This window comes from Parabacteroides goldsteinii DSM 19448 = WAL 12034, from assembly GCF_000969835.1.
Taxonomy (GTDB): domain Bacteria; phylum Bacteroidota; class Bacteroidia; order Bacteroidales; family Tannerellaceae; genus Parabacteroides; species Parabacteroides goldsteinii.
Genome location: NZ_KQ033912.1, coordinates 1,411,632 through 1,469,302, shown reverse-complemented (window position 1 = coordinate 1,469,302; position 57,671 = coordinate 1,411,632). Strand labels below are relative to the sequence as shown.

The 57,671-nt window shown below is 41.1% G+C and carries 41 protein-coding genes (1 of these 41 only partly in view); 10 read left to right on the top strand and 31 right to left on the bottom strand.

The window, feature by feature from the left end:
- Positions 1-741, top strand: coding sequence for an SDR family NAD(P)-dependent oxidoreductase (locus HMPREF1535_RS05585; RefSeq protein ID WP_010801575.1), 741 nt, complete (start codon positions 1-3; stop codon positions 739-741).
- An 8-nt stretch (positions 742-749) separates the two neighbouring features.
- Here HMPREF1535_RS05585 and HMPREF1535_RS05580 read toward each other — a convergent pair whose 3' ends face one another.
- The gene (locus tag HMPREF1535_RS05580) at positions 750-1,574 is read right to left on the bottom strand and encodes a hypothetical protein (RefSeq protein WP_046145536.1); all 825 of its coding nucleotides are present in this window, start codon (positions 1,572-1,574) and stop codon (positions 750-752) included.
- A gap of 177 nt (positions 1,575-1,751) precedes the next feature.
- Here HMPREF1535_RS05580 and HMPREF1535_RS05575 point away from each other — a divergent pair, with 177 nt between their 5' ends.
- The 4 genes from HMPREF1535_RS05575 to HMPREF1535_RS05560 all read left to right on the top strand — a co-directional run bounded on the left by HMPREF1535_RS05575 (position 1,752) and on the right by HMPREF1535_RS05560 (position 6,345).
- Positions 1,752-3,137 carry a S41 family peptidase gene (locus tag HMPREF1535_RS05575; protein WP_046146429.1) on the top strand — a complete coding sequence of 462 codons (1,386 nt, stop codon included), beginning with the start codon at positions 1,752-1,754 and terminating at the stop codon, positions 3,135-3,137.
- Between the two features lie 79 nt (positions 3,138-3,216).
- Positions 3,217-3,765 (top strand): RNA polymerase sigma factor, encoded by a 549-nt coding sequence (locus tag HMPREF1535_RS05570; protein ID WP_046145535.1) that lies wholly within the window; start codon positions 3,217-3,219, stop codon positions 3,763-3,765.
- Position 3,766: 1 nt separating this feature from the next.
- Positions 3,767-5,038: a porin family protein gene (locus tag HMPREF1535_RS05565; protein WP_244275572.1), complete on the top strand. Its 1,272-nt coding sequence runs from the start codon at positions 3,767-3,769 to the stop codon at positions 5,036-5,038.
- A 41-nt stretch (positions 5,039-5,079) separates the two neighbouring features.
- Positions 5,080-6,345: an LVIVD repeat-containing protein gene (locus tag HMPREF1535_RS05560; protein WP_046145534.1), complete on the top strand. Its 1,266-nt coding sequence runs from the start codon at positions 5,080-5,082 to the stop codon at positions 6,343-6,345.
- Between the two features lie 58 nt (positions 6,346-6,403).
- On the opposite strand, the gene HMPREF1535_RS05555 is transcribed toward HMPREF1535_RS05560, so the two are convergent.
- The 4 genes from HMPREF1535_RS05555 to HMPREF1535_RS05540 all read right to left on the bottom strand — a co-directional run bounded on the left by HMPREF1535_RS05555 (position 6,404) and on the right by HMPREF1535_RS05540 (position 13,218).
- Positions 6,404-8,056, bottom strand: coding sequence for a RagB/SusD family nutrient uptake outer membrane protein (locus HMPREF1535_RS05555; protein WP_046145533.1), 1,653 nt, complete (start codon positions 8,054-8,056; stop codon positions 6,404-6,406).
- A 25-nt stretch (positions 8,057-8,081) separates the two neighbouring features.
- Positions 8,082-11,363, bottom strand: coding sequence for a TonB-dependent receptor (locus tag HMPREF1535_RS05550; protein WP_046145532.1), 3,282 nt, complete (start codon positions 11,361-11,363; stop codon positions 8,082-8,084).
- 114 nt (positions 11,364-11,477) lie between these two features.
- Positions 11,478-12,641: a FecR family protein gene (locus tag HMPREF1535_RS05545; RefSeq protein ID WP_046145531.1), complete on the bottom strand. Its 1,164-nt coding sequence runs from the start codon at positions 12,639-12,641 to the stop codon at positions 11,478-11,480.
- A 55-nt stretch (positions 12,642-12,696) separates the two neighbouring features.
- Complete coding sequence (locus tag HMPREF1535_RS05540; RefSeq protein ID WP_052716658.1) at positions 12,697-13,218, bottom strand: RNA polymerase sigma-70 factor; 522 nt, start codon at positions 13,216-13,218, stop codon at positions 12,697-12,699.
- Positions 13,219-13,372: 154 nt separating this feature from the next.
- Here HMPREF1535_RS05540 and fsa point away from each other — a divergent pair, with 154 nt between their 5' ends.
- Together fsa and HMPREF1535_RS05530 are read left to right on the top strand one after the other, a co-directional pair.
- The gene (gene fsa, locus HMPREF1535_RS05535) at positions 13,373-14,029 is read left to right on the top strand and encodes a fructose-6-phosphate aldolase (RefSeq protein WP_046145530.1); all 657 of its coding nucleotides are present in this window, start codon (positions 13,373-13,375) and stop codon (positions 14,027-14,029) included.
- A gap of 313 nt (positions 14,030-14,342) precedes the next feature.
- Positions 14,343-15,263 (top strand): Rpn family recombination-promoting nuclease/putative transposase, encoded by a 921-nt coding sequence (locus HMPREF1535_RS05530; protein WP_046146426.1) that lies wholly within the window; start codon positions 14,343-14,345, stop codon positions 15,261-15,263.
- A gap of 190 nt (positions 15,264-15,453) precedes the next feature.
- Here HMPREF1535_RS05530 and HMPREF1535_RS05525 read toward each other — a convergent pair whose 3' ends face one another.
- On the bottom strand, positions 15,454-17,862 hold the full coding sequence (locus HMPREF1535_RS05525; RefSeq protein WP_046146425.1) for an ABC transporter permease: 2,409 nt from the start codon (positions 17,860-17,862) through the stop codon (positions 15,454-15,456).
- A gap of 18 nt (positions 17,863-17,880) precedes the next feature.
- Positions 17,881-20,286, bottom strand: a complete 2,406-nt coding sequence (locus HMPREF1535_RS05520; RefSeq protein ID WP_046146424.1) for an ABC transporter permease — start codon at positions 20,284-20,286, stop codon at positions 17,881-17,883.
- 176 nt (positions 20,287-20,462) lie between these two features.
- Between HMPREF1535_RS05520 and HMPREF1535_RS05515 the strand changes: the two genes are divergently transcribed.
- On the top strand, positions 20,463-21,275 hold the full coding sequence (locus HMPREF1535_RS05515) for a sigma-54-dependent transcriptional regulator (protein WP_046146423.1): 813 nt from the start codon (positions 20,463-20,465) through the stop codon (positions 21,273-21,275).
- Positions 21,276-21,293: 18 nt separating this feature from the next.
- Here the strand turns inward: HMPREF1535_RS05515 and HMPREF1535_RS05510 are convergent, their stop codons facing one another.
- Positions 21,294-22,610 carry a DUF4933 domain-containing protein gene (locus tag HMPREF1535_RS05510; RefSeq protein WP_046145529.1) on the bottom strand — a complete coding sequence of 439 codons (1,317 nt, stop codon included), beginning with the start codon at positions 22,608-22,610 and terminating at the stop codon, positions 21,294-21,296.
- A gap of 163 nt (positions 22,611-22,773) precedes the next feature.
- Here HMPREF1535_RS05510 and HMPREF1535_RS05505 point away from each other — a divergent pair, with 163 nt between their 5' ends.
- Positions 22,774-24,003, top strand: a complete 1,230-nt coding sequence (locus tag HMPREF1535_RS05505; RefSeq protein WP_046145528.1) for a 6-bladed beta-propeller — start codon at positions 22,774-22,776, stop codon at positions 24,001-24,003.
- 60 nt (positions 24,004-24,063) lie between these two features.
- On the opposite strand, the gene HMPREF1535_RS05500 is transcribed toward HMPREF1535_RS05505, so the two are convergent.
- From HMPREF1535_RS05500 to HMPREF1535_RS25315, 12 genes are all read right to left on the bottom strand, one after another.
- Entirely contained in the window at positions 24,064-25,371 is a 1,308-nt protein-coding gene (locus HMPREF1535_RS05500) for a DUF4933 domain-containing protein (RefSeq protein WP_046145527.1), read from the bottom strand.
- A gap of 125 nt (positions 25,372-25,496) precedes the next feature.
- Complete coding sequence (locus HMPREF1535_RS05495; RefSeq protein WP_046145526.1) at positions 25,497-26,804, bottom strand: DUF4933 domain-containing protein; 1,308 nt, start codon at positions 26,802-26,804, stop codon at positions 25,497-25,499.
- A gap of 12 nt (positions 26,805-26,816) precedes the next feature.
- The gene (locus HMPREF1535_RS05490) at positions 26,817-28,052 is read right to left on the bottom strand and encodes a 6-bladed beta-propeller (protein ID WP_046145525.1); all 1,236 of its coding nucleotides are present in this window, start codon (positions 28,050-28,052) and stop codon (positions 26,817-26,819) included.
- Positions 28,053-28,062: 10 nt separating this feature from the next.
- Entirely contained in the window at positions 28,063-29,268 is a 1,206-nt protein-coding gene (locus HMPREF1535_RS05485) for a 6-bladed beta-propeller (protein ID WP_007655390.1), read from the bottom strand.
- A 170-nt stretch (positions 29,269-29,438) separates the two neighbouring features.
- Positions 29,439-31,061: a tetratricopeptide repeat protein gene (locus HMPREF1535_RS05480; RefSeq protein WP_046145524.1), complete on the bottom strand. Its 1,623-nt coding sequence runs from the start codon at positions 31,059-31,061 to the stop codon at positions 29,439-29,441.
- Positions 31,062-31,096: 35 nt separating this feature from the next.
- Positions 31,097-33,784: a S9 family peptidase gene (locus HMPREF1535_RS05475; protein ID WP_046146422.1), complete on the bottom strand. Its 2,688-nt coding sequence runs from the start codon at positions 33,782-33,784 to the stop codon at positions 31,097-31,099.
- Positions 33,785-33,903: 119 nt separating this feature from the next.
- The gene (locus HMPREF1535_RS05470; protein WP_046145523.1) at positions 33,904-35,850 is read right to left on the bottom strand and encodes a TlpA family protein disulfide reductase; all 1,947 of its coding nucleotides are present in this window, start codon (positions 35,848-35,850) and stop codon (positions 33,904-33,906) included.
- 20 nt (positions 35,851-35,870) lie between these two features.
- Complete coding sequence (locus HMPREF1535_RS05465; protein WP_046145522.1) at positions 35,871-37,100, bottom strand: TlpA family protein disulfide reductase; 1,230 nt, start codon at positions 37,098-37,100, stop codon at positions 35,871-35,873.
- A 139-nt stretch (positions 37,101-37,239) separates the two neighbouring features.
- A complete protein-coding gene (locus HMPREF1535_RS05460; protein ID WP_007655383.1) occupies positions 37,240-37,914 on the bottom strand; it encodes an ABC transporter ATP-binding protein in 675 nt (224 codons plus the stop codon).
- A 155-nt stretch (positions 37,915-38,069) separates the two neighbouring features.
- Positions 38,070-38,648: an RNA polymerase sigma factor gene (locus HMPREF1535_RS05455; RefSeq protein ID WP_046145521.1), complete on the bottom strand. Its 579-nt coding sequence runs from the start codon at positions 38,646-38,648 to the stop codon at positions 38,070-38,072.
- Entirely contained in the window at positions 38,645-39,037 is a 393-nt protein-coding gene (locus tag HMPREF1535_RS05450) for a hypothetical protein (protein WP_046145520.1), read from the bottom strand. The genes HMPREF1535_RS05455 and HMPREF1535_RS05450 overlap by 4 nt, the downstream gene beginning before the upstream one ends.
- Before the next feature lie 23 nt (positions 39,038-39,060).
- A complete protein-coding gene (locus HMPREF1535_RS25315) occupies positions 39,061-39,282 on the bottom strand; it encodes a 4Fe-4S binding protein (protein WP_082207500.1) in 222 nt (73 codons plus the stop codon).
- A gap of 155 nt (positions 39,283-39,437) precedes the next feature.
- On the opposite strand from HMPREF1535_RS25315, the gene nudC reads away from it, so the two are divergent.
- Positions 39,438-40,205 carry an NAD(+) diphosphatase gene (gene nudC, locus HMPREF1535_RS05445; protein ID WP_046145519.1) on the top strand — a complete coding sequence of 256 codons (768 nt, stop codon included), beginning with the start codon at positions 39,438-39,440 and terminating at the stop codon, positions 40,203-40,205.
- A gap of 30 nt (positions 40,206-40,235) precedes the next feature.
- On the opposite strand, the gene HMPREF1535_RS05440 is transcribed toward nudC, so the two are convergent.
- The 11 genes from HMPREF1535_RS05440 to HMPREF1535_RS05390 form a co-directional block, all read right to left on the bottom strand.
- The gene (locus HMPREF1535_RS05440; RefSeq protein ID WP_046145518.1) at positions 40,236-41,063 is read right to left on the bottom strand and encodes a hypothetical protein; all 828 of its coding nucleotides are present in this window, start codon (positions 41,061-41,063) and stop codon (positions 40,236-40,238) included.
- A gap of 18 nt (positions 41,064-41,081) precedes the next feature.
- A complete protein-coding gene (locus HMPREF1535_RS05435; protein ID WP_010801669.1) occupies positions 41,082-41,588 on the bottom strand; it encodes a hypothetical protein in 507 nt (168 codons plus the stop codon).
- 144 nt (positions 41,589-41,732) lie between these two features.
- Positions 41,733-42,467 (bottom strand): lysophospholipid acyltransferase family protein, encoded by a 735-nt coding sequence (locus tag HMPREF1535_RS05430; protein WP_046145517.1) that lies wholly within the window; start codon positions 42,465-42,467, stop codon positions 41,733-41,735.
- Between the two features lie 89 nt (positions 42,468-42,556).
- Complete coding sequence (locus HMPREF1535_RS05425; protein ID WP_010801671.1) at positions 42,557-43,090, bottom strand: DUF4858 domain-containing protein; 534 nt, start codon at positions 43,088-43,090, stop codon at positions 42,557-42,559.
- A 77-nt stretch (positions 43,091-43,167) separates the two neighbouring features.
- Positions 43,168-44,262, bottom strand: a complete 1,095-nt coding sequence (locus HMPREF1535_RS05420; RefSeq protein WP_046146421.1) for a TlpA disulfide reductase family protein — start codon at positions 44,260-44,262, stop codon at positions 43,168-43,170.
- Between the two features lie 395 nt (positions 44,263-44,657).
- Positions 44,658-47,060, bottom strand: a complete 2,403-nt coding sequence (locus HMPREF1535_RS05415; RefSeq protein WP_046145516.1) for an FtsX-like permease family protein — start codon at positions 47,058-47,060, stop codon at positions 44,658-44,660.
- Positions 47,061-47,083: 23 nt separating this feature from the next.
- Positions 47,084-49,480, bottom strand: coding sequence for an ABC transporter permease (locus HMPREF1535_RS05410; protein WP_082207499.1), 2,397 nt, complete (start codon positions 49,478-49,480; stop codon positions 47,084-47,086).
- 145 nt (positions 49,481-49,625) lie between these two features.
- Entirely contained in the window at positions 49,626-51,998 is a 2,373-nt protein-coding gene (locus HMPREF1535_RS05405; protein ID WP_046145514.1) for an ABC transporter permease, read from the bottom strand.
- Positions 51,999-52,065: 67 nt separating this feature from the next.
- Complete coding sequence (locus tag HMPREF1535_RS05400) at positions 52,066-53,118, bottom strand: BF3164 family lipoprotein (RefSeq protein WP_046146420.1); 1,053 nt, start codon at positions 53,116-53,118, stop codon at positions 52,066-52,068.
- Positions 53,119-53,134: 16 nt separating this feature from the next.
- On the bottom strand, positions 53,135-55,522 hold the full coding sequence (locus tag HMPREF1535_RS05395) for an ABC transporter permease (RefSeq protein ID WP_046145513.1): 2,388 nt from the start codon (positions 55,520-55,522) through the stop codon (positions 53,135-53,137).
- Positions 55,523-55,528: 6 nt separating this feature from the next.
- On the bottom strand, positions 55,529-57,671 hold the 3' portion of the coding sequence (locus HMPREF1535_RS05390; RefSeq protein ID WP_046145512.1) for an ABC transporter permease. Its footprint extends 176 nt past the window's final position; 2,143 of the gene's 2,319 nt are visible here — the last part of the coding sequence; the start codon falls outside the window, past its right edge; it ends in the stop codon at positions 55,529-55,531.

Here is a 57,671-nt window from a genome sequence, read left to right as displayed (position 1 = left end):
ATGGACGGTAAGAGAGTATTTGTCACCGGTGGTGCTAAGGGGATCGGTGCAGCTATTGTAACTGCATTTTGTAATGTGGGAGCAAGGGTCGCTTTTTGTGATACAGATGAAAAAGCGGCTTCGCGTCTTTGCGATCTATTACCTACTTTCGTCCAGTTCTTCCAGGCTGATGCAAGTGATCCGGAAGCTCTTCAAAAAGTTATCAACAGGCTTTTCAACATGTGGGGAGATATAGATGTGATTGTTAATAATGTGGGAATCAGTGAATTCTCTCCATTGGTCGAAACGAGTATTGAACAGTTCAATAAAGTGTTGTCAACAAACCTGCGACCGGTGTTTATAACTTCACGGGCATTGGCTATCCATCGGAATAATGAGGAAGGGAAACAGCGTTACGGTCGGATCATCAATATTGCCTCTACCCGTTATCTCCAAAGCGAACCCGGTTCGGAATGTTATGCAGCTTCCAAAGGGGGGATTGTTTCGTTGACACATGCACTTGCATTGTCTTTCAGTGATTATAATATTACTGTAAACAGTATCAGTCCGGGATGGATACAGAATGAAGACTACCGTTTGCTGAAACGGTCAGACCATAACCAACATCCGTCAGGACGTGTGGGGCGTCCTTCAGATATAGCAAGCGCCTGCCTTTTCCTGGCTGCCCCGGAAAATGATTTCATCAACGGCCAGAATATTGTAATAGACGGCGGGATGACTAAGAAGATGATTTATGAATAATCGGTACGTTAATTAATGCCTATCCTGATATTTTTGCCTTTAAACGCCGGATAGAACAGGAACTGCGGATCCATACGTTTGTTCCAGGGATTATATTCATAATTTACTCCGACACCGAAACTGAAATTATCCTTTACTTTAAATTCAAAAGCACCTCCTACGCTTGTATGATTATAATAGGGATTCAGCAGCATATGAGGATTCGTACGTTCTCCTTTCTGATAGAAAGCATATTGCCCCCAACCTTTGACAGTCATCCAGTCGACCACCTCGATGCTGACAGTGGCGTTAACACCTCCCATAAAGTCAGGACTGTAGTTGAACGGCGTGAAGTAACGTCCGGCAAATGCACCTCCTGTAAGTGTCCACCGGTCCTGGTGCCATACTAATGATGAACTAACCCTTGTAAGTCCTCCTACTCCTGGCCAGGTAAATTGTTCTCCGACTGTCAGCAGACCGGTTGTTTCGCTGATCGGGGTAAAACTAGCCTCCTGAAAATCGAGTGCCATTGGAGATACGCGGCGTAGCATTGGAGTAAACGGATTAAAGAATGGGCGATAGGCGGCTGACAGAACCTGCATATCCATCGGACGTTGATCTTGAATTTCAGGGAAGTCCGGAGTGAATTCCCTGAGTTTCTTCTCCAACTCCGTCCTTAGAGAAGGAGTATATGTTTTATAGGAAAATTCAGGAATATTGAAATTGAATTTTTGAAACTTGGGAATAGCAATCATTTTCCCATCACCATTCAGAACATAGTCAAAAACAGACTGTGCGTGCCCACAGCATACACATGTCACTAGTACTATAATTATAAAATATCCCCGCTTCATACACAACATCATTTTATTGACGCTAAGATAGATTATTTACTTAAAATAAGATATTTATTGATCTTGTTTTTACTTAAAATAGTAGAAAAACTACATATTAATTCTTGTAGGGGCTGCTAGCAGGAGAAAATATAGCATATCTTTGCCTTTAATAAGAAAAAGAAAGGAATGTTACGTATGAAAATTAAAAGTTATATACTGGTTATTTTATTTTCGCTGTCATTTGCAGCTTGCGAGAAAGAGGATAACAATGGACCAAAAACAGATAATGATGTGAATCTGTGGATAGAAAGGATTATGAGAGAAAACTATCTTTGGTATTCTGAACTTCCTGAAAAAAATAAGTTGAATTTTGATGCGGAACCGGAGGATTTCTTACTTTCTTTATTATCAGATAAAGACGGTAAAGACCTGCCCGAAGGCCATCATTATTATTCAACTCTGGAAAAGGCGGTAGCAACGAAAAGTATTTTTAATGATAGAGATTCGTATGGATTCGATTTCGCTACTTCCAATTTAAAAAGTGGGAATAACATTTATAAAATAGCTGTTGTCCTTTATGTATTAAAGGACTCACCGGCCGAGGAAGCCGGGTTGAAACGTGGTGACTGGATTCTGGGTGTAAATGGGGCAGAAGGCACGATTCAAAATTATGATATATTGAGAAGCGGAGGCAGTGTGTCTCTTCAACTGGCACGATATGATGAGGATAGGGAGGTTATTATTCCGACCAGAGAAATAGCGTTGGGAGCATCCCGTGTTGTGGAAGATACCCCTTTTCTGAAAGATTCGGTTTATACTATCGGTAATAGCTGTATCGGTTATTTGATGTATAATCATTTTACTATCGGTCCGGATGGGCGTGACGATATGAGTTATAATCTTTACCTGCAACAATTATTTGAAAAGTTCAAAAGCCGGAATGTAAATGAGTTTGTGCTCGATTTACGGTATAATGGCGGTGGTGATGTGAGGTGTGCCCAGTTACTGGCCTCTTTACTTGCTCCTGAAAGTGTGTTGGGAGATACATTTTGTAAACTGGAATATAATGACAAAAACGAAAGTAAGAATAATGTGATACCTCTCCTGAAAACATCAGAGGTCCGATCTGGAAATCTCAACTTGAAACGGTTGTTCGTTTTGACAGGAAGCAATACTGCTTCATCTTCTGAACTTGTTATCAATTCTTTGAAGCCTTATCTGGGTAATAATGTTCGTCTGATCGGTGTACAAACTTTCGGTAAAACGGTAGGGATGAGTGTTTATGACGAATCGGAGAAATATGGTTGGATTTTTTCACCTGTTACATTCCGTAGTTATAATAAGGAAGGTAAGGCTGATTATGCAGATGGTTTTTCTCCTGATATTAGGATCAATGAGTTTAATTGGAACTTGGTAAATTTTGGAGAAACGAATGAACCTTTGTTGGCAGAGGCTATCTACGAAATAACAGGTCGGTCTTCATTGAAATCGGTGCGTTCTGCTTCAAAGCCTGTTCCTTTGGATATTTCTTATTCTCCCCAACAGAGTATTAGAAATAATATGGTATTATATATCGAGTGATAATTATTTATTTTTCTCCACTATAGCTGCAACATTAGGAGAGGCTTTTTCATCATACAGATAGAGAGTAATATTACCTATGGACGAACAGCTGTTAATTGCCGGATGCAAACGTGGGGAGTCATGGGCTCGTAAAGAAGTCTACGAGCTGTATGCTCCTGCCATGATGAGTGTGTGTATGCGGTATGTCAATAACAGGGAAACTGCTCGCGACTTGTTGCAAGACGGATTTATCAAGATATTCACAAAGATCGGAAGTTATACGGGATCTGGTGCGTTTCCCGGTTGGGTACGCAGGGTGTTCGTTACTACTGCTCTTGAATATCTCCGAAAAAATGATGCAATCCGGTTAAGCGTAAACTTTGATGACTGCGGGGATTTGGTTGATGAGGTCGATGTGTCGGCTTTAGACCGTTTGTCGGCAGATGACCTGCATGCTTGTATTGCCCGTTTGCCGAATGGCTACCGGACGGTGTTCAACCTCTATGCGATAGAGGGATATTCTCACAGTGAAATAGCAGAAATGCTACATATAAGCGAAGTAACCTCGCGAACACAGTTCATCAGGGCGCGGAAAGTGTTACAGAAAAGTGTTCAATCATTAATTATGCATGAAGATGCGCAGTGATATGGATCATAGAGAACAGTTGGATGATTTCAGCGAATTCATGAAGCAGAAACTGGAAGATCACCGGTTGCCTGTCGATGATCTTTGCTGGGAGGATATCGAGCTTCGTATGAAGCCCCGCGGACAGAAATGGTTGTGGTGGGCCGGAAGTTCTGTGGCTGCAGCTGTCATTGCATTACTGTTTTTGTTTTCACCCTTTCGGGCAGGAGACGGCTCCTATGACGGCGTGGTGCCGCCAGTGGCTTCCGTTCAGGATGAAGAGAAAATATACCAGGAGACTCAGGAGAACATTCCGGAAGAAACGGTACCTTCTGTTAATGAGTCTGTACCAGCGAAGAAATTGATTGCTGCCGCGAGACCTGACAAGCCGTTACAAATAACTGGAAATGAAGTACCGGAAACGGAAGTCGCTGAGGAAATACAGGAACAGGAAAAAACGATGCAGCAACCGGATGTTGAGAAAAGTACAAAGGATACTAAGGAGCAGCCGGAAAAGAAACAGAAGAAACAGGATTTGTATAGTTATGAATCGAAAAAATATAATTTCTCTTCTGCAGGTAAGAAAAAGACAGCGGAAAGCGGATGGTCTATCAATGCCGGTTTCGGTACTGGTGGCCATGTTTCGCTAGGACTCGGAAATGGAGATCTTACAATGGATATGGATAATCCTTCGAGTAGTATAACTCCGGGTAATCCGGGAGAGGTATCTCCTCCACCGGTCAAGCCACCTTTGTTTGAAAATTCGAATGTATTGCCTCCTGAACAATATACAGAGGTGGATGCTGCGCTGCCTCTTTCTTTCGGTGTGACAGTCCGGAAAGATTTTAATCGTTATATCGGGGTGGAGACAGGGTTGGTATATACTTATTTATCTTCCAATTTGTCAACATGGGATAAAGTTCAGTATAAGTCCCGCCTGGAACTTCACTATCTGGGTATACCTGTCAATCTGGTTGTATCCCTTTGGCAAAATCCACGATGGAAAATATACCTGTCGGGCGGCTTTATGATGGAAAAAGGGTTACGGTCCAAACAGACGGAGAATAGGTTCTGGCAGTTTGAACAGGTGAATAATGTTGAGAAGAAAGGCATAAACGGCCTGCAATGGTCATTGAATGCTTCTGCCGGTGTGTCCTATCGTTTTTACAGGGATTGGAGTTTTTATTTCGAACCACGTATTTCGCATTATTTTGATAATGACCAGCCGCCGAGTATCCGGACAGAGAATTCTGTGATTATCGGACTTGGTGCAGGTATTCGTTTTGATTTTTAATTGAAAGAACTATAAGTATTTATCCACTAAATGTATTGAAGATGAAAAAACTAATGAGTCTGTTTTGTGTGTCGTTGATCTGTTTGTTTTGCGGATGCAACGATGATATGAAAGTGAGGGAGACGATCACTTATACAGTGAACAAACCGGTATATATGTCTGCTGATGTATTCCGTTCTTCCGTGAAAGTAACCACTCAGCCGGAAGAGATAACCCAGAAGGGGAAGATTTGTTTTTATGAAGGTTATTTGTATGTGTCGGAGCCAGGAAAAGGAATTCATATTATTGATAACCGTAATCCGTCATCGCCAGCTTCGGTTGGGTTTATTGAATTGATGGGGAATGCCGACCTGGCAATACGCAACAATCTGTTATATGCGGATTCGTATGTCGATCTGGTGTGGTTCGATATCAGCAATCCTGCTTTACCTGCGTTGAAGAATCGATTGGAAAATGTATTTCTCCAGAGCTTTCCACCGATTGAGGAAGGCATAATCGATTCCGAAGTTTTTTCTGAAGCAGGTAGAGCGAAAGGTGTTGTTGTCGGCTGGACACAGGAGGAGGTAACAGAAACCTATGAGTATTATAAAGATGAAATCTATTATAATGATATGGGGGCCATTTCTGAAAGTAGCAGTGGTGGTGGCTCCATCGGTGTGAATGGCTCTATGTCCCGTTTCGGCCTTTATAAGGATTATCTGTATGTTGTATTGAATAATCAGATGGACATTTTCGATCTTTCCGGTACGGAACCTGTTGTAGCGGCGGAAACGATTCCTGTCGGATGGAATGTGGAAACTATTTTCAGTTATAAGGATTGTATGTTTATGGGAACGCCGACCGGAATGTTGATTTATTCCGTAAAAGATCCGTTAAAACCTGAATATCAGTCGTCATTGACTCATGTATATGGCTGTGACCCGGTTGTGGTGGAGGATGATATTGCCTATGTAACCGTTCATTCTGGTAATAACTGCGGACAAAACTTCAATGAGTTGATCATTATTAATGTCAGTGACGTGAAACGTCCCCAGCCGATAGTTTCCTATACAATGACTAAACCGAAAGGATTGGGAATCGATAACGGTACGCTTTTCCTTTGTGACGATGGTTTGAAGATCTATAATGCCAATGACCCACAGACTCTGATGGCAAACCGCCTGGCCCATTATTCCGGTATGGAAGGTTATGATGTAATCCCTTATAATAATGTATTGATGATGATTGCCGAAGACGGTATTTACCAGTATGATTATTCGGATTTGAAGGAGATCCGGTTGCTGAGTAAGATTGCGGTGAAGAAGTAATGTTGTTATTAATAATGAAAGAGGAAACCCCATGACAGGATTTCCTCTTTTTGATTTATTACCAACCGGTAGGTTGGCTGATGTTTGGATTGGCTGTAACTTCATCCTGAGGAAGAGGCCATGAGTCATTTTTGGGGAAAGTACAATTACGTTCTTCAATTGTTACAAACGAATTTGTTTTTGGATTCCATGCTCCCTGGATGGAACCAGACATTGTTTGTGCCCCAATATTCCAGCGACGAATATCATCGTATCGTTTTCCTTCGAAGCCAAATTCAACACGACGTTCGCGACGATACAGTTCACGTACTTTTTCCTGTGAGTTATAAACTGTTTTATCCATATTAGGCATTCCGGCACGATTACGAATCATATTTATATACTTTTCAACGTCAGGATTTTGCCAATCGCCACTTTCAACCAGACATTCAACGTAAGTTAGCAATACTTCTGCATAACGATATAACATGAAGTCCAAACTTCCGCGTCCACTGGCACGGTCTTGTTCGCTTGCAAATTTCTTTAGCATATAACCGGAAGCCGGAGCTCCTGTTTTTGTATAATAATCGCTACTATTTACATCAAATGGTGTATAAGTATAGTTTTTGAAAGAAGTATTATCGCCCGGCATCATTACTGTTGTATACAATCGGGGATCACGTTCTTTATAGAGAGGGTCCTTTTCATATTCAGTACGTTCATTAGCTGGCAGTGACTGGAGCGTTTTACCGTCGATTGTTTCAAATTCATCAACGAATGATTTTAAAACACCGCAGGTTCCCTGACCACCTAATGACATGCTTATGCAACGGAACCAGAATTGATTCAGACCATTGGAGGTAAAAATGATACGTTCTTTATTTTGTTTCCCTACATAATTAAATAAATCGCGATAATTTTTACCGGGATCTTCGTCTGCCAATTCTGTATAATATAATTCAAATACACCAGAATCTATCAATTGTTTTGCAGCTGCTTTTGCAATGTCATATTTTTGGAATTGTAAATTTAAATCCATTTTTAAGACTAAAGCAGAAGAACGAGACATACGGGCACGACGTCCTTCATCCCAGATAAAGGGACACACATTATCATCTGTTATGTTGATTATAGCATCGAATTCTCTATTCAAAAAATCTAAGCATTCTTCAACCGTATTACGTGACATAAAGTTTTCGGTTGGAGTCAATGATTTCTCAAGAATAGGTATACCATCGTGACGACCATACAGTAAGAATAACTGCATATGATACCAGGCACGCCAAACACGAACATCCGCTTTCATACGATCACGTTCATATTCGAGTGTAAAATATGCATTATCAACATGTTCCAGAAAACGGTTGCATCGGCGGATATATTCGTAATATCTATCCCATAGTTTGCTGATATAACCACCTGAAGTCGGTGTTGCCGAGCCATTGGCCAGATTGACGACTTCTGTCTGAAAGTTAGAACGGAAGTACTGATTATCTGTCATACCTTCCATGTGGATCCATGCAACGTTTGTAACTGTGTTACTTGTAAAATAGGAACCGTTAGGCCAGGCTTTACATTGTCCCAATGCTGTTTCGCATTCATTCATAGTTTTCCAGAAATCATCATCGGTTACTCCGGTCGGATGATCTCTTGTCAAAAAATCAGAACAACTACAAAATAAGAGTAACAACGAAGTAAAAGCCCATGTCGTTATTTTATTATTTAATTTCATAATCTTTTTATTTATAGGTTTATTATTAGAAATTCAGACTAACTCCCATAGAATAGGTTTTAACCAGTGGATATGAACTTTTCTGTCCGCGGCTTTCCGGGTCAACCAATTTTTCTTTTGCGAAAGTGAAAGGATTTTGTGCATTGATATATACACGGATATTGGATATTCCGATTTTTTTTAGTCCCATCTGATCGAATAGGTATCCTAGCTGAATATATTTTACACGGCAATAACTTGCATCGAAATGCCAAAAATCTGAACGGTGATTATTATTGCCATATGTAGAATTAGGAGCAATACGCGGATAACGTGCATTGGTATTAGTAGGAGTCCAATAGTCTGTTTGTACGGAAAGTGGTGTTTGTCCGTCTCCTGAAGTACTTAAGCCAAAAGAATACGGTTCTGAGTAGTAGGCGTCGACACCTGAAACTCCTTGAAATAAAACTTCCAATGACCATTTTTTGTAATCGAGGCTTATGTTGGCAAAATAATTTAATTTAGGTTGCTCGTCACCACGGATAACACGGTCGTCAGTAGTTATTTTACCGTCTTTATTTGTGTCAAGATAGTGTATATCTCCTGGTTGTTGTCCATCATAAATAATTACACCATCTTTAGGTATCCAATTACCGCTTTCGTCTTTGCTAAAATCACTTTCCTGTAATAAGTCGGCTGTCGGATAAACATAAAAGCTTTTTAAAGCATATCCTACTGTGTTTATATTATCTCCGTTATCATACGGACCTCCGTACAGTTCTTCGATTTTATTTTTGTTTTGAGATAAACCTCCATGGATGTTAAAACCAAAATCTTTGGTTAGCTGTTTGTTGTAATTGAGATCAAGTTCCCAACCGTGGTTTCTTAATTCTCCGGCATTCATTGGTACTTTTTCAATACCACCAACATATGAAATAGGAGGAGTTATGATAAGATCGGTAGTCAATTTATCGTAGTAATCGAATGTAATATTGATATCTTTGAGTATTCTGATGTCTGCACCGACATTGAGCATATTTACTTTTTCCCATGTTATGTCTGGATTACCATAAGTTGTTTCATTACCATTTGATGAATTGATCAAAGATTGATATTTGTATAGACCGATGTTTTCATTTCCCAATAAACCGTAAGATGCCCTTAGTTTTAATTCATTTAACCATTTTGCGCTTTTTATGAATTTTTCTTCATGTATATTCCAACCTGCACCGACAGAAGGGAAAACTCCATATTTATTACCTTTCCCAAAGCGGGATGAACCGTCACGACGAACAGTTCCTTCCAATAAGAAACGACGATCGAATGTATAATTAGCTTTGCCGAATACAGAGACCATTGACCATTGATCCCAGTCTCCATTATTTGTTAATTCCTGATTATATCCCCCTATAACAAATAAGCGGTGTTTGTCTTTCTCAAATGTATATTCAGCGGTAGCTCCTACATAGTAGTAACTTGAACGGTCTTTACTTGCACTATTAATCGAGCCCCAGGTTTCGAGCAAAGCCCCGGAAGTATAATCAAAAAAGTTATAGGCGGCTCGTTGGCGATTAGTGGCACTACTACTAACACGATACGAATATTGGCCTCTTAATATTAACTTGGGAATAACTTCCCAGCGAGGTGCAATATTGATACTAACATTGTCTTCCAGAGCTTTAAATTGTCCGCCACGATCAATTAATGCGGCAGGATTGCGTTGTTCCGGACGATTTCCGTAAAATACGATATCGCTTCCTTCTTTCATCGGATAACGTGCAACTGTATTGGGGGGAGTGCCATACATATAAGAAATGATAGAAGAAGTATATGCTCCATCTCTGTACATGGGTTCCTGACGATTGGTACGGTATGAATTAAAGTCCATATTGACTGACAGGTTATCAAGCAAACTTACAGATGTATTGGCACGTATGTTGATACGATCTGAATTGGCTTTTTCGACCAGACCCTCGTTTTTAAGGTAATTAGCAGTTAATGCGAAACGAGCCAGATTGCTACCACCGGATACAGATACGGAGTGACTTTGAACAGAACCTGTTTTGAATAAAAAATCTGCCCAGTCCACATCCGGATATTTAACAGGGTCTACTCCTTTACGTGTATTGTCTATTTCCTCTTGTGAATAGATAGGGTCACCTCCGATATTTGTATTGGCAGCATTCAACATTTCCATATATCCTGCACCATCAATAAATTCGGGCAGATAAGTTGCTTTCTGGATTCCGAAATAACCGTTATATGAAACATTTACTTTACCCGGGGTTCCGCGTTTTGTTTTTACAACAATAACGCCGTTTGCTGCACGGGCTCCATAGATAGCGGCGGCCGCCGCATCTTTTAGTACGGTAACACTTTCGATGGTATTCGGATCAAGGTTATTCATATCCATTGGAATACCGTCCACTAATACAAGAGGATCACTATTCGTTGTTAAGGAAGATATACCGCGGATTTTAATAGTTGCGGCATCTGCACCCGGTAAACCTGAACTTTGAGTTACATTCAAACCAGTTATACCTCCCTGTAATGATTGGGATAAAGATGTAATAGGCTTTGTAGTTAGATTTTTACTTATATCCAGAGAAGATACGGATGAAATAGTATTTAGTTTCTTCTCCTCAGAAAAACCAGTTACGATAATTTCATCCAAAGTCTCACTGTCTTCACTCAAAGAAACGCTTAAGTTACTGATTGCACGTGAAACAACATATTCATATTCTTTGAATCCCAGGAAGTTGAAAACAAGTATGTCTCCACGTTTTGCTTTAATAGAAAAATAACCGTTCTGGTCACTTATTGTACCAAGTTTTGTCCCTTTGATAGAAATGTTTACACCAGCCATCGGGTAAGGAGGTTCTGAGTTTTCCAATACCTGACCTTGGACTGTCCAAGGTCTATCATCAGCCTGGCTGATGATAGTGGATTGTACTTCATCTTTTGCTTTTTTTGCAATAGCGATATAATTGTCTATTTGCTTAAAAGTATATCCGTCTCCCAATACAGCAGATAATGCTTCTTTTATATCGGAAGTTTTAATGTCTACGGACACACTTTTATTTGTGGCTAATTCTTCTGTACTGTAAGCGATTTTAATACCGGATTGCTCTGAAATAGCATCCAGTATTTGTTCCATCTTTGCGTTCTTGAAAGATAGAACTAAGGTATAATTTTGTTCGAAGACAGATTCAAATGCAAAAGCATTGAATGGAACTGCCAATATAAAACAGTTCAGTAAAATGATAAACAATGATCGTTTTAAGACTTTTTGTGCTTTGCTGAAGTCTTCCGATGCTTTTTTTTTCATAAATTTGTAATTTACAGGTTAAACTAAAATGATTTCGTTTTTTTGATCTGTTAGCGGAGGTAGTATCTGATCCATACTGCCTCTGTTGCTTTTCATAATATTGTTATGTCATGATTATTGTTCCTCCTTTATTTTTTTGATGTTAATAATGTTATTTGTTCTCTCGAGTTTGATGTTGGAAGTATAACTGATTACTTCCAAAAGCTGATCTAGATTTGTTTCTCTCTCCGCTATAAGAGAATAATGATTATATTTTAAACTTTCATCTTCGTAGTTAACAGAAAAATCATACCACCGCTGGAGTTTTTTGACAATATCTTCCAGTGTTGCATCTTTAAAGATATATTTTCCATCTATCCAGGATGTAAATAGTTCAGTATTTACTATTCGGATATCAGTTTTTGCATTGTCTCTATTATATGTAAATTGTTCGGAAGGGGTAATAGTCACAGTTTTTTTGTTTTCAGTTTTGACAGAAACAGATCCTTCTATAAGTGTTGTACTGATCGTCTTATCAGCAGTGTAGCAGGAAACGTTGAATGAAGTTCCCAATACTTTTACTTCCATGCCATTTGCGTTGACAATAAAAGGTTTTTCCTTATTTTTTGCAACCTCAAAAAATGCTTCTCCTATAAGAGTTATCTCTCGCTTGTTACCAACGAACCGGGTCGGGTAGGTTATTTCTGTTTCTGAATTTAACCAAATACGGGTTCCGTCGGAAAGTAATAGTTGATATGTTTTTCCCTTAGGTATGACTAAATGATTATTTTGTATTGTTATTTTTTCCTCTTCTTCTTCTTGTGGTTCATAGACTAGTTTATTTTTTGCATCGTTTTTAATTACCACATGTTTTTCCTGCATGGAAAAAGATTCTTCTGTTAATGCTATTTTTTCTCCATTCTCTAAAAGTAATGTAGGCTGGCTAAATTCTTCCATGTTGACTTCATGGATAGTGGATGCCGGTTGTTTTGAAAAATAAATCATACCGGTAAATACAATAATGGCGACCATTGCTGCATAACGTGTCCAAACAGGCAGTCTGAATGTTTTCTTTTTGGAGATGGTCTGTTTATGGACCTGCTGCCATGCGAATTCCGTATTGAATGTTTTATTTTTGCTCCTATGCGTTGTGACTTGATATAATCGTTTGAGTTTTTCATATTCGGCCCGGTTAGCATCAGATGCGTCCAGCCATTCCGTAAAGATACGGCGCTCTTCATCTGTAGCTTCGTCAGCTAATATGGAATGTATAATTTGATATATTGTTTCAGAATTCATTTTTTCTTCCTTTTATATTAATTACAATCGGGAAGAAAGAAATGGGTAGGTCAAATCAGAAAAAAAAATAGAAAAAAATAAAGGTCAGGTGTTTTAACTCCTCTTTCATGATCCGGAAAGCCTCCCCCAGATGATATTTTACGGTATTGACCGATATATTGGATATTTCAGCTATTTCTTTGTATTTCAATCCGGTGATACATTTTAGCAGAAAGACTTTTCTGCATTTCTCCGGAAGTTTCTGCAATGCCAACTGTACCTCTTTTTGATAAATAAAATCGTCTTTATCGTCCAGTTGGAGATTCCATTCTTCCGTCAGCGAGGCAATGAAATCTTCTTTTATAATTTCAGATTTATAATAATTGATGCAACTGTTTCTGATTGCACGATAGGCATAGGGAAGAAATGTTTCCTGAGTAACAGTCAAATGCTTTTTCTCCCAAATTGAAATGAAGAATGTTTGAACAATATCTTCAGCAGTCTGACTGTCAGTGATATATCTGCAGGCATAGTTACATAAAAGGGAGTAGTGGTCCCGGAATAGTTTTTCAAAGATTTGTTCGTTGGCTATCTCCATAAGTTTAAATAATCTGCAATATTCGATAATTTTTTGAAGAAATACAAGTTTTATGCAAATGAATTGAGTGGAGGATAGTCCTTTTCTTTTGAATACATAAGAACTATCAGTGAATGAATTTGTTATTTAAATAGAATCATAAACAAATAAGGCGATGAAATTTTTTATAGACACAGCGAACCTGGATCAGATCCGGGAAGCGAATGATTTGGGCGTGTTGGATGGTGTGACGACCAATCCGTCATTGATGGCCAAAGAAGGAATTAAAGGAGTGGAAAACCAACGAGCACATTATTTAAAGATTTGCGAGATCGTGGATGGCGATGTGAGTGCCGAGGTGATCTCTACCGATTATGAAGGAATGATCAAAGAAGGGGAGGAACTGGCTGCTCTGAATCCGCATATCGTAGTAAAAGTTCCTTGCATTGAAGCTGGAATTAAGGCAATTAAATATTTTACGGACAAAGGTATCCGTACGAACTGTACGCTGGTCTTTTCCCGTGGTCAGGCTCTTTTGGCGGCAAAGGCCGGGGCTACTTATGTCTCTCCGTTTGTCGGACGTCTCGACGATATATCCAGTGATGGAATTGAACTGGTTGCCAAAATAGTGGAAATGTATACTTATTATGGCTATGAGACGGAAGTGCTTGCTGCTTCTATCCGTAGCACACAACATATTATCCAATGTATCGAGGCGGGAGCCGATGTGGCAACTTGCCCGTTGGCTGCTATCAAAGGTTTGTTGAAACACCCGCTTACCGATAGCGGACTGGCAACCTTTCTAGCCGACTATAAAAAGGTGAACGGATAGGCCGTCGGTGACAAATTATATTTTCTTTGTTTTATAGGGGGCAGCAAAAAGTTTGTCACGGCTGATTATTAGTGTGTTAGGACGGAAATGGCTTACAACCGGGGTAAAAAAGTACCTACTTTCGACCTCGAGTTTGTCATAGTTAACATTTGTTGGGTTTTTCTCCCGGTTGTAATAAAAACATAGAAAACGGATTCGGCGGTAGGATCGGGATGTTTATGAATTGTCATGTTCTCAGAAAAATAAAGAGGATGGAATTCTTTATTTCATTGAAGAATACTTATCTTTGCATATCAACTTAAAAGAATTAACTATGAAGTATTTAAATCCGAGAGCAGATCTTACGTTTAAACGTATTTTTGGCGAACATCCCGATCTGGTGATCAGTTTACTCAATGCCTTGTTGCCCCTGAAAGCGGGTGAGGAGATTAGAGAGATCGAATACCTCCCTTCCGAGATGGTGCCGGACAATCCCTTGCGTAAATTCAGTATTGTAGACGTTCGTTGCTGCGATGTGAAAGGGCGTCAGTTTTTGGTAGAGATGCAGATGCTTTGGTCGCCGGAGTTTCGCGAGCGAGTTCTTTTCAATGCCTCAAAAGCTTATGTGCGTCAGTTAGATGCAGGCGAAGGCTACGAATTGTTGCAGCCGGTTTATTCGCTCAACCTGGTGAACGAGGTTTTCGAACCGGCTCTGGATGGTTATTACCATCATTATGCAATGGTGCATGTGGAGCATACGGATCATATCATCGACGGTTTGCAATTGATTTTTGTCGAGCTGCCTAAGTTTACTCCCCATACCTATAGTGAGAAACGTATGCATGTCCTTTGGCTCCGTTTTCTGACTGAGATAGGTGAATCGACGCGTGTCGTCCCTCATGAATTACTGGAAGCCCCTGAAATATCGAAAGCTCTGACAGTGCTGGAAGAATCAGCCTTTACAGACGAGGAGTTAGCCGGTTACGAGCATTTCTGGGATGGTATCAGTGTTGAAAAAACTCTTTATAATAGTGCAAGACGTGAAGGGCTTGCCGAAGGAAGGGCTGAAGGAAAAGCTGAAGGTATTGCTGAAGGAAAAGCTGAAGGTATTGCTGAAGGAAGAGCCGAAGGTCTTGCCGAAGGAGAAGCGAAGGGTAAACGCCTTATTGCTGCCAACATGAAAAAGTCAGGTATTGATCCACTTATCATTGTACAATGTACCGGTTTGTCAATAGAAGAGATTGAACGACTTTAAGAGTTACTGGATAGATGCGAACATGATTTATGTCTTAATAGTTCGCATTAAAATATGATCCCGATGATATTCGGATACCATCCCGGTGATGATGAAACGTCACCGGGGTGACATGATGCAAAAGCTATAGCTTTCGAGATTAGAAGCTATAGCTTTTGTCCTTAAAGTAAGTAGCCTTTGAGCTTAGTTGTTATTCACTTCTTAAAACTTTGACAGGATTGCCCGAAGCCGCTTTGTAAGTATGCCAGCTGACGGTGAGCAGTGTTATAAAAAGTACACTGATCCCACCGAGCAGAAAGTGGAAGACGGATATTTCCGTATGATAGGCAAAGTGTTCCAACCATCGATTGAGGAAAAGCCATGATACAGGAACGGCAATGACAAAGGCTATCCCGATCCAGCCGACAAACTGTTTATTCAGTAGAAACATAATACCTAAAGTGCTGGAACCGTTTACTTTCCGAATGCCTATTTCTTTGGTGCGTTGTTCCGTAGCATACAAAGCCATTCCGAACAATCCGAAACAAGTCAGGAAAATACTGATCAGCGAGTACATGATCATTAATTCCGCCAGTTCGGTTGTTCTGCTGTTGCGTTGCATGAACTCTTTATAGACATCCTGGAAAGTAAAATATTTACCCGGATTCATCCTTTCCCATACTTCTTTAATAGCAGCCATTGTTTGCTGACGTTCTTTGCCCACTTTGATCTCTGCAAAAGCATATCGTTTATCATCATCCTGGCCGATGTAAATGATACTGGGAAAAACATCTTCTTCGAGTGAATTGGCAAACATGTTCTCGACAATACCTGCAACGACCACTTTAGGGTTGTTGCTGTTTTTTTCATATTCTTTAAAGTCTTTGTCGTATTTACTTAGTTGCTGGCCGAACGGATTTTCTCCCGGCGGAATCAGTAGGTCTGCATATTTCCGGGTGATATAGGCCGGACTTTGGAATTGTTCGAGCGCCTTATCCGGCTCAACTCCCTGTATGATGTCGATTTTTAATGTTCTCAGGAAATCACGTCCTCCCATGTATTGCGCTTTCATATAATGGCTTTCACTTCCATCCTGGTTTTTGATATTCACGGGAGCTATCCCCATGTTTAGTAAAGGACCACCTGTAAGTGTTACATTTTCTACGCCGGGTATTTTTCTTATTTCGTGTGCAAAAGCCGGTAAGTAGGAATTGTCTGCTCCCCAATTGCCCACCTCGATTAATCCGTGATATCCTTCCGCTTTGTTTTGTATAAAATGAAGTTGGTTGTTTACTGTAAGTGTTGCGATGATCAGCCCGATAGAGACTGTATATTGGGCAATCGAAAGAGCCGTTACGATCCTTCTTTTCTTGTTTCCGGTGAAAAACTCGCGATAGCCGGAGGCCGATAGTTTGGATATTTTCCGGCTGATATAAACAGAAGGAATGATCGATAACAGGAGTATGAACACTGTAATAACAGGTAATGCCTGTCTGTTAAAGAAAAAAGAAGTCTCTATCTTTCCGGAAGTGATCGAATTGAATATCGGGATCAGATCGTGTGTTATCAGCAAAGATAACAGGAAGGATACAATGACGGTCAGGAATGTATCGATAAATAGCTGGTGGTTTATATTGTTTTTTGTCGCTCCCATCAGTTTTTCCGTATGGATCATCCGCACTTGTTGCAATAGGCGGGAGAAGTTGAGATTGATATAATTGAAACAGGCAATTAGCAGGATAAGAATGGCTGAGATCAGCCCGACGTAAAGTAATGTCTTTTGACGGCTGTTCATGAAGAAGTAACTTTCCTGTGTGTATTTTTTGAAATAACTCTCTTGTAGAGTGTACAGACGGTATTTTCCGTCAGGAACAAAGGTTTGTATGCCGTCTTTATGGATTTGTTCGGCAAACTTTTTCGTATCGATCGGGCGGTTGGTCATAAACAGACATACTCCTCCAGGGATTGGCCCGTCATTTCCGATTACGGCATCGAAGTCGATATAAGATTGTTTACGCGATTTCAGCACAGCGGCAATCTGATAGGTGGTTTCATTCTTTCCCTCTTCAATCGTACCATCCTCCCGTACACGGGTCGTTACATTATTTTCACCGGTTATGATTGTTTGGCCGATCGGATTCTCTTTACCGAAATACTTTTGGGCGCATTTTTCCGATAAGGCGATCTTGTTCGGTTGTGTCAGCACTTCGTTCAAATCTCCATACAATACCTTATAAGGGAAGAAATGGGGAAACGAGGCTTCTGTTGTCATTATAATGATGGGGTCGAAACGGGTATTGTTTACTTTTATGTAATCCATTCCGATATTATTAAGGCATACATGATCTATAATCTCCGGGTATTTTTCTTTAATCTCGGCTGCAATACCACCGGCAGTGAAACAAACCCGTTCACCCGGTTGGATCGGCGAATCCTGGTCCATCATATAAATAGTCTCCCGGTGAGGATTATCCGCCTCCAGGTTATACTCATGGATAACGAAAATAGCTAGCAAGTTCGTGCAGGCAATGCCGATTGCCAGGCTGACGATCGATATGATTGAAAATGTCTTGTTCCGCCACCAGCTTCGCAGGACGAGTTTGAATGCGATTGCTTTCATTTTGTAATTCATAATAGGTTATTCACTTCTTAATACTTTAACAGGATTACCGGATGCAGCTTTGTAGCTGTGCCAGCTGACGGTGAGTAGGGTGATGAGCAGGACAAAAAAACCGCTTATCAGATAGATTCCGATGTTCATATCCGTGTGGTAGACGAAATTTTCCAACCAGCGGTTGAGTAGCAGCCAGGTAATAGGGATAGCAATGATAAAGGAAATGCCTATCCAGGATATGAACTGGCTGTTGAGCAGTAACATGATTTGGGGGCTGGTCGCTCCATTCACTTTCCGGATACCTATTTCTTTGGTGCGTTGTTCGGTTGCATAGAGTGCCATTCCAAACAGGCCGCAGCAAGTCAGGAAGAGGCTGATCAATGAATACATAAACAGCAGCCGGGAGAGTTCGGTTGTTTTCTCGTTCCGTTGCAGGAACTTTTGGTAAACATCCTGGTACGTGAAATAGTTACCCGGGTTTACCTTATTCCATGCTTCCCGTACGGCGGCGATACTCTTTTCTCTGTCGTCGCCGAGGCGTATATAAATGTAATTGAACGAATTTTGAGGACTGTTGTTGATCTGTATGGTAAAAGGATAAACCTCACTTTCCAGCGTATGTGTGTATAAGTTATCGACGATACCGGCAATTGTCGTGACCGGTGCATTTGACGGATCATTACCTGTATTCCCTTCGTCGAACTCTTTATCGATCGCATTAATCGGCTTACCGATCGGGTTTTCTCCTTTTCCGACCAGTATCTCTGCATATTTCTCATTGATATATACCGGACGGGTATATTTTTCGACGGCCTGTTCGGGAGGAAGGCCTTTTAACAGCTTCAGTTGTAAGGCGTCCAGGAAGTCTGGTTCGCCGAAATAGTTGATTTGTGCCGTATAGTTTTCACTGCCGTCTTCATTTTTCAGGACGATTTGCATTATCCAACTGTCCAGGATAGAGCTTCCGGCAAGGGATACGTGCTTTATCTCCGGGTGTTTTTTTAGTTCCCGGGCAAAGGGACGGACATAAGAACCGTCTTCTTGCCAATCTCCTATTTCAATCAGGTTTTTATAATTATCTCCTCCTTGGCGGATGAAGTGAAGTTGGTCGTTTACCGTCAGTGTGGCAATGACCAGGCCGATAGAAATAACATATTGGGCGATGGATAATGAGGTGACTATCTTCCTCTTTTTATTTCCGGTGAAAAACTCCCGGTAGCCGGAGCTGGAAAGCCTGGATATCTTTCGTCCCATATAGGTTGCCGGAATTATGGATAACAGCAGGATAAAACAACAGATGACTGGCAATGATTGTCCGTTGAAAAAGAAAGAGGAATGCAATTGCCCGTTTACGATTGAGTTGAACAGGGGAAGCAGGTCATGGGTAATCAGCAACGAGCAGAGGAAGGCAATGATTACCGTCAGGAAGGTATCCAGAAAAAGTTGCAGGTCGATTTCTTTCCGGCTGGCTCCCATCAGTTTCTGTGTATGAATCATCCGTACCTGTTGAAGGAGACGTGAGAAGTTGAGGTTGATATAATTGAAACAGGCTATCAGCAGAATCAGGATGGCGGAGATTAATCCTACATAGAGCAATGTAGGCTGACGGAAATTCAGATAGTACGATTTCTGTCCTTCGGGCGCGTAGAAGTAGCTTTCCTGTAAAGTATCCAGATAATAATTCCCCAGGTCACCCTGTAAAGTAGGGATTTTGTCTTTTTTCAATTGTGCTTCAAATGCTTTCCGGTCGATTGGCTTGTTCATCAGTAACAGGCTGGTACCGCCATAGAAAGGATCTGAAATGGCCGTTACTGCCTCCAGGTTTAAAAAAGATTGTTCCCGGTCGGCTATGATAGCGGCAACCTGGTAAGCGTGTTCGTTGTTAGTACTGCCTTTGGTACTCATCTCTTCATCGGGAAGGTTGAAATGTATTATTTTGCCAATCGGATTGGTTTTTCCGAAAAGTTTCCGGGCAGTTTGTTCGGTAAGGGCCAGTTTGTCGGGCTGGGTCAAGGCTTCTTTCAGGTTTCCGGAGAGTACTTTATAAGGGAAAAACTCAGACAAAGACGGATCGGCGGAGACGAGACGAATCGGTGCGTGTTTCACATTATCGATAGAGATGTATTTGACGGTTTCTCCGCTTATCCGGAGATAGTTCTCAACTTCGCTGTATTTCTCTTTCAGCATTGCCGGGATATCGCCTCCTGCATAGATTGTCTTTTCTCCGGTTTTCATCGGCCAGTCCTGGCTGAGTATCCAGATACGTTCTTTGTTCGGATTTCCTTTCTCTATTCCATATTCATGAATAGTGAATACGGCCAGCAGGTTTGTGCAGGCAATGCCGATCGCCAGGCTGACGATGGAGATTATTGAGAATGTTTTGTTTCTCCACCAGCTGCGGAATACAAGTTTTAGAGCGACAGTTTTCATAAATTCGATATTAGGCTTTTCGTACCGTTCTTTTTCGAATGGCATTTCAAATCTATCCTCTTTCTTTTGTAGAGACAAAGAATAAGTGAAAATAATTGAAGGATACAGTCAAATTGTCTAAATATTAGACAATGGGAGTTGGGAGAAAAAAGAATCCGTATATCTTTGCTTTTGTTATGAGAAATGGAAAGATTATAGTAGTGGACGATAATGAGGCGGTGCTTAAAACATTGCGAATGATTCTTTCGCGTGAATTTAAGACGGTGGTTTGTGCTTCGGTGCCGACTTTGCTGCCTGCTTTGCTTCGGGAAGATGATGTGGATGTTGTCCTGTTGGATATGAATTTCGGAACCGGGAAGCAGAGCGGGGGAGAGGGGCTTTTCTGGCTGGACCGTATCCGTGAACGTCCGAATCCGCCGGAAGTCGTGCTGATAACTGCTTTTGGCGATATCGAACTGGCTGTCTCTTCCCTGAAAAAGGGAGCGGTGGATTTTATCGTGAAACCCTGGGATAATGATAAACTCTTGTCGACTGTTATCGCTGCCTGGGAATCCCGTTCCGGGAGAAAACAAAATTCCTCTCGAAAGGAATCGGAATTTCTTTCGGAAGAAACAGATTCTGTCGTTACATTGCTTGTCAACTCCCTGCTCCGGAAATATGCGACGGCCTATGGGAAACCTTTTCCCGGAATTACTCCCGGTGCATTGCATAAATTGTCGGACAGGATGCTCAATGGTGACCTCAGTCTTTTGCAGCAGACCATAGAGCGTGCCGTGCTTCTTTCAAATTCATCCGTGCTCGATAGTGATGACTTTTATATGGACGCTCCTCCTGTAACTGTTTCCCATCCGGTTACTTTGGAAGAGATGGAGAAACAGTTTATCAGTGAAGTGCTGGCAGAGAAAAAAGGAAATCTGACACTTTGTGCCCAGCAACTGAATATCAGTAGGCAGACACTCTATAATAAGATGAAGAAATATGATTTATAGAAATATCGAACATCCTGTTTATCTTACCACAATCATCACATACTGATTTTCCTGTATTCTCTTGTTGTCAAGGAGATCCAGTAGTTTTTGCTGTTTAGGCGAGCCGGTTCGTTCTACGTTCATACGCATTTCTGTCAGTGTACGGATCATATAAAGATAACCGTCTGTTTGTCCGTCCGGCCAGAAAGTGAGTCCGCCGTCCAGGTCGTTGACAAATCCCTGTCCTCTACGCGGAAGGACATACGTTTTACCTTCATCTTTCATATAAACAGCCTGATAACTCAGTGTCGGTTTGTACTCATATTCAAATCCCAGCCAGCTTACGAGCTTTGGACCTTTCTTTTGATACAGGCCCATGAATAAACCTTTTGAGTTTTCATATAAAGTACGCAACCATATCTTCTCATCCGTAACTTCTTGTTTTTCTGCATAGTCAGTCAGGATGCCGTATCTCCCGAGATTCAGATTGTACAAAGGTACAACAGTCTGCGGATCATGCATCTGGAATACGGTATCACAGAACGGTATCATAAAAGTCATTTGATCCTGTGCCTCATTCCAATAGGATGTCTGGAAGAATGGGATATTATCCGTTTGCGATTTGGAAAGCGTCGACTTATCCTTTAAGGTGAACTTTCCGAGCGTTTCGCCAGCCAGGTTAAAAGTCAGCATGCAGTTCGGAACACCGCTTGTGTCTTCATAGTGGCTCAACATATATCCGTCGGATGAGAATCCCAGTAGTTTATCTTTTCCCAGGTTGATTGTGTATTTCTTTTCCACTGTTTCAGGAAAAACATACCGGGTGATTGTCAACATCGTATCTAGTGGAGGCAGTTCAATGATTTGTGGGTCGCAAGGCTCTTGGCTTCCTCTGGTTTCCACATCTTTACCGCTCATGGCACAATACATGCGGGTCGTCTTTTTGTCATAAAACAGATTATGCCCGTTCATTTCATTATTCCATTTATAGGCCAGTGCCTTGAAACCGTATCGTTTGCTTGGCCTTCCTATTTTCCGGTAATAGAGCCGCGGGTTGTTGAACGTGATGAAAGCATTGCTGTCAGGTATGGAAATAGCTTGCTTTACCGTAAAGTTACCGTCTCCGACAATATAATAATCTATTTCCGAAGCGATCTGGCTTAACTTCAATGGTTGCTTTTCGCCATCGAGGGCACTTTCCAAATCTATATGGGTAGGAGCAACAGAATAATCGACTTTCCCTTCATATTTAGGGGGAGTGATTGGACGGGTGCTCTTTCCTTCTTTTTGTTTACAGCCGCTCAGTGTACCGAGACATACAGCACAGGTGGCAATCAGAATATATAATGTTTTCATGATACCGGTTTTTTTAATTGATTGCCTCAAAAATAGGTATTATTTATTGATTTGTATTCATTAAATACGATTTTATCGTTTATTTACGAATAAACAGTAATAATGTTGCATACCAATGATTTAATAGCTTTATTTGTATATAGTAATCTAAATACCAATTAGTATGGATGCAAGTTCGAAACTTTTAGGCGGTTTATTAATCACTTTGGCTACTGTTTCTTGTATTACGGGGAATAAAAACAACGCCGGACGTAAGAATCTTTTGAAGGATTGTCCCGTTGTAGGCCAGTATGTTCAGGTGGGAGACAACAAGGTCTTGTCGTGTGACCAGAAGTTATTGACAGATACGATCCGTCTTCCTCTTAGTTTCTTTACAGAAGATATGGAAATCGTTAAATTGGATGGTAGGGATACGGCATTGGTTACTCAATGTGGTGTTAGTCTTTCCGATAATTATATTCTGATACATAGCGGATATCCTCCTACTGCTTTTAAACTTTTTGACAGGAAAGGAAATTATCTGACGGATGTAGGTGCTGTCGGTCAAGGTCCGGGTGAATATAACTTTGTATATGATGCCCAGATTGACGAGAAAAACGATCGTATTTATTTGATGCCCTGGCAAACGGAGAATCTGTTTGTTTATAATTTAAAAGGTGAGACGCTAGCTCCCATACCTCTTGGGATTCGTTGTCCGAAAGCCATGTTCAAAGTTGATCCGGAAAAGGGTACGTTGACGGTGGCTACATTACCTTTTCCGAAAACTCCGGCTCTTGTCTGGGTACAGGATTTAGCTGGAAATCATATTCAGGAAGTGGGCCCCGGGCATTTGGAAGTTCCCTGGACTTTTAATAATGAGATATTATGTAATTTGAATATGCCCAATGTGTTTGATGTCAATCTTTTATGTGTAGAACCGACTCGTCCAGATTCTCTATATCATTATGATATTGAGAATAACCGGTTGCGCCCGACTTTTACATTTAATCATTCAAAAACAGATCCTATCCCCTGGCATGGTTTTAATGAATGGCCCAATCATTTTGTAGGACAATTTTCAGGTCCTCCTGTTGTTCAGCAAAATGAACATGGAACAATTGCGACACCAGGAGAGACAGTTCATTATATAGTAGACAAGAATACTTGCAAGGGGGCTTACTTTAAAATATATAATGATTATTTCGGAGATCAGGAAATAGAATGGCCTAGCGGAATATTCTCGAACGGTTATTATATCCGTAATATGGAACCGGGAAATTTACTGACAGAGATTGAAACTTTATTGAAAAAGAGTGATCTTTCCAGTGATATGCGGAAAAAACTAACTGATATACAGAATATGATTGATGAAAATGATAATAATTACCTGATGATTTATCCTCTTAAAAGATAAAAGTTTATAGAACTATCCTCCTGTCGGTTCCATCGAAAAAGAACCGGCAGGAGGTATAATTTATTTGACGACAATCATTACATTCTGATTGTCCGGCAGATTGCGAAGGAAGTTTTTAAGTGCTTTCTGTTTAGGGGAACCAGTTAGTTTAATGTCTTTTTTCAGTTCGCTGGCCGGACGAATCATATACATATATTCGTCTACTTGACTGTCAGGCCAGAAAGGTAAACCTTCATCCAGATCGTTTGTCAATCCCTTTGATTTCAATGGGAGCGCTTTTGTTTGTCGGCTTTTCTTCAGGAAAACCATCTGATAATCTTCGGAAGGAAATTCTTTGCTGTTTTTCTCTTTTTCTAACCAACCGGATTGTCTATGTGTACCTTCTTTGTGGATTGTTAGAAATACTCCTTTCGGATTCTCGATAAAACCGTTAATCCATGCTTTGTTTTCCAGCCCACTGCTTCTTATAGCTTTGCTAGCCGGTAGTCTGTATCTTCCTAAATGAACATAATATGCCGGAAAGATTGTTTGATGATCTTGTAAACGGTAAACTGTGTCACAGAAGTTTACAACGAATGTTGGTTTGTTTTCATATAGATAAAAATTGTTGTAGCAAGTAAAACTGTAATAACTTTTTATCGGAACTACCCCTAAGGAGTCGATTCCGAAATGGAACTGACAGAGTGTGTCATTCTTTAGATTGAAAGCGGTTACTCCCTGGGTAAACGAACTTCCGGGATAATTGAAACGGCGGTAGTACATTTCCGGAGTGAAGCACTCTGCATAATCTGTCAGTAAATGACGGGTTAGGAGTGAGTCCGGATATAAATAATATCTTCTGGCAAGCACGCTGTCTAATGGAGGTAATTCTCCGATATACCAATTGGCATATCCAGTCTCCGGGTTTATTTTCTTTGTTTGTCCATACAGTTTCGTTGTAGCTTTGTCATAAAACAGGTTCTTACCTGAGATATAATCTTTCCAGTCGTTGTATTCTGTTTTCAATCCTACGCGTTTCCGCTTTTTCCCTTGCCGGTAAAGATAGAGTTTGGGTTGGTTCAGAACAATGAAACCTCCTTCAACGGCAACAACATCCGTAATCGGATATTTGTCGTCACCTACCTGGTAGTATTCGATGGTTGATGCCACTTCGCTTAGCAGGACAGGGGAGGAAGTGGAAATAGCCGATTCGACATCTATTTTTTCCGTTAGATTTGTCTTGTCATATTTGGCTGTATATTTCGGACTGGCAGGTTGATAAACGGCTTCTTCCGTTACAGAGGATATGGTTTCTTTCCCTTTTTGTTTGCATCCGGTAAACAGAATAAGGAAAACCAGCAATAGATTATATGGTAAGTTTCTTTTCATGACTCATTGTTTTAATTTAACTGATAGGTTAATATTGTTATCCTTAATAAAAAGAGTGAATAAGGCAACCGATTATCGTATATCCCAATTAATTCAATTAGTTTACCAGGAAGGTGACAGGATCCTTATTTGACAACAATCATTACATTCTGATTGTCCGGCAGATCACTGAGGAAGTTTTTAAGAGTTTCCTGTTTAGGGGAACCGGTTAGTTTAATTCCTTTTTTCAGTTCACCGGCCGGCCGGATCATGTACATATATTCATCTGTTTGACCATCGGGCCAGAAAGGCAAGCCTCCGTCCAGGTCGTTTATCATTCCCCGGGCTGTCAGTGGTAATGCTTTGGTCTGACGTTTATTTTTCAGATAAACCATTAGGTAATCTTCGGATGGAAAATCCTGGTTCTGCTTGTCTTTGTTGTCCAGCCATCCGGATTTATTACTTTTACCCTCCCTGTGAACTTTCAGGAATACGGCTTGCGAATTTTCCCGTAAATTATCCACCCATGCTTTATTACGTTTATCTCCTCTATTAATCACATAGGTTGCCGGTGCCTTGTATTTGCCTAAATGGATGGCATAGACCGGAGCAATGGTCTGCTGATCCAGCAGTCGGTAAACCGTATCGCAATAGGTCGCTGAAAATGTCGGTTTGTTATCATACAGATATGATGTATGGAAGAGTGTGAAATTGTAAAAGTTATCGCTTTTAATAGTACCAATGGAATCGATCCCGAAATAAAAATGGCAGAGAGTATCGCCCTTTAAATTGAAAGTGTTGACTCCATAGTCAAAACCGGTCCCAGGGTAATTGAACCGGCCGACAGACATTTCCGGAGTGAATATCTCTACCCAGTTTTTCAGAAGACGGCGGTTTGGCAATGAGTCCGGATACAGATAATGCACCCTGGCCAGGACACTGTCCAACGGAGGAAGTTCTCCTATATATTTGGTTGAATATCCGGTTTCCTGATTCAGTTTCTTTAATTGTACGTATAACCGGGTAGTCTTTTTATCATAAAACAGGTTATTACCCGATTCATTGTCCCGCCAATTACTATATTCTGTTTTCAATCCGACCCGTTTCCGTTTTTTCCCTTGCCGGTAAAGGTATAGTTTCGGCTTGTTGAGGGCAATGAAACCACCCTCAACAGCAACAACTTCGGTCACTGGATATTTATCGTCGCCTACCTGATAATATTCGATGGTCGATGCCACTTCACTTAACCGGACAGGAGATGATGTGGAAATAGCTGATTCGACATCTATTTTAGCTGTAGGTGTTGAATGGTCATACCTGGCTGTATATTTCGGACTGGCAGGCTGGTAAGCAGTTTCTTCAGTAGTAGAGGATTCTGTTTCATTTTTTTGCTTACAACCGGATACAAGTATCAAAAGAGCAAAAAACAAGCAATATGAGATGTTCTTTATCATAATTATTTCTTTTTATTTCTTCAGGCGACCCAGAAGAATATAGTTATTATCGTTTTCATTTATAGAGATAAGCATTTTTTTCAGAGCAGCCTCTTTATCCGGAGACAGATCCTTTGTTTTCAGTGCATTTTGTAGCTCTGTTTGTAAATTTCCCGGATCCATATTCAGAATGAAATACCCATTTCTGAAATTGGGAAAAGGAGGATGATGTCCATCGAAACTTCTGAGCGGTAATTCGGTATTTCCCAGAAAATCGTTTATCAGATGCATGTATGCCCCCTTCAGGGTCTGTTTGTCAATTATATAATATGCGGGATTAGCAGAGTCAAACATATACTTTGAAACTTGAATTGTAGAATAAGTATAGCACAGAAAATGATTGCTCAGTTCCTGAAAACCATGTTCAGGAACTGGGTCTTCAGAAAACTCTGTGACAAACTTTGGGCGTAAACGGTTATTTTGGAAATCATAGTGATAGAACGTATCTGTCCGTGCCGGCATCACATATCGGATCATTACATCGAAAGCTGAAGTATTACCTCCGGAAATAATTTCTGAGTTATAGTCATAAACAGTCCGGTCTCCCGGTTCGATGAATGCTTTTCTTTCTCCCAGGAAATCCTGTGTCCAGGCAATAGCAGGTAATCCGGGAAATGGGAGTAGGACGGCTGCAATCAAATTGCTGTCCTGAACATGAATTTTTCCTTTGGGAACACGTAAACATAAAGGGATCGGAGGAAGAGAATTACCTTTCAGGTCATATACCAGCAATTGACTACTGGTCCAGGGCAACAAATAAATCCGATCGTTTTTTTCATCAATCTGAGCGTCATAAATTGTTTGGTATTCTCCCGGCCCTTGTCCGATAGAACCGATCATAGTAATGAAATTCCCTTTGCGATCGAAAAGCTTGAACGGATTTTGCTGCTTGTTCCATACGAGGATATAATTTTCGGAAATAACTGTTTGCTGGTCTCCGACAAGTGCTTCGTTTTTATTATCCAGACGGATTATTTCAAAGTCATCGACTAGCAAACTTAAGGGAATCCGGATAGTATCCTTTAATAGTTTTTGATCGCAAATAATGACGGAATCGTCTCCTATTTGCTTAATGGAACCAACGGCAGGACAGGTGGCAAGTGTCTTGTCATTGGAGGTCTTGCATGAAATAAGAGAGAACAGAATTATAAAACCAGACAAAGTTCTGGCAATTCCTCTTTTATATTTCAGGTGATTCTTGTTTATCATATCAGGTGTACTAATGTTTTAATTTGGCTAAAATGATGATATTATTATCATTTTCATGTATTGACTCTGCCAATGTAGTCAATTCTGCTTTTTCTTCTTCTGTTAATTTGTTAGACTTTAGAGCATTTTCTAACGTGCTTTTCAGATTTGCAGGTTCAATATTCTGGATAAAGTAGCCATTATAAAAAGAGAAAATAGGCCAGCCGATTTCCGTGTATCCCAGATAATTATTATATAATCGGAAAAAAGCTCCTTTTCCAGTTCTTTTGTCTACAATATAATAGCTGGGAGATGATGATACAAATGAAGTAGCTGATACTTGTTTCGGATAGGAAGCCTCTCCTATATAATGGTTCGGAAGTTCGATATAGCCGTGCCAGGGGATCGGGTCTTCACTGAAATTCATGGTGAAGGTTGGAGACAAGCGGTTATTGCGGTAATCGTAGCGGTAAAGGCTGTCGACGCGTGTTGGTACGATGCAGAGGATATTTACGTCAAAAATACCCGGTACATTATTATATGTACAGACCTCATTACTGTAATCTTGCGGTGCAGCGAGATGGCCGGGTTCGATATAATCTTTCCTGTTCCCGTGAAAATCCTGTGTCCATGCTACTGCCGGCATGTCGGGGAATGGAAGTAGAACAACTGCAACCGTCGAATCCTGAAGGTCTACATGGAAAGTGCCTTTGGGAGCCCGCAGACAAAGTGGTATTGTAGGTTGGGGATTACCCTTCAGGTCATAGACCAGTATTTGGGCACTTTGCCAGGGCAATATATAAATTCGGTCGTTTTCTTCGTCTATATTAGCGTCATAAACATTCAGGTATTCGTTGGGGCCTTGTCCGTATGATCCGATCGTTGTCAGGAAGTTTCCTTTCCGGTCGAAGAGTTTGAAAGGATTTTGTTTGTTGTTCCATGCTAATAAATAATTATCGGAAACGATTACACGCCCTTCGCTGATCAGCGCTTCATCCCGGTTGTCCAGATGAATGATCTCCGGTTTTTCCGTAAGATAAGTGAGTAGAAGGTGTATGGAGTCGGTCAGTAATTTCTGATCGCACGAAAGAACCTGGTCATCCCCCACCTGTACAAAAGTACCGACAACGGGTGAGTCTTCCAATCCGTTATTGAATGATGATTTATTGCCACTTTGACACGAGACTATCAATAGTAAGCAAAGTAAACCAGTAATAAGATTTCCTACCTTCTTCATAATGTTGCTGTTTTAGAATGATGTTTGATGCAAATATATCCTTAAATGTTGATTACAGACTAGAAAGTCAGTTGACATTTTAGATAATACTGAAAGGGATAACGGGAAGATATATAGATGTTTACTATCTGATCGTAGTAAAAATGAATTGACATTTCCTCTTTAGCAGTTTAGAACGCATTCAAAAGATCATCCAGAGACAGGTTATCATCCTCAACTCCGAACTTCTCCCGTTTCATACGTGCTTTCTTTTGGCTGATGGCCGAAGGAGTGATATAATAGATGGAGGCAAGGTCTTTCGTGCTGATCCCGCTTTTCAACAGGCAACAGAAGGCGATGTCTTTTGTACGGAGTAACGGATAAGTATTTTTTAGTCGTTCGGCAAAGCCGGACCAGATATTATTCACAGTTTCGATCAATTCGTCTATCTCTTCCGATGTTAACCTCGATTTGTTATCATCTGTGTTTTCTTTTGCTTTTCCGGAAAGGGAAGGGATCTTTTGGGATGCAGACAGACGGCGGAACAACTGTTCACGTAAAGCCGTAGCTCTTTCACGCAAGGATATCAATTCCCGCTCTTTCTCTAATTGGGCGACCTGGTTTTTTAGTTCCTGTTCTTTTAATTGTTGTTCGCCGATGATTTTCTTTTTCCGGAGACGGTTGTAGACAATATACCAAAGGGTACAGGCTGTAATCAATATCAGACATAATGAAAGGAGGTAGATATCTTGTTGCTTCTTTTTGAGTTTTAATTGGTTATTTTCATTTTTGAGCAGTTCTTCCTGATATCGTTGTGTCATTATCTGTGATTCGGCATCACCGGATATGTTGCTGAAACTTCCTTCATAGTTTTTCCAGGCGTAGTATATTTGTTCGTCTGTTTTGTTTTTTTCATATAGCCGGGCCAATAGTTGATAGGCACGGGTTGCAACATAGGTGTTTGTGCTTTGTATTGCTTTCTGTAGGTAAACCCTTGCCGAATCGGTTTCGCCGGATGCAATGTATATTTGGGCTTGAGTAAGCATATGGTATGGATAACTAGTCCGGGTGTTACATAAACTCTGACTTGCTTTCAATGCTTCCGTTGCGTTTCTAATATTTCCCTTTTCTTTTTCAATTTCGCTTATTTTTTGATAGAAAAAGGCCGTTTGCTCCCTTGATTCGATTTCCAGTGATTTTCGGATAGCTTTTTGGTAGTAGATGATTGCACTGTCGGTTTGTTCTGAATATCGATATGCCTGTCCGATTTCTGCTAATACTTCTGCCTGGTAAGCGGCAGGGATAAAGGCACTGTCTTGTAATGACTGTATATGCTGCTGCAATGCCTGTTTTGCGTTGCCTTTGTACAGAAGGGCAAAACCGCTGTATTCGTATAATCGGGTTCGTTCTACAGGATTTGTTGCAAACGGAATACCCAGGGTAAAGAAAGAGTCAGCCCGCATATAGTTCGCCGTTTGCATATTGATAAACCCACTCCAGAAACAAGCATTAGAGGTTTTGGCTGAATCATTGTTGGCAATGAAAATATCAATAGCTTTTGTGAGCAGGGAGTCTGTCCGTATGGTCTGACCTTTGCGGAGTCCAGCAATAGTCTGAAACAGATCGTATTTCGCTTTAGGATAATCGGCCAGCTGGACAGGGTTCTTTATCTTCTCCAGAAATATTAATGTACTGTCCGGCTTTTTGTCCAGATAATTTTCAGCCTGTTCCAACCAATACTCTGTTTGTCCGCCCGTACAGGCCGACAAAAGTAGTATAGATTGTATAATTAGTAGCCAAAAAGTATTTTTCATGGAGATACCGGTTATTTGAAGCAAATATAATGCTTTTAGTATCCCAATTCAAATTCCTGATCGACTGCCGGAACTCCTTCGTCCATCCATTTGGGCATTGGTTGCTTGTTCAGGTAATGCTGGAAGAACTGGAACATACGCTTCTGGAAATCTATCCGGTTTGCCAGACGCATCGGCCAATGAATTTCTCCGGTATAATTGAGTAGCCACACCGGTTTCTGTAAACGTTTGAGTGCTACAAAATATTCTATTCCCTGATACCAGGGGACATGACCATCGTTGTCGTTATGCATGATCAGGATGGGAGTTTCTACTTTATCCATGGTAAACAACGGAGAGTTTTCCATATATTGCAATGGGGAATCCCATAAAGTTCCGCCGATACGGCTTTGTCCGTGTTCATATTGGAAAGAACGGTTCAGTCCTGAACCCCAACGGATTCCACCGTAGGCACTGAACATATTGACGACCGGAGCTCCCGATTCGATAGCGGCAAACAGGTTTGTCCGGGTAGCCAGATAAGCAACCTGATATCCGCCCCAGCTATGACCTTGTGCACCGATCGCTTTTTCATTTACATATCCTTTGGCTATTAATGAGGTAATACCCGGCATGACACAGTTGAAACAGCTTTCTCCGGGATAACTGTCTACATAACGTACATCCGGATTGAAAATGATATAACCATTACTGGTATAGAAATGGTAATCAATCGTGGAACGATGCGGTTCCGGCATATGGTAAGCATAAAGCGTTTCCGAATTACGTTCGTAGAAGTTTACGATTACCGGATATTTTTTGTTCGGGTCGAAGTTCTCCGGTTTATAGACAACTCCTTCCAAAGGTGTTCCGTCCAGAGAAATCCAGGAGACGAGCTCGGCTGTACCCCAATTCAGATTTGCTTGTTGTTCTTCTCCGTGGGTAAGCTGGATGGACTTTTTGAAACTAAGGTCAGAAAGCCTTATATCCGGATATTGCTCAAATGTTTCGGAGGTATAGATCACTGCATCCGAATATTTCGCTTTGACGGGTGTTTTCAGCATGAAGTTTCCGGCCAGCAGGGCTTTCGGCGTTTTGGGAGCAGAGAGATGTGCGCTGTAATATCCGGAACCTTTTGTCTTTTCATTGAACACTTGTAATAACTGTGACTTTGTTATATCAATGAATTTTTCTTCTTTATCCAATCTGATCAATCGATATGAAAGTTGTTCCTTTCGTCCGTTTACTGTCAGGTTTACAGGAGCGACTTCTGCTGTAGGATCGAATTTCCAGATATCATAACGGTCGTATATCAGGAGGTTGCGGTCATCAGCTGTCCATCCGGCCAGACCGTGAGGTGACGGATAGTCCGGGACGTCATTGTCTTCATCCCAGGCAGCAAAAGTAGTGGGAGTTGTCAGACGGTATTCTTTTCCGTTTGCCAGGGAATAGGTATACCAGGAACTGTCTTGCGCACAATACCAATAAGCATATGTCCCTTTGGGGGAAAGTTGCATATTGCTGTTGCTTGCTTTTTTTATTTGCCGGCGTTCTCCGGTTTGAAGATTAACTGTATAGATATCATAACGGCTTCTGCCTTCCCACATCTGTTCTGTTGCGTAGGGTTGGTTTGTCGATAACAGGGCGATCGGTGCATTACCTTCATCGGCAGTGATCAAATGAGGGATTTCCTTGTCTGCCAGTTGGAAGAGGGTGTTGCCGGAAATATTATAAACGGCAGTGTAAGTTTTTTTCAGGTCTTTTTCTTTATTATATACTTGTTGAGTATATTGTACACCCTCATCCCATTTCCAGATTTGTACGTCGGGACGATTTTCTGCCAGTACGGTAGTATCTTTTTGCATGGGAGCCGGTGCTGTTCCGAAGAAAATACGTTCAGAGTTCTCTGAAAAACGGATGTCACCGTTTTCGCTGATCACCCAGCCTTTGGGTATGAAGTTTTGTCCCTTATCAGCAACGATGCGGGCCCGGGTATTATTTTCTGCCAGATAAAGTGAAAATTGCGTATTGGTTGAGTCTTTATCCGGACAATACAGGAATGCTATTTTGTCGCCGGTTTTATTGAATGTCGCTTTTTTAATTACACCTTTACCTTCAAAAATAACGGTATGCCCTTTCTCCGGAGTAAATGTGGATAAGGTGGAATCTGTCGTGTAATATAGAATGTTTTCTTTTTTAGCGAACCCGAACTCCTTGACATCGGCAAACCGTACCTCTTTTGCTCCGTCCAGCGAACGCACATGGAGTACAGTATCTGATTTACTCTCTCTTTTATAGGCAATCCAGTCTGCACTCTCAGAAAGTTTATATGATTTCAGGGAGTCTATCGTTTCTTTTTTGTCTGAGAGATTGAAGATGACGAGTTCATCCAACGGCATATCTTCTTTTTTGGTCTTTTTCAGTTTCAGGGCTTCTACTTTTTCAAGTTCCGGCTTCCTGGTAACCAGCAGGTAACCGGAAGATGCAGAAAATTCTGCCTGTGCAGCCGGAAGGAAAGAAGCTGTCATTTCTCCTTTGGCATTGTACACGAAAATACTGGCATCTCCCCGCCAGGGTTCCATCTTACAGGCTACCCATTTCCCGTCGTGGGAGATTTTTTGTTCCGTAATACGTTTCCAGCTAACCATTTCGTCGAATGTCATCGCTTTTTTTATTTCCTGTGCGGAAGCATTGCAATAAACACTCAGACAAATAAAAAGTACCCATTGTTTGAAATATTTCATGCCGACCATTATATATGTTATGTTTGTGAATGCAATATTACGACTTTTTGATTTTACCGCAAAAAAAAGCGGAGACCATTACCTGATCTCCGCCCTTATAAAGTATATTCCGGATTTTCTTATTTAGCCAGTTCTTTATCGATCATCTCTTTCATCTTGTCCACTCCCATGAAACCGACCTGGAAGTGAACCGGAGTACCGTCTTTTGCCACTACCATGTAAGAAGGGACACCATTGATACCGAATTTCTTTCCCCAGTATTCCCATTGTTCGGCAGTAACACGGTAGTGTTCACCCTTGATGTCCGGGATCATTTGTTCCCAGGTCCCTTTCGGAGAGTTTTCGGCTGCCAGGTAGAGGAATACGACGTCTTTTCCTTCATATTCTTTCTTTACCGGTTCTGTCTCTTTCATTGCCATCCGGCAGGGACCGCACCAGGTTGCCCAAAAGTCAACGAAGACAACTTTACCGCGGTAAGGTGTTGTAATTGCATTGAATAGTTCTTCGGATGGGATATCCGCAATGTTCACACGGTTGACGGTATAGCCGGATTTCTTTTTGTTTTCCTCTATTGTCAGTTTCAGTTTCTCATTCATTTTGATAAGTTCCTCTTTGAGTGCCGGATTCAATGTATTGGTCTTTGCCAACTCTTGTTCGTCTAAAGGACGGAACTCGCTGATAGAAGCTGCCAGTTTTTGTGCGGCTAACATATCGAAAAGAAGTCCTTTATCGGTTCCCATAATCCGGGCAATATCAGCTGTATTGTCTGGGAATTTTTCGTCTTTCTCTAGTTTGATATCTTTTCCGGTAAAGTTGGTAAACTGGAGGCCTCTTAGCAAATAAGCCGCATTACCATTATAAATAAAGTAGGGATCATTGGACAACAGTTCCGGCAAGAAATTGAAATAATCCTGGGAAGCAATTGGCTTTACATAGTTAACCAGAACAGAATCTTTCGGTATTTTGTTCGTTTGCCGGTAAGCATATTCAATTGCTCTGTAACCAAGCAATTGATCAGCCAGTTCATGCTTTAGTTTCATGGCAATCAATTGACGATGTGCTTCGCTGATTCCTGTCAGTTGATTTAGCTGATCGACGGCTTTCTGATATTTTTCTGTCCAATATGTTTTATATTGATCAACCGTCATTGTACTGATGTCTTTCATCATCTGATCATATTCTTCCTGACTTCTGACACTGAATGAAGGTTCTTCAACCGGATTATTGGCGAGGTCGTTGTTTATATCAGCCAATGCTCCGGTGAAATAGAACTTGTTTCCTAATGAAGGCTTGGAAGATTGTATCTTGGATTGTGCACGACAAATTTCCGGCATATTAATTTCGACAGAAGTTGTTTCTCCCGGTTTTATATAGAAACGGGTATGAACAACTGAGTTTCCGGATAATACTACACTTGAAATATGTAATAAAGGAATTTCCAGTTTAAAACTTCCATCGGGCTTAACATTTATGGTGTTCTGGTCTGCACCGGCTGTAAGAATATTGAATACCCATATAGGCAGTTCTTCATCCATCCCCGGTTTGTAGCCAATAAATTTACCGTTTAGTGTGGCAATACCCGATTTCAATTCCGGCTTTTCCAGGACAGGCGCTTTCTCCGGTTTCTTTACGTTGGGAAAGTTAACTGTAGGTGTTTTGCCATCCAATCGTATACCCCAGATCTTGAAAGCTCCTTTGTCGTTACCTTCGATAAAATCGATTGTCTTTGTATCCTTCGGAAGGGGAGGGAAAATCAAACGAAAAGAGGCTGTACCTGATTCCGGCATCCAAAATTCCTCATTAAGCTTAATACCGTCGCCGGCTTTGATCCGGTAACTTTTACCATTGGCTTCCAACGTCGTTTCATCAACGATCTTGATCCAATATTTGGGTCGGTAATAAGCGTCGACATACATGATGGTGGCTGTGTCGTTCAGAATAATTTTCTGAAATTCGAGCGTATTGGTGTTGCGTACTTCAAAAGCCGGTTGCTCCACTACGCGATCCTGAGCGTGCAAACTTGTGCAACAGAGGAATAGAGTGAGTAAACTGATAATGTGTTTCATACCTTTATTAATTTAGATTGTTAGTCTTTTATAAAACTCTTGAGTTCTTCCAGAAGAGCGTCTTCCCTATATCCTTCTTTGATTTTCAGGATAAGACCTTCCGGCGATATATAAACAAATGTAGGAAGAGATTTTAGTCCGTAGTGTGCTGCTATGCCGCTCGAACCTAATCCATCAGACAATTGAAGCCAGTAATTGCTAACAGGACTTTTAGCAACTTCTTCTTTCCAGACGGAAACAGGATCTACAGATACACTGATTACGATCACTTTTCCTTTGTATTGTTCTGCTATTTTTTCTAGTTCAGGTAACGCTGCGACACAGGGACCGCAAGCCCGGCTCCAGAAATCAAGAAGAATATAACTTCCTCGGTAATCGGAGAGGTGGTGGGTTTTGCCTTCAACATCTTTTAATTCGGCATCATAGATTTTGTCTCCGGTCTTTACTGTTGATGAAATAGATAACAAGGATATTATTTCCTGTCCCAATTGAGATTGTTTTTGCTCATCAGTCAGTTTGCTATATACGGTAATAATGGAAGTCCGGACTTTAGACCTTTCGGTCTCTTTTAAATTGTTCAGTCCTGCCAGGCTCATGGAGTTGTCCGACATTGAAACAAGTTTGTTAAACTTCCCTTCTTTGTAGCATTTGGCTGCATTTCTTAATTCTTCCAGTCCTGCAAGTGTTATGGGATTTTTCAACATTAGTTGTAATTCTTTGTATAGGATGACTTCATCATGGATACTATTTATCTTTAGGTGCAATGAATCGAACTGCTGCCGGGGATTCGGATTTTTGCCATCGGCATTAGCCAGTATTTTCATGGCTTCGGCTGTCAAATCATGAATTTGCATTGCCTCTTTTTGAGTCGCTTCTCTGAAACGGTTTAATTCTATCTGTTCCGGGATTGGAATATCGCTTTCTGTCCTCCAGGTTTGTACATAAGGAGCTTTTCCGGTAATTTTAATGTTAGCTCCTGGTTTTACCCAAAACTGATAGCCGGTGCGGTTAACAGTGAGAAACATTTTGGTAATAGTGTCGACCTCCCTGGTAATTTTGAATTTACCATTTGCCATTGTAAAAAAGTCATCGACCTGCATTCTGGCTGTATTTCCTTTCATTTCCGCACAACTGAGAGTAATGCTGTCTGGCATATTCTGGATATCACCTTCGATTGTACATGTTTTTTGTCCATAAGCGGAAGAAACGGTTAAAAAGATTCCAAATAATAATAGACCTAGTGCTTTCATGGATAATTTGATTTGTAGTTAATGCCGGCAATGTACAAGTTTATTTGGATTTGATATACTGGAAAGTACGAATATTTCGTAGACTGCAACATCTATTAACATGTTGCAGTCTACTCTTTGACTTTTGTAACATTTGTAATTAGATTACCGTCTCCGTCACCACCTGTCCGTCGAACAGGTTGATGATGCGTGAAGCATAGCCGGCATCATGCTGGCTGTGGGTTACCATGACGATGGTTGTTCCTTCCTTATTCAGTTCGTTGAGCAGGTTCATTACTTCCTGGCCGTTTTTACTGTCCAGGTTACCGGTAGGTTCATCGGCAAGGATTAGTTTGGGGTTGGCTACTACGGCACGGGCTATGGCAACGCGTTGTTGCTGACCTCCGGATAACTGTTGAGGGAAATGTTTTTCACGATGGACGATTGCCATACGTTCCATGGCCTCTTTCACTTTCTGTTTGCGTTCGGAAGCCGAAACACCCATATAAAGCAGGGGAAGTTCTATATTTTCATATACGTTCAATTCGTCGATCAGGTTGAAACTCTGGAATACGAAGCCGATAATCCCTTTACGCAATTTTGTACGTTGTGCTTCCGTATATTTGGAAACCTCTATCCCGTTCAGGTAATATTCGCCGGAAGTCGGGTTGTCCAGTAATCCCAGGATATTCAGCAGCGTAGACTTACCGCAACCGGAAGGCCCCATTATCGCTACAAACTCTCCCTCTTTAACTTCAATATTCACCTTGTTCAAGGCCCAAGTTTCAACTTCCTCTGTACGGAAGATTTTTTCTAATGCTACTGTCTTAATCATGAGTATAAGAATTTTAATTTACTAATGAAAGAACAAAAGCTGTGCCAATATTGTAAGTGTTTGATTTGTATTGTGTTGTGGTTTTAGATTCTCTTCGGCGTTGTGCATATCCGCACGGATATAGTTCGGAAACGCACTTTTAGGGAACAAGTTGTTTACAAAATATCTTCATACAGATTATATAATCTTTTCCTGAGAAACAAGACTGCATATCTTTTCCTGGAAATCAATGTATTGACCGGTATGCCGGTCGATTCTGAAATCTCCTTGAACGGAATGCCTTCCAGTTCCGTCAGTTCAAAGACGGCCCGTTGCTCGTCCGGCAATTCCAATAATGCGTGTTCCAACTCTTCCCAGACGGTAGAACGGATATAATCCATTTCCGGCGACTGGTCTTCGTCGGGCATGAGTTCCGCCAGTTCTTTCAGGAAAGTGCCGTCTTCTTCGTTGGCGGAGAGATAGGGCATTTCTTCTTCCCGGTGTTTGCGGCTGCGGTCGATGATCTGACTGCGGGCCACAGAATATAACCAGGCGGCGATCTGTTCGATCGGACTGTCCTCCTGGTCATATTTCATGAACTGGTAGAATATGTTTTGCAGGATATCTTCACTGTCTTCTTTGGAGGACACACGCCTGGAGATAAAACCTTTCAGCTGTGCCTGGTATTTCCGGAAGATATCCGCAACCCGTGTGTTCTGCTCCGAAGCGGAGCGGTTTTGAACTATTTCTTTCATTGGGCATTATCACCTGAAGACGGCTCCTGTGTATTAAATCTGCCATTGCGGAAATCAGCCATATGTCTGCGGATATGTTCCCGGCGCTCTTCCCAGGGCATATTTCTCATCTGCTCGTGGAAGCGGTTATGCTCTTCCCGGTTACCGAAGAAAAAGCCTCCGGGATGATGACCGAAAGGACCGAAATGTCCAAACCCTCTGAACCCTCCGAATAACAGTCGGCAAAGAACCATCAAACCAAGCGCCTGCCAGTAGTTAATGACTGACCAGCCGATAACGGCCGGTATCAGCCAGTTCCACAGATACATAACTCCCAGGCTGGCCAGTGCAAACAGCCCTATAAAAAATAAAAAGATGAACGCTCCTCTGAATACTCCCGGATTTCTCATTGTTATTTAATTTAATATGTTTATTACTCTGTTATTAATTCAATTGCATAGGTTTTGCAGACATCGACACAGTTACCGCAACCTACACAGCTTTCCGGATTGACCACTGTAGCATAGCTGCAACTTCCGTTATTCACCATTTTCAAAACCTCTCTCCGGCATCTCTTCACACACTGTCCGCATCCACTACACTCATAAGCAAAGACTTGTAAAGATATGACTTCTTTTCTCTTTCTTCCGAACATTTTTCGTTTCCGTTTTAATAATTAAAAATCTATTAGTAAGACATGCCTTCTATTGTTGTAGACGATTGGGCCGGAAGAATATTTTAAATAGAAATATTTTTTTGATGTATATCCGCATTAGTCAGTATATTTGTGCCGTTCAAAAGTAAAAAGTGATGAGCAATGTAAATAATGTATACTGGTTTATTTTCTTCAACGACCAGTTACTGCTTCAGAAAAAAGGTGAAACATATACAATCCCTTATAGTATCAATCCTCCTGTGCCGGTTAAAAATGTGCTGGAAGTCAGTTTATTGGAGGATATGCCGGCTTGTACGGCCTCTGTGGATACACCGCTGGAAGAAACGGCTGAATACCTTCCGATGGGTTTGCGGGCATCCTACGATTACCTCGATCCTATCTTACATAAAATAGCCGGAAAAGCGTATGAGTTGATTTATTGGGACCAGCATAGCCGTTTTTGTCCTTCATGCGGAACGAAAACTGTCATGCAGACAACTATTTCCAAACAGTGTCCAAACTGTAAATATGAAATCTATCCGGTAGTCTCTCCGGCGATATTGGTACTGATCCGCAAAGGAGATGCTATACTGCTGGTCCATGCCCGGAATTTCAGAGGTTCTTTCTATGGTCTGGTTGCCGGTTTCCTTGAAACGGGAGAAACGCTGGAAGAATGTGTAAGACGCGAAGTTATGGAGGAGACAGGATTGGAAATTAATAATATTACCTATTTCGGGAATCAGCCCTGGCCTTATCCGAGTAACCTGATGGTTGGGTTTATAGCCGATTATGTAAGCGGCACGATCCGTTTACAGGATGAGGAATTGAGCGAAGGCGCTTTCTTCACTAAAGACAATCTGCCTGAGTTACCTCGTAAACTCAGCCTTGCGCGGAAGATGATCGACTGGTGGCTGGAACAGTAAAGTGTAAGATCGTATAACGGCATAATATGCTTATTGAGCATTATCATATTCATATTGTGCCGTGAAGTTTGATCTTGAACTGTATAATACCAGTTCGCTCGATTCGGATCGGATAAGGTTATAATTGCTATCGTATGTATTGATCACTTTTCTCAGGGCTTCGCCGGTCGGGGAGAAAGTCACTGAACGGGTATTCAATCCGTCGATAAAAGAATGCTGTGTATAGTTGATTAACTGGTTGTTTGCCATATAATGACATTCCAGTATCAGTTTGCCGACCTTATCATACGAGTGGGTCGTATAGTTTTCCAATATTCCCGAAGTCCCGTAATGCTCTTTCCGGTCAAGCATATTGTTTTTGTATTTATATAATGTATACTCCGACTGGGATATCACCGGATAATGGGTGATTTTTTTCTCTAACTTGCCATCATTCGAATAGATATATACCTGTGTCTGAAGATTGATAAATCCTGTAGAGGTATTTTTGTTCGCATTAAAATTGTTGGTCATGACCAACTGCTTATCTACGTTATATTGATAAACATTGTAACCGAGAGTATCGGTAATTGCTTCCCCTTCAAACAGGCAGTTAGAAATCCTGGATAATTGACCCTCGTCATTATATTCGTAAATCTTGCCGGAATAAGCGGAGTTGCTGGCGGGCGAAATCATCCGTTTTAACCGGGCATTGTTAAGCGACAATCTTTGGGGAACATCGTCATTTACGAATGCCACTTCCGGATTCTCGTTGACCGGAAGTTTGTCGAGATCGGAAGAGTCGCAACTGGTGATCCCGCTTATGAAAAACAGGAGGCAGACCAGTAAAGTCCATATATGTGTAGTTGCGATCGTCATTGAGGGGATGGTTTATATTTATTGGGTATCTAATGCATCGAGCCATATATCCAGGCATAATTGAGGATAGAGATAGAAACTTTCCTCCAAAGTGCCGGTTGCTCTCATCTGTTCCGCAATCTGATCGGCAATAGCCGGTTTGGATGATACGAGAATGTCACTGATGATGTTAGAGAAAAAGCTCAGTCTGCTTTTCAGGAATTTATCCATCAGCAGATAATAGATATGGGGTGAGGAAGAAAGGAGAAAGTTTTTAAAATCCTTATATTCTTCCGTTTCCATATAAGTGTACGGAGAAGTTATGTGATCCATTTCATCACATTTCTCCTGGAATAAGTCGAATTTTTCCTTAAATGTTCTTCTCTCGGATTTGGAGGATAATTTCATCCCCTGGTTAATCCTCAACCGCAGGTCGGGAGTCACCTTATACACATCCGGCTCCTGGAAGTCTTCGCTGTCGCAGGAGGTGAAGAATAGTAGGGCCAATGAGGCAAGCAAAAGTGCCAGTATTTGTAATTTAGTCATAATTGTCCGTCTTTTTTTATATTATTTCTTAACCTTAAGACGCAATATTTCAAGGAAATGCTGCATCTTATCCGATTAATTTATTAATAGTCTTTAATTATAAAACGGACAAATTATGAAATACTGCATGACAAATAAAAAAAATTACACTTTAATACTGCGGATCACAGTTTGTTCGGTTTCGGCAAAGAGTTCGGCGAAGGGCTTAGCCTTCACTGGAATAGGGTCGTGGATGATGAGTTCGATACGGTTGCCGATTCCCAAAGGAAAGGAACCCCATTTGGTCATCTTCCATGAGTTGTTGATCGTGACCGGTACCATGTAGGCCGACGGTGCATATTTACAGAGGATTTTCAATCCGTTTTCAGCAAAAGGACGGGGCTTGCCTGTTTTGCTTCGTGTCCCTTCCGGGAAAATTACTGCCGAGCGTTTGTTTGTTTCAATATATTCGGCCATTACACGGATGGCGGTCAATGCCTGTTTCGGATCCTTCCGGTCGATAAGGACGGAGCCGCCGTGGTTGAGGTTGTACGAAATACTGGGAATACCTTTGCCCAGTTCGATTTTACTGATAAACTTGGGATGAACTTTGCGCATGAACCAGCAGATAGAGGTTATATCGTAGAGGCTCTGATGGTTCGAAGCAATGATCAGGGGCGAGTCGGTCGGGAGTTTCTCCAGCCCGCTTATTTTGTATCTTGTTCCCAGAATATAGGTGTTGAAAACCAGGAAAAAACTCAAGACATCCACGCTCTTTTTATGTGCTTTGTAGCCGAACAGGTTAAAGCATATCCACTGTACCACATGGAAGAACACCAGTGTAATCCCAAATAACAAATAATAGATGACTGAAAACGGATACGAAATGATTTTTTCCATTTTATCCTTGTAAATTGTATATTTATAAATTTGACTTTACCTTTGTTAATAGGGTAACAAAAGTATAAAAAAATATTCTACTACTGTGATTACGGATAATTATTATAATATTTCTGAGTCCGCCAGCGTTGCGCATTTTTCCTTTTATGGCGTGCACTGGGCATAAAAACCTGTTGTAACATATCGTCGAACGAGATGCCGGACGGCTTTCGGGCTTCGGCACGGATTCCCGATGAGACCTGGAAAGATCCCAGCATTTTCACTTTGGGTAACGGTTTATTCATTCCGTATAACATGAATACGGCGGGAGGAAGGTCTTTCGGGTCCACTTTACGGTTTGGGTTATAGTCGGTATCTTTGGGACGTACGTATTCCGTGAAATCTTTTTGTATGGATTGTGCTGGGGATAGCTCGGGTGCCATGATCATATTTGAAGCCGGTTCTTCCGTATTGATCAGCGTACCTGACCGGATAGCTTTCAACGCTTCGGGATTCAGTTCCAGCTTCTCCTTGCCGGAGAGTATATTCCGGAGCCATACCGAGTCCTTTTCTGTCCATTGGGCATATAGGTATCCCGTATTGCTCAGGCAGATTAATAGTAATGTAATTATTCGTTTACTCATCTAAAAAGTTCAACTTCCCGTACATATTCTATTTATTGAAATGTGCGGGAAGTCGAAATACTGCATCGTATTTGGGTTTATTTAGTTTCGATGACTTCTTTTACCTTTGCTTTCATTGCATCGCCACGTAGGTCACGGGAGATAATCGTACCGTCGGGACCAAAAAGAATGATATGCGGAATGCCGTTGATACCATATAGTTTGGTCGGTTTATCACCGGCGTTCAGAATCTGCGGCCAGGTGATTTTAAGTTCTTCTATTGCCTTTTGGGTATTTTCTGGATTGTCCCATACGGCTACGCCCAACACTTCAAGGCCTTTGTTTTTATATTGATTGTAGATTTCTGCCAATACCGGAGTTTCGGCACGGCACGGTCCGCACCAGCTTGCCCAGAAATCAACCAGTGTATATTTGCCTTTTCCTACATAGTCGGACAGGGATACTTTGTTACCGTCTTTCGTTTCGATGGTGAAATCGACGAACGGTTTTCCTTCGGCTGTCTGTTCCAAAGCGTTGAAACGTTGTATCGTTTCCTGCATATTCGGTGTGTTGCGTACTACTTCGCTCAGTTGAGGGAGTTTCGCTTTGATTTCGTCCGGCGAAAGATAGCCGTCCATATAATTCAGTGCGATAGCACCGATCGGGTTATCCAGGTTTCTGTTGAAGAAACCGTCGAGCATTGACAGGTAAGCGGGTTTCCATTCATTCTGGAAAAAGTTCTTCTGCAATTCCATGCGTTCGGCTTTATCCTCTGTCTGTTTCATGAATTCCTGTCGTTTGGCATCGATCAGGGCAGACATACTGTCTTGTGCTGCGAAGAAGCGGGCAATCTCATTGTTCAGAGGGCTTCCCGACGGAGTTACCGGTTTGCCGAGGTCGAGATTGATTGTCCCGTTTTCAAGAATGAAATTGACATAATATTCACGGCTGGCATCGATACGGCAGTAAGCTGCGGTGTCCATTTTACCGGTAAAGGTGAACGTATTTCCTGTTACAACTGTGCTGTCTACATAGACGTTATTGTTGTTACGGTTATAGATATAGATCATTTTTCCGTCCAGCGAGTTGTCGGGGATAGTACCGTTTATGGTATAAGTCGCAGCTGGCTTTTCCGAACAGGCGGTAAAAACCAGTAGTCCGGTTAACAAAGTGAGTAAAAAGTTTGTTTTCATATGCTTGATAATTAAAAATATACGTACTCCGGTTAAATGGATATACGAAAGTAGGAAAGATTCTTTTATATCCGGCATAATTCCCCCTGTATAATCCAAATATTAATTCTTTTTGGGAAGTGTAGGTTGTAATAGTAATCTTATTCGATCCATCCTTTAAAATGCGGTCAAATCCTGGCAGTCGCTGTTTGGGGCCTTAGAGACCGGTTGCCGGGCTTTAGTAAGATGAGAATAGTTTCACCCTAATGAAACAGTTGTTTCTTCATAGTGAAACAAGTGTTTCATTAGGTAGAAACAAAAGACAGTTTACTTGGTCTTTATTACTTCTGCCGGATTGATACGGACTGTTCGCAGTATATCGCACAATGGTTCATATTTTTTGATATCATAATCTTTTACTCCGCTTTTACCGATTCCGCCGGATTTGCCTGTGCTGCTTCCTTTACCTGACGGAAGATGGAAAGGAGGACAATTACACAGGTAATGAAAAAGACGGCGATGAAAGACCATATCGTCAGGTGGATGTGGTTGGCATATGTTTCCAACCAGCGTTTCATCAGGATATAGCCTATCGGTAAGGCAAACAGGTTGCTGATTACGACTAATATCAGGTATTCCCTGAAGAATAATTGCAGGATATGGTAGAAGGTCGCACCGTTCACTTTGCGGATGGCAATCTCTTTTTTACGTTGTTGGGCGGAGAGGCTGACCAGGGAGTAAATACCGAAAGTGGAGATCAGGATACAGACAATGGCTATGATACTGAATATGCTGAAGATTACCTTTTCGGGACGGTTGAACTTGTCTACCAGGTCGGATAGTTCCGTACACATCTTTTGGACACTTACTCCATGTGGGTTCAATTTTTGCGTAACTTTTGAGATATGTTCCAATACTTCTTTTTTGTGCCCGGGCGTATAGCGGACATAGAAGTACTGGATTGGATAGTAGTCTGCAAAATCTTTGTCCGTATGCAGGCGGAAGAATACTTTGCTAACCGGATATTGTAAGGGGGCATAGATATAATCTTCTATGACTCCGCATACTTTCAGATTAGTCTTTGTTTCTCCACCGTATATCGGTCTTTCCAGCAAATCCATATATCCCAGCTCTTTATATCCGGTTTCGTTGACGATGTAATCATCCGGATTGTTGTCGCCGATCCAATTCCCTTGTTTTAGCTTCAGCTTGAAGAAAGAAAAAAAATCTTTGCTGACGACCATGACCCGGTCTTCCCTTTTCGGGTCCGGATCGGCAGGATCGAAAGCAAAATGGGTAACATAGGTGCCATACCAGTTTCCCTGTTCGGTAAACAGGTTGGCGTTTGTGATTGTATAGCAAGCATCGGTTATATGCGGATGGTTTTTGAGTCCGGGCATCAGTACTTTGAGATCCTGCTCGTAGGCATTCTCATATCCCATATCTACCTGAATTACATTTTCGTAATCCACTCCCTTGTCTTTGGTCAATATAAAATGCAATTGTTGGAAAAGGACAAGCGAAGTAATGAAAAATAGGGAGCCGATAAATACCTGGCCGATGATTAATCCTCGCTTGAAGAATACAGGATTTGTTTTCCGGTTGCCTAATACATTCCGTATAGGAAGAAATGTTAGTAACCAGAATAGGAGTGTGCTGGCTATGATCGATAACAGTGCGTTAAAAAATAAAGCTGATTTGTCGATATGTCTCGATATCCCTTCATAAATGCCGTAATGATTCCATGCCGTATAATTTTCGTAGTAAGGAAAGATTACTTCTATCAGGCAGAACGCCAAAAGATAAGCTATTGCCATTGGAACGAATAACTCTATCCATCCTTTCAGCAACATATCTTTAGACGATGCACCGATACACAGATAGGTCTGGTTCTTTATCTGTTTGCGTTGCTGTTGGCCGATAAAGAGAACAAGCAGATTCATCAGAGCGCTAAGAAAGGCCATCAACCCCGCCAATGCCAGGATATGGATATTGCGTATCCGGCTCTCCAGTTCCGGATGCGCATGCAGATGGACTTCCGGAAGTGTCCGTAAATTGATTTTCCATTTATCGATATGTTCTGTACCCCAGGGATCTTCCGCATGGCTTTTATAAACAGCCAGTTTCTCTTTGACCTTGTCGACATCGGCATTTGCTGATAGCCGAACGTATGTGGTATAGCGGTTCACATGGGGCTTAGGCTTCACTTGGTCAATCTTCAGGAATTGGAATATCAAATCCGAATTATCCGGGTAGTTTTTAATGACTCCGGCCACGACCGGATGGTATTGCTCGTGCAATTCGAATAATTTTCCGACACAATCGGTCGTTCCGAAAAACTTCTTGGCAGTACTTTCGGTAAGGATGACAGATGAACCGTCCGGGTAAGTTCCTTGATAGGTCCCGGCTATGAAATCGGCTTTGAAGAAGTCGAAGAAGGTATGATCGCAGACTAATCCGCACACCGTTTGGGTGGTATTGTTGATCTTTGTGTTATAAAAGGCATCATTGAGGATACAGACTTGCTCAATTTCCGGCACCAGCTTCTTTATCTCTGCCAGGTCATTGATATGCAGTTGATTCAGGTCGGCATCGGCTCCCGTTGCTGTTTTATTGAGTCCGGAAGTAGTCAGACAATAAAGCCGGTCTCCGTTCGGATGGAAGTTATCGAAATGTGTCTCCCACCATAACCAGTAGTTACCCAGTACGAAGACAGTGAAACCGATAGCCAGTCCGAGGATACTGATGATGGACTGAGCTTTATATTTGACTGATTCCCGAAAAGTAATTTTGAAGTAGTGTTGTGTTTTACTTTGCATGATTTTATTCGCTTTTAATGATTTTATTCGCTTTTAATGACTATCGCCGGATTCGTTTCAGACGCTTTCAGTGTCTGGTAAAGGACGGTACAGATAATCAAAGCGCTTGTTGCTAACAATACTATGGCATACATCCATAAACCGATACTGATGCGATAAGGATATTGTTCCAGCCATCCGTGCATAAACAACCAGGCTAGTGGAAGGGCAATCGCATTGGCTATGACTACGATTGTCAGATACTCTTTGAAGAACATGCTGATAATTGTTTTTGACGAGGCGCCCATCACCTTGCGTACGGCTACTTCTTTCCGACGTTGTGCAATGTTGCTGGATGAAACGGAATAGATTCCGAAGATCGAGATCAAAGTACAGAGTATGGCCAGCAGGGAGAAGAGTTGCAGGCTGGCATCTTCGGATTTGTTCAATTGGTTGAAAACATCTGTCATTGTCTGTATTTTGGGAGTTGTATCTCCTTCTTCTTTGTGTTTTTCAAAGACTGTCCGTATTGTTTTGATGGCAGCCTGTTCATTTTCGGGTTTCACACGGGCATAATAGCAGTAACTGTTCCATTTACTTCCGTCGAGCGTGATAATCGCCGGGAGTATAGGGTTACGCAGGCTGGCTGCCTGGAAGTCTTTGACGATGCCTACGATCTCCAGCTCTTTTTGTCCTCGTTTTCCGTCTCCGTAAATAACACCGTTCCAGATACTGATCTTTTTTCCGATCGGGTTGTCTATTCCCATGATCCGGGCGGCTTCTTCATTGATGACGGCTGTGTTGCCCGGCGTGGTCCAGTCTTCCGGATCTGAGTCGCCTTCATTTATAAAATTACCTTTTAATAAGGTTATTTTGAATGCATCCAGAAATTTATCGCCTGCCTTGATTACCTGGAAATTCGGATTGAAATCGTCCGGCTTTCCTTCCCAACTGACTTCATTTTGTGTATGAGGTTCGTGAGTGATGGAGAAGATGCTACATTCTACAAACTCATCGATTATCGGAAGGGTTGCCAGTTCGTGGGTGATTCCGGACCGGTCACGATAATCCATTGTGATATGAATCAATCCCTCTTTCTGGAATCCCAGGTCCTTATGTTTCATTAATGAAATCTGTCGAAGCATGATGAAGGTGCTCAGCAGGAAGAATACGCAAATGCCGAGTTGAATAGTCATGCTGACCTTGCGGAACGACCCCTTCCGGTTAGCAGAAATACCTCCGGACAACATCAGTGAAGATGTTCGTATGAAACGCAGTAATAATGGGAATGAGACAACTATCAATACTCCCCAACTGACTAAAGTGATTATAATCAAACTCGTATAAAAATCAGGGTCGGCTATCTTCGTATCGAAGGTTTTACAGAACAACGAAGAAGTGAGTTCCAGCAGACAAAAGGCCAGAACAAAAGCGATACCTGTTTGTAATGTGAGTTCGGTCAATAGCTGTATGATCAACTCCCGTTTACCGGCACCGATCGAATTTCGGAGCCTTATTTCTTTTATGCGCTGGTAGATACGGTTTAGAAGGAGATTGATGAAATTGAAGAATACGCACAGTAATAGCAAAATGGTTGTTATGGCAAAAGTGCGGATGTAGGATAAGTTGAACGATAACTCGCTTCCAAAAGTATGCCGCATGTCTGTTAACGGAATCATCTTTACCGCAAGCGTATTCAGGTAGTTGTTTTTCTCCAGATAGGTTTGTAACTTTTTTCTGAATACATCCGCACTGGCTTTGTCTTCCAACAGCAGATAAATTTCATTTTCAAATTGACTCCATTGTCTGTCTTCCGATATCCTGTCCGTCATTTCAGTGGTAAACTTATCCAACTCGAAGACATCCTGTTTGAATGCGGAGTTAGCAGGTGCATCTTCCACTACCGCCACGATGGTGAGCGTTTCCCGATATCCGTTTTTCATTACTTTCCCGATCGCTTCTTCCGGACTTTTGAAATATTTGAGGGCAAAAGATCGGGTTATGACAATTTCATCCAGCGAATGCAACAGATTCGTTTGCCGGCCGCTGAGAACTTTCCTGGGGAAAAGGGTAAAGAAGTTGTTGTCGATAAATATTTCTTCCGGGTCTTCCAGTATCTGATCGTTATATTCGAAGGTAGAACCGAAATTCCCGTATACCAGTGCCGTTTCTTTTATTTCCGGAAAATCCAGTTTGAGTTTGCGGGCCAGGACGAGTGGTAATTTCCGCTCTTTTTTTCCGGTTTGTTTGTTGATGCCGTAAAGCGTGTACATTTGTTTGGACTTCGGATAAAAACCGTCGTACGACGTTTCGTATTCCAACCATTTCATCCCGTAGGTGAAACAGACGAGTCCGATAGCCAGTCCGATAACGCTGATAAGTGTTTGCAATTTGTATTTGATAAAATTGCGTGAAGCGATAGTGATATAGTGTCGTATCATGATTCTCTTTTAATGGTAATTTGTTTTGATCTTAATACAAAATATGTGCCAATGTTATAATGATGTGATAATTAATAGTTTGTAATTCATTCCCTTTCTTTAAAAAAGTGCATATACGCACAGTGATTGTTCGTATATGCACTTTTTATTCAGATTTTATCGATACAGCCGGATTCGCTTTTGCTGCTTTTAAAGTTTGGTAAAGAACAGTGCAAATGATCAGTATGCTTGTGAATAACAGGATGGTCAGATACATCCATGCACTGATATTGATACGGTATGGGTATTGTTCCAGCCATCCGCGCATGAATAGCCAGGCTAAAGGCAAAGCGATCAAATTGGCTACTATTACAATAGATACATATTCGCGAATAAACATGCCGATAATCGTTCGGGAGGATGCCCCCGTCACTTTCCGGATAGCTACTTCTTTCCGCCGTTGGGTGATATTGCTGGAGGATACGGAGTATAGTCCGAAGACCGAGATGAGTGTGCAAAGTATCGCCAGCAGTGAGAAAAGTTGCAGGCTGGCATCTTCCGATCGGCTTAATTCTTTTAATACATCGTTGACCGTCGTTATCTCCGGTTGCTGGTCGTATGGAAGTGCGTATTTTTTATATGCATCCCGAACTGCTTTGATGGCTTTTTGTTCATTTCCCGGATTTACTTTGACGTAATAGAAATAACTATTCCATAGTGAAGGGTTTAATGTAATGACAACGGGAAGAATCGGGTTTCTCAGGCTGGTAGATTGGAAGTCCTTTACTATGCCGACAATTTCTACGTCCTGTTGTTGATTGTTCCAAAAGCTGAGTTTTTTACCAATCGGATCGGTATATCCCATGATACGTGCAGCCTCTTCGTTGATAAGCGCTTTAGAACTCATAAAATGTCTTGGTCCCTTAACCAGATCTGTTTCTTCAAGCAACCGCCCTTTTAATAAAGGTATCTGGAATGCGGATAAAAAGTTTTTACCGACTTCCAACATATGGAAATTCACTTTAGTATCCGGGCTTTTTCCTTCCCACTCAACTTCTGTTAATGAATAAGGTTCGTGCATGATAGAGAAAAATGATGCAACCACCAGTTCTTTTACGATGGGGAGGGATGCGATCTCACGTGCGGTACCTTCTCTGTCATCATTCAGCATGGTAATCTGTATCAAGCCTTCTTTTTCGAATCCTAGATTTTTGTTTTTCATCAGAGAGGTTTGTTTGAGCAGGATGAAAGCGCACATCAGGAAAAATACGCAGATGCCCAGTTGGATTGTCATTGCTATTTTGCGGAACCCGCTTTTCCGATGAGGTGCAACACCACCGGATACCAGTAGTTGAGAGGTCCGGATAAACCGGAATGATATAGGAAGCGAGATCGAAAGAGTGATTATCCAGCTGAATAATGAGATTTTGATCATGTCGACATACAACTCTTTACTATCAATTGTTGTATGGAAAATATACTTGAACAAGGGAAATGTAATTTCCATTAAACTCCAAGCAAATAAAGTAGCTATAAATATCATCAATGAATATTCCAGTAATAGCTGGCTGATCATTTCTTTTTTACTGGCTCCGATAGCGTTGCGCAGTTTCATTTCTTTGATTCGTATATAGGTCCGGTTGATTTGCAGATTGATAAAGTTGAAAAATACGCATAGAAGCAATAATAATCCGGTTATAGCAAAAGTTTGGATATAAGTAAGATTAAAGGACAATTCGCTGCCGAATGTATGTCGGACGGCTGTGACGGGTATCAGCTTCAAAAAGATGGTCTCATTGTATTTATGGATAGAGGTATAGTTTGTTATCTTTTTTTCGAATGTGTCGATATGCGTGTTTTTATCCAGTAACAGATATATTTTAGAATTTAAATACATCCATTGATTAGCTTCTGGTATTTCTACCTCTGCCCTTCGTGTATACTGATCTAATTCGAAAGCTTCTCCGACAAAGAGTGAATTGTCAGGTGCATCTTCCAGAACGGAAACGATCCTGAGGTTTTTCTCATAACCACAACTTAATACTTTATCCAGAGCTTTTTCCGGACTACTAAATAGTTTAACGGCAAAAGAACGAGTTATAGCAACATCATTAGACGATTGCAAAATATTATCCTGTCTTCCGCAAATGACTTTTCGTGGAAAGAATGAAAAGAAATTTTCATCGATAAATACTTCATCCGGATTAGGCACTCGCTTTTCATTATAGGAGAAATCAGAAGAATACTTTGCGTATATTTGCGTCGTTTCTATAACTTCCGGGAAATTCTGTTTTAATCTTCTTGCCAATATCAGGGGTAGTTCTTCCGTTTTCTTGCCGGTCTGTTTGTCTACCCCGTAAAGCATGTAGATTTGTTTGGATTGCGGATAGAAGCCATCGTATGAGGTCTCATATTTCAGCCAGTTGATGCCGTATGCAAAACATACCAATCCGATAGCCAGACCGGTAATGCTGATGACGGTCTGCAATTTATATTTGAAGAAATTACGTATGGCTATGATAAGATAGTGTTGCAACATGCTTGGTGAATGTTTATCAGTTATTTATTTCTTTATTCGATTTTAATGACTTCGGCCGGATGCAGAGTCAGATTTTGTTCTTTAAGCTGTATTTAATAACATCTCTGCCTCCTTGCCCGTTGGGAGACAAAGCTAATAAATACTCGCTGGATTTCTCTGTGGCTATTTTCCGTAAATTGCGGTCTGCCTGTAATACGGCTAGCTGTTTGCCTTCCCAGTCGAATACATAAATCACAGAATTACCGGTAAAGTTTGTCGATCCGTCGAACAGACAGAATACATATTGTTCTGAACTGCAAATATCGATGAAACATTTCTTGCTCTGCTCTGCGTCCAAGTATTTATTGGAAATATCGGGGACCGGTATGGTATAATAATCAGCAAAAGAAACCGATGCAGTCATATCACAATTCATATCGTAGAAGTTGACACAGTCGATAAATCGCAGGGCAGCGACGATCACTCCTTTTTCCTCGTTGAGTGTCAGGTCGCTGGCATACCCCTTTTGAAGGACTGTTGCCGGTATCGGAACCGTGATCTGAGGATAACCCGGAACAGCATATTGTCCGTTTGTTTTATTGGACGAAAAGAATACCTGTGGTTTGTGAGGATTGAACTGAACGGCATATAATTCCTTGGAAGTGATACAACAGTTCGTACAACCATCTTTCAGGCCATAATCGGACATAGACTCCGATTCCGCAGAAAGAGCCGGAGATGTTTGATCCAGATCCATACGTTTCAATTTGCGTGAATCGTTGTCCCAGACAGATACCTTGTTTTTATTATTCTTGTTGATATAATCATATTTAGTAAAAGACGGATAGGCGATTATAAAAGTATCTTTTTCTCTTTCTCCTATTCCGTGAAGCGATAAATCTTTTTTACTTCTTATTTGCAGAAGCGTGTCGCTATAATAGTCCATAAACGCGTAGTAATCGTTGGTAATCGCTACATCGTAATAGTTATGTATCCCTTGTCCGGCGAAAATAACTTCGCCGGATAGTTCGCCTGTAATATCCGTAGTCGCTTTATACGTTTTTACACTGTCTTTGCTGTTAGGGGTGGAACAGGCAAAGAATACGGAGAGACTGGTGAGTAGACATAGTAACTGTTTCATATTTGTCATGTATTTATTATTCGGAACGTATGATTTCTACCGGGTTTGTACGAGCTGCCTTTCGTATTTGCCAGATCAGAGTGAGGAATGAAATACCTCCGGTCAAAAGGATCGCGATGGCAAAAATCCACCAGGCAATATGGGCTTTGTAGGCAAAATCGACCATATATAAAGTGATGGCCAGCCAGGATAAAGGCAAACCCACCAGACAGGCTATTCCATATAATTGACTGTATTTGATAAATAACATTTGCCATATGGCTTTGGTCGTTGCTCCGTTTATTTTCCGAATCGATATCTCATGAAACCGTTGTTGTATATCGAATAGGGATAAACTGAACAAGCCCATAGCAGAAATCAATATGGCTATAATCGCGAAAAGGGAGGCGACACTGACCAATTGCTTATCCTCCTTGTAAATAGACAACACTTCATCTTTCAAAAATGTATAAGGGAGTTCATTTCCACATGACTCGTTGTATATTTTTCGAAGAAAGTCGATTGCTTCCTGTTTTTTATCCGGAACGATACTGACTAATAGACCGGATGAAAAACCTTCTTTATAATAAAAGAAAATCATCGGTTCGTAGCCTTTAGACAAATGTTGTGTACACATATCTTTAATAACTCCGATAACTTGATACCTGGGAGCCGGTTGTTCTTTCGTTTGCGGACTGTAAACAAGCAGGCGGTCCAGAATGACTGGTGTTTCATCGATATCTGTAATACCCAGTTCTCTTTTTGCCGATTCATTGATAACAATCGAAAGATCCATATCATTATCGATAGAGTCATTCCATAGCCGTCCTTCAATCGCCTCTATCCCCAGAATACGGAAGGAATTTTGATTGCTTACCTGGGTTCCTATACTTGTCCATTCTTTTCCCGGAATATGTGCCCAGCAATTTTGCCCTAAACGACTGATCGGGCCGGGAGAATAGCTGTGCAGCTTGATTAGCGAGGGAGTATTTTTCAGGTTTCTGTCCAGTTGTCGAACAATCAGATTGTATTTATTCCACATGCTCATATCGCTTCCCCGTGGCCCTTCTATAGGTGAGATTTTGATAATATTATCTGTTTCATATCCAAGATCGGTATTCAGCATAAAGTTTAACTGATGGATAGAATAGATAGATACGATGGTTAAAGCCAGTGTGATAATATATTGTAAACAAAGGAATACTTTTCTCGATATGGTAGATTCTCCGCCTCTCCCGATCTTTTTCAAAGAAGTGACTGGAGAAGAATAATTATATTGGAAGAAGGGATATAGGGCTGTGATAAAAGGCAACAGGAATAGAATCCCTACAGAAAGGCTGGCGTCAAATAAGAAATGCGAAGGAATCCGGATCATTAGAAAAGTATTGACCAGCAACGTCCCTGTTTCTATGAATACCCATGCCAGAAATAAAGCTACGAGAGTCATACATAAGTTTTCAGTATACAATTGAACGGCCATTTGCCGGGTATTTGCTCCGAATACTTTTTTCATACCGAATTCACGTGCCCGTTTCTGGATCAACACTGTGTAGACATTGATAAAATTGAATAATCCTACCAGCATGATCAATACGGCAATTGCTATCAGGATAAGTACGTGTGTATAATTCCCTACCAACCGTTTATCCAGGTATGTGACTACCTGTTGATCGAAATATAGCTTCTGTAGAGGGTAAAAGCAGATGCGCAGGCGGTTGGTGAAATTGGACATTTTACGGAATGCTTCGTATTCCTTGTTGACGGAGGCAGCAGAATGCCCCTTATGTAATTTGACAAGGGAATGGGGCATTGAATATTTTCTGTAGTTGGCCGATTCATTCGATATCAGCAGGTCGAAAGGCATGGAAAATCGGGTGTCCGGTTTACCCATAACGGCAACGACAGTTACAATCTTTCCCATCGAGGTAGTGATTTGTTGGCCGATCGGATCTTCCTTCCCGAATACTAATCGGGATAGGTCTTCCGAGATTATTGCGTCTTGTGGATTCTCTAATAGTTTATTCCGGGACGTTTTTAGTATGGGGATCGGTACTATTTTCAGATAATTCGTGTCTGCGGCTAAAGAGGCAACATTGTACAGTTTGTTATCGACTGTAATCTGATCTTTGTCACTCTGGAATAGTGTAGATACAATTTCTACAGCCGGATCTTCCAATGGGCTTGGGGTATATCCATATTCAGGTAACAGACCGTAGAGTCTTTTCTGGTGGGTTACTTCATCCTCCATCACTGTATAGCAAACCCTGTCTACTTCCGGAATAAAATGGTCGGTGGTCATTTCACTGTAGACATACCGGAATATCAATATACAGCAGGCCAGGCTGAGTGCCAGACCCAGTATGTTGATTACCGTATAAAGCCGGAATCGGAGGAGGGTTCGTATGGCTAACAGGATGATTTTCATTTTTATTTATTCTGATTTAACGACTACCGCCGGATTTTGATTGGCTGCTTTCCAGATTTTCCAGCCGACGCTAGCTATGATAATAAGTTCGATTACAATAAATAATAGAGGGTAGATCCATATATTTATTTCTGTTTGTTTTACGTAACTCTCCAGCCAGTATCTCATTGCGAGATAGCCGACAGGGAATGCTATGGCTGTACTTATTGCGACAAGGAAAAGATATTCATTGAAGAATTTTTTCAGAATGCTTTTGGTTGTCGCTCCGTTTACTTTCCGTATGGCTATTTCTTTTTTACGCTGTTCACAAGTCAAGGTAACGAAGGAAAAGACACCAAATATTGAGATAATAATGCAAACAGCAGAGGTGAAATGAAGCATCTTTAATAGCGCATCTTCCGATTTAAGGTACTTGTCGTACTCTTCTGTCGCATTGTAGATATATGTATATGTTCCTTTCATCTCTTTCTTAACGCTTTCCAAATGCTTTTTTATTGTTGTCCAACTTCCTTCTTTGTATTTGAAAATAATATCTTGGGGAGAATTATAAAATAGTTGTTTGTATTTCTCCGGAGACAAATATAATGTCGGATTGACTGGTGTCGTAGGAGATGCATTATAAGTATCTTTGATCAGTCCTTTTACTTGATATACGTCTTTAGGTTGAATAATACTTTTTCCTATGGGATCGTTCCATCCGAATGCTTTTGCTGCTGCTTCATTGATCAGTACCTGACCGGACAGATCGGAATCGTGGATCATCTCGCCTTTAAGTAAGGTGAGGTTATAAAATTGGGCAAGCGATTTCGTGCCGCAAACGACTTCCAGACTGATTGGCTGATCATTTTCCTTTTTATCGCTCCAATCTTCAATATGATAAGAAATCCGGCTTCGGTAAGGTAATAGGCTACCATGTTCTGTCAGTATATCCGTTACTTCGGGCATTTGAGTCAGTGTCTGTTTATATTTTTCTGAATAAGGATAAATGGAGATGGAAGCGATATTTTTTCTTTCGATACCAATATCTGTATTTCTTAAATAGTGGAGTTGTTTAACCATGATGATGGAGCAGAAAATGATTCCGATGCTAATGATCAGTTGGAAGATAATACACACTTTGCGAAACATATTATTCCCCTGTCCCTTGGTAGCCCCTTTGATGGAAGATTGTAATGTTTTATGGCGGAAATAGCTAAGAACAATTAATATTAATGTATAGGAACAGAGTATGATAACTCCAATATAAACTAATGCTTCTGTAAATACGAGTGTTTTATTGGAATGAATCTCCGAGAGTTCCTTGAAAGACGGATACACAAGTTCGATTAGTACCATTCCAACCAGAAGTGCAATAAAAAACAATGTGAAAAATTCGGTAGATAAGAGTGCCAGTAATCCTTTAAAAGAGGCTCCGCATATTTGTCGTAAAGCGAGTTCCCTGTTTCTCATGTGTATTCGGGAAACAAACAATGTCAGGAAATTGAATAAGGAGCAAAGAATAACCAGTCCACCGGCTAATGAAAACAAGAGGATGTGATTGAATTTTATTTCTGTTTTAGTTTGCGGATGATCATAGTGTAAAGAAGTCAGAGGTGTTACTACCAGTGGTGCTAATTTTATGTCATCTTGCTTTATCTCCATTTTGCCCATTTTTTCCGAAAACTTATAAAAGTCGGTTTTGGGATATAATTTGATGTATGTCTCATGTGAGAAGTAGGTCCATTGCTTTTTATCGCTATCACTACAAACGAGTCCGAATGGAATATTACTGTGTTCTGACCAACCCTTTACAATAGCACAAATCTTCCTTTTTTCTTTATCGGCACCGAACTCTATTTCTTTCCCTATAGGATTTTCATTACCAAAAAGTTTCTTAGCTAATGCTTCTGTGATAGCCAGTTCTTCATTATAAGGAATGAGAAAATTAGTATTGCCTGATATGATCTTTATATCGAAGAAATGCATAACAGTAGAATCTGCTTTTAGTATCCTTGTTTCATAAGGTGTACCGTTTAATGCAATGTCGTTTGTCCATGAAGTCGTAGCGCAGGCAATCTCTATTTCAGGGCATGTTTGTTTTAAATATGCAGCTAAAGGTCTAGGAGTATTGCTCATTCCGGATTCGTCAAGAATACTTTTTTGCCGCACC

Bases quoted from the DNA above. Each gene is read 5' to 3' on its own strand.
- HMPREF1535_RS05585 (WP_010801575.1), top strand. From the start codon at position 1: ATGGACGGTAAGAGAGTATTTGTCACCGGTGGTGCTAAGGGGATCGGT.
- HMPREF1535_RS05580 (WP_046145536.1), bottom strand. From the start codon at position 1,574: ATGAAGCGGGGATATTTTATAATTATAGTACTAGTGACATGTGTATGC.
- HMPREF1535_RS05575 (WP_046146429.1), top strand. From the start codon at position 1,752: ATGAAAATTAAAAGTTATATACTGGTTATTTTATTTTCGCTGTCATTT.
- HMPREF1535_RS05570 (WP_046145535.1), top strand. From the start codon at position 3,217: ATGGACGAACAGCTGTTAATTGCCGGATGCAAACGTGGGGAGTCATGG.
- HMPREF1535_RS05565 (WP_244275572.1), top strand. From the start codon at position 3,767: ATGGATCATAGAGAACAGTTGGATGATTTCAGCGAATTCATGAAGCAG.
- HMPREF1535_RS05560 (WP_046145534.1), top strand. From the start codon at position 5,080: ATGAAAAAACTAATGAGTCTGTTTTGTGTGTCGTTGATCTGTTTGTTT.
- HMPREF1535_RS05555 (WP_046145533.1), bottom strand. From the start codon at position 8,056: ATGAAATTAAATAATAAAATAACGACATGGGCTTTTACTTCGTTGTTA.
- HMPREF1535_RS05550 (WP_046145532.1), bottom strand. From the start codon at position 11,363: ATGAAAAAAAAAGCATCGGAAGACTTCAGCAAAGCACAAAAAGTCTTA.
- HMPREF1535_RS05545 (WP_046145531.1), bottom strand. From the start codon at position 12,641: ATGAATTCTGAAACAATATATCAAATTATACATTCCATATTAGCTGAC.
- HMPREF1535_RS05540 (WP_052716658.1), bottom strand. From the start codon at position 13,218: ATGGAGATAGCCAACGAACAAATCTTTGAAAAACTATTCCGGGACCAC.
- fsa (WP_046145530.1), top strand. From the start codon at position 13,373: ATGAAATTTTTTATAGACACAGCGAACCTGGATCAGATCCGGGAAGCG.
- HMPREF1535_RS05530 (WP_046146426.1), top strand. From the start codon at position 14,343: ATGAAGTATTTAAATCCGAGAGCAGATCTTACGTTTAAACGTATTTTT.
- HMPREF1535_RS05525 (WP_046146425.1), bottom strand. From the start codon at position 17,862: ATGAAAGCAATCGCATTCAAACTCGTCCTGCGAAGCTGGTGGCGGAAC.
- HMPREF1535_RS05520 (WP_046146424.1), bottom strand. From the start codon at position 20,286: ATGAAAACTGTCGCTCTAAAACTTGTATTCCGCAGCTGGTGGAGAAAC.
- HMPREF1535_RS05515 (WP_046146423.1), top strand. From the start codon at position 20,463: ATGAGAAATGGAAAGATTATAGTAGTGGACGATAATGAGGCGGTGCTT.
- HMPREF1535_RS05510 (WP_046145529.1), bottom strand. From the start codon at position 22,610: ATGAAAACATTATATATTCTGATTGCCACCTGTGCTGTATGTCTCGGT.
- HMPREF1535_RS05505 (WP_046145528.1), top strand. From the start codon at position 22,774: ATGGATGCAAGTTCGAAACTTTTAGGCGGTTTATTAATCACTTTGGCT.
- HMPREF1535_RS05500 (WP_046145527.1), bottom strand. From the start codon at position 25,371: ATGAAAAGAAACTTACCATATAATCTATTGCTGGTTTTCCTTATTCTG.
- HMPREF1535_RS05495 (WP_046145526.1), bottom strand. From the start codon at position 26,804: ATGATAAAGAACATCTCATATTGCTTGTTTTTTGCTCTTTTGATACTT.
- HMPREF1535_RS05490 (WP_046145525.1), bottom strand. From the start codon at position 28,052: ATGATAAACAAGAATCACCTGAAATATAAAAGAGGAATTGCCAGAACT.
- HMPREF1535_RS05485 (WP_007655390.1), bottom strand. From the start codon at position 29,268: ATGAAGAAGGTAGGAAATCTTATTACTGGTTTACTTTGCTTACTATTG.
- HMPREF1535_RS05480 (WP_046145524.1), bottom strand. From the start codon at position 31,061: ATGAAAAATACTTTTTGGCTACTAATTATACAATCTATACTACTTTTG.
- HMPREF1535_RS05475 (WP_046146422.1), bottom strand. From the start codon at position 33,784: ATGAAATATTTCAAACAATGGGTACTTTTTATTTGTCTGAGTGTTTAT.
- HMPREF1535_RS05470 (WP_046145523.1), bottom strand. From the start codon at position 35,850: ATGAAACACATTATCAGTTTACTCACTCTATTCCTCTGTTGCACAAGT.
- HMPREF1535_RS05465 (WP_046145522.1), bottom strand. From the start codon at position 37,100: ATGAAAGCACTAGGTCTATTATTATTTGGAATCTTTTTAACCGTTTCT.
- HMPREF1535_RS05460 (WP_007655383.1), bottom strand. From the start codon at position 37,914: ATGATTAAGACAGTAGCATTAGAAAAAATCTTCCGTACAGAGGAAGTT.
- HMPREF1535_RS05455 (WP_046145521.1), bottom strand. From the start codon at position 38,648: ATGAAAGAAATAGTTCAAAACCGCTCCGCTTCGGAGCAGAACACACGG.
- HMPREF1535_RS05450 (WP_046145520.1), bottom strand. From the start codon at position 39,037: ATGAGAAATCCGGGAGTATTCAGAGGAGCGTTCATCTTTTTATTTTTT.
- HMPREF1535_RS25315 (WP_082207500.1), bottom strand. From the start codon at position 39,282: ATGTTCGGAAGAAAGAGAAAAGAAGTCATATCTTTACAAGTCTTTGCT.
- nudC (WP_046145519.1), top strand. From the start codon at position 39,438: ATGAGCAATGTAAATAATGTATACTGGTTTATTTTCTTCAACGACCAG.
- HMPREF1535_RS05440 (WP_046145518.1), bottom strand. From the start codon at position 41,063: ATGACGATCGCAACTACACATATATGGACTTTACTGGTCTGCCTCCTG.
- HMPREF1535_RS05435 (WP_010801669.1), bottom strand. From the start codon at position 41,588: ATGACTAAATTACAAATACTGGCACTTTTGCTTGCCTCATTGGCCCTA.
- HMPREF1535_RS05430 (WP_046145517.1), bottom strand. From the start codon at position 42,467: ATGGAAAAAATCATTTCGTATCCGTTTTCAGTCATCTATTATTTGTTA.
- HMPREF1535_RS05425 (WP_010801671.1), bottom strand. From the start codon at position 43,090: ATGAGTAAACGAATAATTACATTACTATTAATCTGCCTGAGCAATACG.
- HMPREF1535_RS05420 (WP_046146421.1), bottom strand. From the start codon at position 44,262: ATGAAAACAAACTTTTTACTCACTTTGTTAACCGGACTACTGGTTTTT.
- HMPREF1535_RS05415 (WP_046145516.1), bottom strand. From the start codon at position 47,060: ATGCAAAGTAAAACACAACACTACTTCAAAATTACTTTTCGGGAATCA.
- HMPREF1535_RS05410 (WP_082207499.1), bottom strand. From the start codon at position 49,480: ATGATACGACACTATATCACTATCGCTTCACGCAATTTTATCAAATAC.
- HMPREF1535_RS05405 (WP_046145514.1), bottom strand. From the start codon at position 51,998: ATGTTGCAACACTATCTTATCATAGCCATACGTAATTTCTTCAAATAT.
- HMPREF1535_RS05400 (WP_046146420.1), bottom strand. From the start codon at position 53,118: ATGAAACAGTTACTATGTCTACTCACCAGTCTCTCCGTATTCTTTGCC.
- HMPREF1535_RS05395 (WP_046145513.1), bottom strand. From the start codon at position 55,522: ATGAAAATCATCCTGTTAGCCATACGAACCCTCCTCCGATTCCGGCTT.